Annotated in this window: 52 protein-coding genes and 1 riboswitch (1 of these 53 running past the window's edge); of the genes, 39 read left to right on the forward strand and 13 right to left on the reverse strand. The window is 52.6% G+C overall.

Annotation, left to right across the window (positions count from 1 at the left end; genetic code table 11):
* Positions 1-371 precede the first annotated feature (371 nt).
* A complete protein-coding gene (locus tag BMX45_RS32190) occupies positions 372-458 on the forward strand; it encodes a zinc finger domain-containing protein (RefSeq protein ID WP_368087158.1) in 87 nt (28 codons plus the stop codon).
* 107 nt (positions 459-565) lie between these two features.
* On the forward strand, positions 566-2,521 hold the full coding sequence (locus BMX45_RS32195; RefSeq protein WP_368087159.1) for an S-layer homology domain-containing protein: 1,956 nt from the start codon (positions 566-568) through the stop codon (positions 2,519-2,521).
* Between the two features lie 148 nt (positions 2,522-2,669).
* Here BMX45_RS32195 and BMX45_RS03305 read toward each other — a convergent pair whose 3' ends face one another.
* On the reverse strand, positions 2,670-3,899 hold the full coding sequence (locus BMX45_RS03305) for an aminopeptidase (RefSeq protein ID WP_090908475.1): 1,230 nt from the start codon (positions 3,897-3,899) through the stop codon (positions 2,670-2,672).
* A gap of 39 nt (positions 3,900-3,938) precedes the next feature.
* Complete coding sequence (locus BMX45_RS03310) at positions 3,939-4,322, reverse strand: MerR family transcriptional regulator (protein WP_090908476.1); 384 nt, start codon at positions 4,320-4,322, stop codon at positions 3,939-3,941.
* A 208-nt stretch (positions 4,323-4,530) separates the two neighbouring features.
* Between BMX45_RS03310 and BMX45_RS03315 the strand changes: the two genes are divergently transcribed.
* Positions 4,531-6,123 (forward strand): MDR family MFS transporter, encoded by a 1,593-nt coding sequence (locus BMX45_RS03315; RefSeq protein WP_090908477.1) that lies wholly within the window; start codon positions 4,531-4,533, stop codon positions 6,121-6,123.
* Between the two features lie 74 nt (positions 6,124-6,197).
* Here the strand turns inward: BMX45_RS03315 and BMX45_RS03320 are convergent, their stop codons facing one another.
* The 3 genes from BMX45_RS03320 to BMX45_RS03330 form a co-directional block, all read right to left on the reverse strand.
* On the reverse strand, positions 6,198-7,019 hold the full coding sequence (locus BMX45_RS03320; RefSeq protein ID WP_090908478.1) for a carbohydrate ABC transporter permease: 822 nt from the start codon (positions 7,017-7,019) through the stop codon (positions 6,198-6,200).
* 17 nt (positions 7,020-7,036) lie between these two features.
* A complete protein-coding gene (locus BMX45_RS03325) occupies positions 7,037-7,996 on the reverse strand; it encodes a carbohydrate ABC transporter permease (RefSeq protein WP_090908479.1) in 960 nt (319 codons plus the stop codon).
* A gap of 80 nt (positions 7,997-8,076) precedes the next feature.
* Entirely contained in the window at positions 8,077-9,333 is a 1,257-nt protein-coding gene (locus BMX45_RS03330) for an extracellular solute-binding protein (RefSeq protein WP_090908480.1), read from the reverse strand.
* Between the two features lie 481 nt (positions 9,334-9,814).
* Between BMX45_RS03330 and BMX45_RS03335 the strand changes: the two genes are divergently transcribed.
* From BMX45_RS03335 to BMX45_RS03360, 6 genes are all read left to right on the forward strand, one after another.
* On the forward strand, positions 9,815-10,546 hold the full coding sequence (locus BMX45_RS03335; protein ID WP_090908481.1) for a metallophosphoesterase family protein: 732 nt from the start codon (positions 9,815-9,817) through the stop codon (positions 10,544-10,546).
* Between the two features lie 230 nt (positions 10,547-10,776).
* A complete protein-coding gene (locus tag BMX45_RS03340; protein WP_090908482.1) occupies positions 10,777-12,207 on the forward strand; it encodes an SWIM zinc finger family protein in 1,431 nt (476 codons plus the stop codon).
* A 27-nt stretch (positions 12,208-12,234) separates the two neighbouring features.
* On the forward strand, positions 12,235-14,091 hold the full coding sequence (locus BMX45_RS03345) for a HEAT repeat domain-containing protein (protein ID WP_090908483.1): 1,857 nt from the start codon (positions 12,235-12,237) through the stop codon (positions 14,089-14,091).
* An 18-nt stretch (positions 14,092-14,109) separates the two neighbouring features.
* On the forward strand, positions 14,110-15,213 hold the full coding sequence (locus BMX45_RS03350; RefSeq protein WP_090908484.1) for an ATP-binding protein: 1,104 nt from the start codon (positions 14,110-14,112) through the stop codon (positions 15,211-15,213).
* Entirely contained in the window at positions 15,210-17,564 is a 2,355-nt protein-coding gene (locus tag BMX45_RS03355) for a DUF5682 family protein (RefSeq protein WP_090908485.1), read from the forward strand. The genes BMX45_RS03350 and BMX45_RS03355 overlap by 4 nt, the downstream gene beginning before the upstream one ends.
* A gap of 3 nt (positions 17,565-17,567) precedes the next feature.
* The gene (locus BMX45_RS03360; protein ID WP_090908486.1) at positions 17,568-18,779 is read left to right on the forward strand and encodes a VWA domain-containing protein; all 1,212 of its coding nucleotides are present in this window, start codon (positions 17,568-17,570) and stop codon (positions 18,777-18,779) included.
* A 122-nt stretch (positions 18,780-18,901) separates the two neighbouring features.
* Here the strand turns inward: BMX45_RS03360 and BMX45_RS31205 are convergent, their stop codons facing one another.
* Entirely contained in the window at positions 18,902-19,075 is a 174-nt protein-coding gene (locus BMX45_RS31205; RefSeq protein WP_175495026.1) for a hypothetical protein, read from the reverse strand.
* A gap of 238 nt (positions 19,076-19,313) precedes the next feature.
* Between BMX45_RS31205 and pxpB the strand changes: the two genes are divergently transcribed.
* The 4 genes from pxpB (at position 19,314) to BMX45_RS03380 (ending at position 22,509) form a co-directional block, all read left to right on the forward strand.
* Positions 19,314-20,033, forward strand: a complete 720-nt coding sequence (pxpB, locus tag BMX45_RS03365; protein WP_090908487.1) for a 5-oxoprolinase subunit PxpB — start codon at positions 19,314-19,316, stop codon at positions 20,031-20,033.
* Positions 20,030-21,037: a 5-oxoprolinase subunit C family protein gene (locus BMX45_RS03370; protein ID WP_090908488.1), complete on the forward strand. Its 1,008-nt coding sequence runs from the start codon at positions 20,030-20,032 to the stop codon at positions 21,035-21,037. Before pxpB ends, BMX45_RS03370 begins: the two co-directional genes overlap by 4 nt.
* Positions 21,038-21,044: 7 nt before the next feature.
* On the forward strand, positions 21,045-21,806 hold the full coding sequence (locus tag BMX45_RS03375) for a LamB/YcsF family protein (protein WP_090908489.1): 762 nt from the start codon (positions 21,045-21,047) through the stop codon (positions 21,804-21,806).
* Between the two features lie 64 nt (positions 21,807-21,870).
* Positions 21,871-22,509 carry a pyroglutamyl-peptidase I gene (locus BMX45_RS03380; RefSeq protein ID WP_090908490.1) on the forward strand — a complete coding sequence of 213 codons (639 nt, stop codon included), beginning with the start codon at positions 21,871-21,873 and terminating at the stop codon, positions 22,507-22,509.
* A 168-nt stretch (positions 22,510-22,677) separates the two neighbouring features.
* Here BMX45_RS03380 and BMX45_RS03385 read toward each other — a convergent pair whose 3' ends face one another.
* The 3 genes from BMX45_RS03385 to BMX45_RS03395 form a co-directional block, all read right to left on the reverse strand.
* The gene (locus BMX45_RS03385) at positions 22,678-23,079 is read right to left on the reverse strand and encodes an immunity 7 family protein (protein WP_090908491.1); all 402 of its coding nucleotides are present in this window, start codon (positions 23,077-23,079) and stop codon (positions 22,678-22,680) included.
* 19 nt (positions 23,080-23,098) lie between these two features.
* Positions 23,099-25,234, reverse strand: coding sequence for a restriction endonuclease fold toxin (locus BMX45_RS03390; protein WP_254777932.1), 2,136 nt, complete (start codon positions 25,232-25,234; stop codon positions 23,099-23,101).
* Positions 25,235-25,426: 192 nt separating this feature from the next.
* Positions 25,427-26,560, reverse strand: coding sequence for a phosphodiester glycosidase family protein (locus BMX45_RS03395; protein ID WP_090908493.1), 1,134 nt, complete (start codon positions 26,558-26,560; stop codon positions 25,427-25,429).
* A 228-nt stretch (positions 26,561-26,788) separates the two neighbouring features.
* Between BMX45_RS03395 and BMX45_RS03400 the strand changes: the two genes are divergently transcribed.
* The 3 genes from BMX45_RS03400 to BMX45_RS03410 are packed head-to-tail and all read left to right on the forward strand — an operon-like array spanning position 26,789 to position 28,727.
* On the forward strand, positions 26,789-27,157 hold the full coding sequence (locus BMX45_RS03400; protein WP_009591066.1) for a GntR family transcriptional regulator: 369 nt from the start codon (positions 26,789-26,791) through the stop codon (positions 27,155-27,157).
* Positions 27,157-28,047, forward strand: a complete 891-nt coding sequence (locus BMX45_RS03405) for an ABC transporter ATP-binding protein (protein ID WP_090908494.1) — start codon at positions 27,157-27,159, stop codon at positions 28,045-28,047. The genes BMX45_RS03400 and BMX45_RS03405 overlap by 1 nt, the downstream gene beginning before the upstream one ends.
* Positions 28,044-28,727, forward strand: a complete 684-nt coding sequence (locus BMX45_RS03410) for a hypothetical protein (RefSeq protein WP_090908495.1) — start codon at positions 28,044-28,046, stop codon at positions 28,725-28,727. The genes BMX45_RS03405 and BMX45_RS03410 overlap by 4 nt, the downstream gene beginning before the upstream one ends.
* Positions 28,728-28,743: 16 nt before the next feature.
* Here BMX45_RS03410 and BMX45_RS03415 read toward each other — a convergent pair whose 3' ends face one another.
* On the reverse strand, positions 28,744-30,069 hold the full coding sequence (locus BMX45_RS03415) for a voltage-gated chloride channel family protein (RefSeq protein WP_090908496.1): 1,326 nt from the start codon (positions 30,067-30,069) through the stop codon (positions 28,744-28,746).
* Between the two features lie 72 nt (positions 30,070-30,141).
* Positions 30,142-30,202, reverse strand: a riboswitch (Fluoride riboswitch).
* 231 nt (positions 30,203-30,433) lie between these two features.
* On the opposite strand from BMX45_RS03415, the gene BMX45_RS03420 reads away from it, so the two are divergent.
* The 4 genes from BMX45_RS03420 (at position 30,434) to BMX45_RS03435 (ending at position 35,364) form a co-directional block, all read left to right on the forward strand.
* Entirely contained in the window at positions 30,434-31,489 is a 1,056-nt protein-coding gene (locus BMX45_RS03420; RefSeq protein ID WP_090908497.1) for a FecCD family ABC transporter permease, read from the forward strand.
* Entirely contained in the window at positions 31,490-32,524 is a 1,035-nt protein-coding gene (locus BMX45_RS03425; RefSeq protein ID WP_090908498.1) for a FecCD family ABC transporter permease, read from the forward strand.
* Between the two features lie 90 nt (positions 32,525-32,614).
* Positions 32,615-34,330: an ABC transporter ATP-binding protein gene (locus BMX45_RS03430; protein WP_090908499.1), complete on the forward strand. Its 1,716-nt coding sequence runs from the start codon at positions 32,615-32,617 to the stop codon at positions 34,328-34,330.
* Positions 34,331-34,365: 35 nt separating this feature from the next.
* On the forward strand, positions 34,366-35,364 hold the full coding sequence (locus tag BMX45_RS03435) for an ABC transporter substrate-binding protein (protein ID WP_090908500.1): 999 nt from the start codon (positions 34,366-34,368) through the stop codon (positions 35,362-35,364).
* A 158-nt stretch (positions 35,365-35,522) separates the two neighbouring features.
* On the opposite strand, the gene BMX45_RS31560 is transcribed toward BMX45_RS03435, so the two are convergent.
* The gene (locus tag BMX45_RS31560; RefSeq protein ID WP_217648104.1) at positions 35,523-35,906 is read right to left on the reverse strand and encodes a dihydrofolate reductase family protein; all 384 of its coding nucleotides are present in this window, start codon (positions 35,904-35,906) and stop codon (positions 35,523-35,525) included.
* Here BMX45_RS31560 and BMX45_RS31565 point away from each other — a divergent pair.
* Positions 35,905-36,117: a hypothetical protein gene (locus BMX45_RS31565; protein WP_217648105.1), complete on the forward strand. Its 213-nt coding sequence runs from the start codon at positions 35,905-35,907 to the stop codon at positions 36,115-36,117. The two genes, BMX45_RS31560 and BMX45_RS31565, sit on opposite strands and share 2 nt — an antisense overlap.
* A gap of 312 nt (positions 36,118-36,429) precedes the next feature.
* On the opposite strand, the gene BMX45_RS03445 is transcribed toward BMX45_RS31565, so the two are convergent.
* On the reverse strand, positions 36,430-36,828 hold the full coding sequence (locus tag BMX45_RS03445; protein WP_090908501.1) for a winged helix-turn-helix transcriptional regulator: 399 nt from the start codon (positions 36,826-36,828) through the stop codon (positions 36,430-36,432).
* Between the two features lie 193 nt (positions 36,829-37,021).
* Between BMX45_RS03445 and BMX45_RS03450 the strand changes: the two genes are divergently transcribed.
* The 3 genes from BMX45_RS03450 (at position 37,022) to BMX45_RS03460 (ending at position 40,118) form a co-directional block, all read left to right on the forward strand.
* The gene (locus tag BMX45_RS03450; RefSeq protein ID WP_090908502.1) at positions 37,022-38,245 is read left to right on the forward strand and encodes an MFS transporter; all 1,224 of its coding nucleotides are present in this window, start codon (positions 37,022-37,024) and stop codon (positions 38,243-38,245) included.
* A gap of 112 nt (positions 38,246-38,357) precedes the next feature.
* The gene (locus BMX45_RS03455) at positions 38,358-39,203 is read left to right on the forward strand and encodes an aldo/keto reductase (protein ID WP_090908503.1); all 846 of its coding nucleotides are present in this window, start codon (positions 38,358-38,360) and stop codon (positions 39,201-39,203) included.
* Positions 39,204-39,323: 120 nt separating this feature from the next.
* Positions 39,324-40,118 (forward strand): SDR family NAD(P)-dependent oxidoreductase, encoded by a 795-nt coding sequence (locus BMX45_RS03460; RefSeq protein WP_015736011.1) that lies wholly within the window; start codon positions 39,324-39,326, stop codon positions 40,116-40,118.
* A 31-nt stretch (positions 40,119-40,149) separates the two neighbouring features.
* Here the strand turns inward: BMX45_RS03460 and BMX45_RS03465 are convergent, their stop codons facing one another.
* On the reverse strand, positions 40,150-41,016 hold the full coding sequence (locus BMX45_RS03465) for a helix-turn-helix transcriptional regulator (RefSeq protein WP_090908504.1): 867 nt from the start codon (positions 41,014-41,016) through the stop codon (positions 40,150-40,152).
* A gap of 189 nt (positions 41,017-41,205) precedes the next feature.
* Between BMX45_RS03465 and BMX45_RS03470 the strand changes: the two genes are divergently transcribed.
* The 15 genes from BMX45_RS03470 to BMX45_RS03540 all read left to right on the forward strand — a co-directional run.
* Positions 41,206-43,086 (forward strand): beta-L-arabinofuranosidase domain-containing protein, encoded by a 1,881-nt coding sequence (locus BMX45_RS03470; RefSeq protein WP_090908505.1) that lies wholly within the window; start codon positions 41,206-41,208, stop codon positions 43,084-43,086.
* A gap of 422 nt (positions 43,087-43,508) precedes the next feature.
* Positions 43,509-43,763 (forward strand): transcriptional regulator, encoded by a 255-nt coding sequence (locus tag BMX45_RS03475; protein WP_090908783.1) that lies wholly within the window; start codon positions 43,509-43,511, stop codon positions 43,761-43,763.
* Positions 43,764-43,881: 118 nt separating this feature from the next.
* Positions 43,882-44,445 carry a phosphoglycerate mutase family protein gene (locus BMX45_RS03480; RefSeq protein ID WP_090908506.1) on the forward strand — a complete coding sequence of 188 codons (564 nt, stop codon included), beginning with the start codon at positions 43,882-43,884 and terminating at the stop codon, positions 44,443-44,445.
* A 46-nt stretch (positions 44,446-44,491) separates the two neighbouring features.
* Positions 44,492-45,358, forward strand: a complete 867-nt coding sequence (locus BMX45_RS03485; protein ID WP_090908507.1) for a phosphotransferase family protein — start codon at positions 44,492-44,494, stop codon at positions 45,356-45,358.
* Positions 45,359-45,521: 163 nt separating this feature from the next.
* Positions 45,522-46,244, forward strand: a complete 723-nt coding sequence (locus BMX45_RS03490) for an SDR family NAD(P)-dependent oxidoreductase (protein WP_090908508.1) — start codon at positions 45,522-45,524, stop codon at positions 46,242-46,244.
* Between the two features lie 27 nt (positions 46,245-46,271).
* Positions 46,272-46,904 (forward strand): ThuA domain-containing protein, encoded by a 633-nt coding sequence (locus BMX45_RS03495; RefSeq protein ID WP_090908509.1) that lies wholly within the window; start codon positions 46,272-46,274, stop codon positions 46,902-46,904.
* A 233-nt stretch (positions 46,905-47,137) separates the two neighbouring features.
* Positions 47,138-48,145 (forward strand): LacI family DNA-binding transcriptional regulator, encoded by a 1,008-nt coding sequence (locus BMX45_RS03500; RefSeq protein ID WP_090908510.1) that lies wholly within the window; start codon positions 47,138-47,140, stop codon positions 48,143-48,145.
* Positions 48,146-48,187: 42 nt separating this feature from the next.
* The gene (locus BMX45_RS03505) at positions 48,188-49,984 is read left to right on the forward strand and encodes an L-fucose isomerase (protein ID WP_090908511.1); all 1,797 of its coding nucleotides are present in this window, start codon (positions 48,188-48,190) and stop codon (positions 49,982-49,984) included.
* Between the two features lie 12 nt (positions 49,985-49,996).
* Positions 49,997-51,697, forward strand: coding sequence for a ribulokinase (locus tag BMX45_RS03510; RefSeq protein WP_090908512.1), 1,701 nt, complete (start codon positions 49,997-49,999; stop codon positions 51,695-51,697).
* A gap of 159 nt (positions 51,698-51,856) precedes the next feature.
* Complete coding sequence (locus tag BMX45_RS03515) at positions 51,857-52,966, forward strand: glycoside hydrolase family 172 protein (RefSeq protein ID WP_090908513.1); 1,110 nt, start codon at positions 51,857-51,859, stop codon at positions 52,964-52,966.
* A 47-nt stretch (positions 52,967-53,013) separates the two neighbouring features.
* Positions 53,014-54,135 carry a DUF4185 domain-containing protein gene (locus BMX45_RS03520; RefSeq protein WP_254777934.1) on the forward strand — a complete coding sequence of 374 codons (1,122 nt, stop codon included), beginning with the start codon at positions 53,014-53,016 and terminating at the stop codon, positions 54,133-54,135.
* Positions 54,136-54,213: 78 nt separating this feature from the next.
* Complete coding sequence (locus tag BMX45_RS03525; protein ID WP_090908515.1) at positions 54,214-55,611, forward strand: ABC transporter substrate-binding protein; 1,398 nt, start codon at positions 54,214-54,216, stop codon at positions 55,609-55,611.
* A gap of 84 nt (positions 55,612-55,695) precedes the next feature.
* Positions 55,696-56,583, forward strand: coding sequence for a carbohydrate ABC transporter permease (locus tag BMX45_RS03530; RefSeq protein ID WP_090908516.1), 888 nt, complete (start codon positions 55,696-55,698; stop codon positions 56,581-56,583).
* A 20-nt stretch (positions 56,584-56,603) separates the two neighbouring features.
* The gene (locus BMX45_RS03535) at positions 56,604-57,428 is read left to right on the forward strand and encodes a carbohydrate ABC transporter permease (RefSeq protein ID WP_254777935.1); all 825 of its coding nucleotides are present in this window, start codon (positions 56,604-56,606) and stop codon (positions 57,426-57,428) included.
* A 31-nt stretch (positions 57,429-57,459) separates the two neighbouring features.
* Positions 57,460-57,671: the 5' portion of a DUF6259 domain-containing protein gene (locus tag BMX45_RS03540; protein WP_090908518.1), read on the forward strand. The gene runs 2,014 nt beyond the window's last position; 212 of the gene's 2,226 nt are visible here — the first part of the coding sequence; its start codon is at positions 57,460-57,462; the stop codon falls past the right edge of the window.

The following is a 57,671-nucleotide window of genomic DNA, read 5'->3' on the forward strand; positions in this document are numbered from 1 at the left end:
CGATTGGGATTACACGACCTACGGTCAATATTTCGGGGAAGACCGTTATAAGGATCAGCCCTATTACGGAGGCTCCTACAAGAACAACCGGGGACATTACGATCTGGTCTCCGTCGAAGGCAACGACTTCATCATGATGTATATGGGATGGGGCGTCGAAGACGAGGATATCAAGTGGATGAACGAGGTTCTGGCTGAATATCCGGATCGTATCGCATTCCTGAATTTCCATGATTACATGCTCGCGAACGGAACGCGTTCCGGCGTAGGCAACAAGTTGTACAAGGAAGTCGTCGTCCCTAATCCGAACGTGGTTGCCGTATTGAGCGGCCATTACACGGGAGCCAGCCTGCTTAAGAACGAATTGGACGATGACGGTGACGGCAATACGGACCGAACCGTGTATCAGATGCTGGCGGACTATCAAGGACATGCGGACGGCGGCAGCGGATATTTGAGACTGCTGCATTTTGATAAGGAAAGCAATCAGATTTACGTGAATACGTACTCTCCTTACTTGGATAAGTACAATTATTATACGAATCCGGGCGTTGATGAATTTACGATGAACCTGGATCTTGAGCCGAAACTGAAGCGGGTAGCCACCGATTCGATCCAGGTGAATCATCTGAGAGGAGAGGCCATCGGTACGCCGCAAAAGGCAGCGAGCGGCACGGAGGTTACTCAGCCGTGGGCAGGACTGTTATCCAATGGAACCTATTCCTGGTATGCCGTCGCCCAAGATGAATTCGGGGGAAGAACGGTATCGGACGTATGGACATTCACAACGGATGAAGGGGGTCTCGCGGCCCCAACCAATCTGAAAGCACTTCAGGTCACGTCGTCCTCGGTTCAAATCGGCTGGGATCCTGTGAACCGTCCGGACCAGCAAGTCGTGAGCTATCATGTGTATCAGGACGGACAGCAAGTGGCCACCGTTACGGACAGCGTATACGAAGCGACAGGGCTTACGCCGGATACGCCGTACGAATTCAAAGTAACCGCCTCGGATCAGCATGGAGCGGAATCGCCACCAAGCGAGATCTTAACGGTGATCACGAGTGCTGTAGACGTTCCGGGTGCGCCGGTATGGACGCCCGGGGAGCTGGAATTTTCGGAGATCACATCGATCCGTGTCACCATGAGCTGGCCGGAGGCGGCTGCAAGCGATGGCGTGGATGGGTATCGCGTATATTTGAAAGGCCGGGAGGAACCGGTGGTTACCGTAACCCGCGATGTGTATTCGCATACCGCAGTCGGACTTACGCCGGATACGCGTTATCATTTTACCGTAAAAGCTTATAACGCTGCTGGCGAGAGCGTGGGACTTCATAACTCGGTCACGACTTCGGCTGCAGGAGTGGACAAGAGCGAGTTAATCGGATTAATCGCCTCGGCGCAGCAAAGGCTCGACGAAACACGGGAAGGCTCATCGCCAGGGCAGTATCCGGCAGGCGCAAGGTCAGCGCTCCGTGACGCGATTGCAAACGCCAGCGCCATAGCGCAGCAGGACCATGCAACTGCGAAGGATGTCAAGGACGCAATGACCGCACTGCAAGCGGCGATCCGCGCCTATAACGCGTCGGTGATCCCTTCATCCGAGAATCCTTCGTCATCGGGATCGGGATCGGAATCCTCTGGCGGTGGAGTCCCATTGTCCGGAAACAATCAATTAAAAGCGCTGGAAGTCATCATTGGCGGCGTAGCGGCTGCATTAACCCCTGCGTTCAACGAAAGCACGACGGAGTACCGGCTTGAAACGGATGCGGAATCCGTGCAGCTCCGCGTTGGGGCGGCGCATGGCAAGGCCGCTGTCCTTCTGGAAGGAGAGCCTCTGAAGAATGATCATGTCATCGGGCTGAAGAGAGGGAAAAACGTCCTGAAGCTGGTGGTTCGGGCCGAGAATGGTGCGACCAAAACCTATCAATTAACCATACACCGTAAGGCGAAAGCAGGGACAGAAGAACCGAAGCCGGAGCCCCAGCCGGTGCTGTTAACCGACATCCGCGGACATTGGGCTTCATCAGCGATTGAGCAGGCGGTTTCGCTCGGCATCGTTGGCGGCTATCCGGATCAGACCTTCAAACCGGACCGTCAGGTCACGCGTGCAGAATTTATGGTGATGATGGCTAAAGCACTGAAAGGCCAAGCGGGATCTGAGAAACTGAGCTTCAAAGACAGCTCCTCCATCGGATCCTGGGCGCTGGAAGCGATTCAATGGGCCGTATCCGAAGGCATCGTGAAAGGATATCAAGACGGGACATTCAAACCGAATGAATCCGTTAACCGTGCGGAAATGGCGGTAATGATCGTACGGTACCTAGGCCTTACCCAGCCAGGTGCCGGAACGGACTTCCGCGATCAGCAGAATATTCCGGCTTGGGCAGAGAAGGAAATCGCAGCCGCGGCCACGGCCGGCATCGTGAACGGACGTTCGGGTAACCGGTTCGCTCCTCAGGAATCTGCGACCCGAGCGGAAGCGGTCATGATGATACTTCGGATGCTGGAGCATGCAGAGTAAAGTAACCATACAAATGTAGAACATAGAAAAAGGCGGACATGGAGCAATTGCTCCAGTGTCCGCCTTTTTTACAGTTGAAGGCTTAAAGGGGTTGCCCGCCGGTGAGGCCAAACGCCACGCTGGGAGCCCCAATTTATCTAAACGAACTTTAGAACCACCGTCCACCGCGGAATACGGGTTCAATCGTACCGTCCGCCAGCACGCCGTCAATGTCCAGTTCAGCGGAACCGATCATGAAATCGACATGCGTCAGGCTGACATTGGCTCCGCGAGCCAGCAGTTCTTCCTTGCTCATCTTGGTGCCGCCTTCGATATTCACGGGATAGGCGCTTCCCAGCGCAAAGTGGCAGGAGGCGTTCTCATCGATGCCGGTGTTATAGAAGACGCGGTTTAGCTGCGAGATCGGCGAATCATGAGGCACGAGTGCCATCTCTCCAAGATACGAGGCGCCCTCATCCGTTTCCAGCAGCGTCGTGAGATGCTCCCGTCCGGATTCGGCTTCATATGCGACAACCTTGCCGTCCTTGAACGTGAGCTTCATGCCTTCCACCAGGCGGCCGTTCAGATTCAGCGGAAGGGTGCTGGTTACGGTCCCGTTCACGCCCGTGCGGTGAGGCATCGTATAGATTTCTTCGGTGGGCATATTCGCGACGAAATACACCCCGGCCTCATTCTCGTCACCGCCGCCGAGCCAGAGGTAACCTTCCGGCATGTCGACGCGCAGGTCCGTTCCCGGCGCTCGATAGTGGAAACTCTTGTAGCGTTTGGCATTCATGTGGTTCTGGCGCAGCTTCAGTCCGGCGATATGATCCCGCCACGCGGCTACCGGATCTTCGCTGCCTACCCGATTCATCAGGAAAACGGCATCCCACATCGCTTGGATGCGCTCTTCTTCGGGGAGGTCCGAGAATACTTTATCGGCCCAGGCTCGGGTAGGCGCCTTAATCAGCGACCAGCTGATCTTATTGTTGCGGACGTATACCTGATATTTTTCGTTAGCCACGGCAGCAGCCTTAACGGCTGTAGATACTTTTACCGAATCAATGCCGCGGAACAGCTCGGGATCCGGAACCTTAATGCGCAGAATGGCTCCTCCGCCTTCAGCGAGCTGCTGCATGGCATCGGCCTGCCACTGCGGATAATAATGGAAGGAGTCTTCCGGTGCCTTCTCATAGCGGATTCGGGTGATTTTTTCGTCTTCCCAGTCGACTTGCACATATTTGGCGCCTGCATCATATGCTTTGGCCACGATGCGGCGTGTCAACTCTAGGGTCTCGATTGGAGCATTGACGATCAGCACTTGGCCCGGTTGAACGTTTACGCCAACCTTCACGACCAGCTCCGCGTATTTCTCCAGATTTTTCTCGAAATTGTCCATATGTAGATATCCTCCATTTCAGATGTACACTTCATTCTATCATGTTGCGGAGGGTTGCTGCTGACTCTTCTTTTTGCCAAGGGTCCGGGAGATTTGCCTTTCCAGCAGGCGTTTCAATTCATGGAGCGCTGCAATCTGACTGTCCACGCTGCTTAATTTGTCCTCATAAAAGGAAAGCATTTCTTCGCAAAATTCATAATCGTCCGGCGAAGCGACTTCACCGCGAAACAATACGCGAATTTGATCCGTGGTCAAACCCAGCTTTAAGTACAATTGGATCATTTTGACCCGTTCGATGGCGGACGCGTTAAAATGGCGGTAATCATTATCGAGTCTGTCGGCTTCCAGCAGGCCTTTTTGTTCATAGTGCCGGATCGAGCGTGCGCTGACCTGGCTGCGCTGCGATAATTCACTGATCTTCATATCACATGACCTCCTTGGCATGAGCTAAGATAAACCGATTATACGCTACCCCGCATGCGAACATAAAGCCATTAGGCTGCTTGAATAAGAGCGTTTGATAAAAAAAAAACGGAATCGGGGACAAAAGTGTGACAGTCACCTGTCATACTTTTCGAATTACAATGACTGCAGTACTAAGGAAACCTACTTAGAAGGAGTGTATGAGAACTTGAAGACACAAACAGCCAACAACAACAAACTGCCCATCGTGCTTGCCGGCCTGCTGCTCGGCATCTTGATGGCCTCCATGGACAATACGATCGTAGCAACCGCCATGGGAAACATCGTCGGGGAGCTCGGAGGACTTGATCATTTCGTATGGGTGACCTCCGCGTACATGGTTGCCGAGCTTGCGGGGATGCCGATCTTCGGCAAACTGTCCGATATGTATGGACGCAAAAAATTCTTTGTGTTCGGGATGATTGTATTCATGCTGGGCTCCGTGCTGTGCGGTACGGCAAGCTCCATCACGGAACTGGCGCTGTATCGGGCCGTGCAAGGCGTAGGGGGCGGAGCCCTCATCCCGATTGCTTTCGCGATCATGTTCGACACCGTGCCGCTCGAGAAGCGCGGAAAGCTCACCGGCTTGTTCGGAGCCGTCTTTGGATTATCCAGCATTTTCGGGCCGCTCGCAGGCGCTTATATTACGGATCATATTACCTGGCAATGGATATTCTATATTAATTTGCCGATCGGCATCGTGGCCTTCCTGATGGTGATGGTATTCTATAAGGAATCGCATGAACGTTCCAAACAGCCGATTGATTGGAAGGGAGCAACCACGCTCCTTGCGGGCGTGATCTGTTTCATGTTCGCGCTTGAGCTTGGAGGGAAGCAATGGGCATGGGATTCCTGGGTCATCCTGGCTTTGTTTGGCGCTGCCGCCGTCATGCTTGTGCTCTTCGTGCTTGCCGAGAGAAGGGCGGAGGAGCCGATCATCTCGTTTCATTTATTCAAGAACAAACTCTATACCTCAAGCGTGCTGTGCGGCTTGTTTAGCGGAGGCGCCTTCATCGTGGCTTCCGTTTATATTCCGATCTTCATACAAGGCGTGCTCGGCGGAAGCGCCACGAACTCGGGGCTGGTCCTGCTGCCGATGATGGTGGGCTCGGTCGTCACGGCGACGGTCAGCGGTTTTCTGATGAGTAAAATCTCGTATCGCAGCATCATGATCCCGACGCTGATCCTGTTTACGGGAGGGATGGTGCTCGCTTCGACGTTAACTGCGGAATCCAGCAGGTTCATCGTTACCCTGTACATGGTTCTGATCGGGCTTGGCATCGGCGGATCTTTCTCCGTGCTGGGAACGGCGGTCATGCATGGCTTATCCTATAAACAGCGCGGGATGGCGAGTTCGACCTTCAATTTCACGCGATCGCTTGGAATGACCATTGGCATTACAGTGTTCGGGTTGATCCAGAGCCGATCCTTCACCGGTTCCTTAACATCGGGATCGGGCGTGATGAACACCGCTGGGCTTCCTGAAGGATTCGATCTGAAGGATCTTCACATCTTATTGGCACCGGAGACGAGATCATGGATTCCGTCCGACCTGCTCAAGCCGACCTCGGACACGCTCGCTTCCTCCATCGCGGCTACGTTTGCCTGGGCTATCGTTCCAGCAGCGTTAGCGCTTCTGGCCGCAGCCTTAATGGGACGCAAAAAGCTCGATGAAACGGCAGAACTGAAAAGGGAGGAGACCGCCGATTCGGCAGAAGAGGCAGGGACGAAAGAAAACGAACAGCTGGTCATGGTGCCGTAGCGCGTACGTCATGGACCTGAATATGGAAAGGAGCTGCCTGCCAGGCATAACACCTGGAGGCAGCTCCTTTGCCGTTAACTCTTAATCGCGCCTGCGGCGATATCGGAAATGAATTGCTTGCTGATGAACAAGAACATGACGATCAGCGGGATGACCGCGAGCAGCGTGCCGGCAATGACCATCGAATAGTCGGTGGTATATATTCCGTTTAATGAAGATAACGCAACCTGCAAGGTGAACTTGTTCTCATCATTTAGAATGATGAGCGGCCACAGATAGTCGTTCCATACCCCGATGAACGTGAAGGCGGCCAAGAACGATAAAGCGGGCCGCAGAATCGGCAGCGATATGTTCCAATAGAGGCGGAAGAAACCGCAGCCGTCGATTTTACCGGCATCGAGAAGCTCCGAAGGCACCGATTCCTGTGCATACTGCCTGATCCAGAAGATTCCGAAAGCGTTGACCATTCCCGGAATGATCAGCGCCTTGTAGGTGCCTACCCATCCGAATTCAGCCATAATGACAAACGAAGGCACCAAGGATAATTGTGCGGGCGCCATCATGGTGGCAAGCAGCAGGACAAACAGCCATTTTTTGCCCGGGAACTGGAATTTGGCGAACGTGAATCCGGCCAGGGAATCGAAGAATAAGACCAGCAGCGTACAAGCGGAAGCGACGAACAGGGTATTCCAGAAGGCGCCGAAGAAGTCGATGCTGCTCAGCACCCTCGACACGTTATCCAGCAAGTGCGGACCGAACCATAGTTTCGGAGGAAAGCTGTAGATGTCCGAAGTGGTGCGCGTCGCCATCACAAGCAGCCAGTAGAAGGGAAAAATGGATAAGATCAATCCGGTGATCAACCCGATGTGCAGCAGAATGGATTTCCATTTGAACATACGATTCACCCCCATTTTCAGTCATTGGAAGGACTGCCCTGCACCATTTTCCAGTTCACGATGGAAAAGAGGGCAATGAGCAGGAACATGCCCCAGCCGACGGCAGCGCCATATCCGAAATAGTTGTTCACGAAGGCTTCGCGGTACAGGTAGAGGACGATGGTCATCCCGCCGCCGCTTACGCCGCCGTCATTGCCGACCAGCACTTGCGGCTCGGTGAAGATCTGCATGCCGCCGATGGTCGACGTAATGACCGTAAAGAGAATGATGGGCCTTAGATTGGGAATGGTGATTCTGAAAAAGGATTGAATGCCGGTGGCTCCGTCGATCTTGGCTGCCTCGTACAGAACCGTCGGGATGCTCTGCAGCCCGGCAAGATAGATGATGGCGTTATATCCCGCCCATCTCCATATAACCATGACCGAGATGGCTAACTGAATGCCCCACGTCTTATTCAACCATTCGACGGAGTTGAGGCCGAGCAAGGACAACATATAGTTGAGAAGACCGTAGTTGTTCGAGAAAACCGTGCCGAACACGATGGCAACCGCAACAAGCGAGGTGACGTTTGGCAGGAAATGGCCGATGCGAAAGAAGGTGCGGAAACGGACAAACGATGCATTTAGCAGGAAAGCCACGACCAGCGCGATGAACAGCATCGGTATCGTGGAGTAAATCCAGATCAGCAGTGTATTGCCAACGGCTCTCCAAAATTCCGGATCGGTCAGCATGAATTGATAGTTATTGAGACCGTTATAGGTCATCTCGCCGATGCCGTCCCATTTTTGAAAGGACAGGAACATGGAAAAGGCGATCGGGAACAGCCCGAAGATGGCAAATAGAATGTAAAAAGGGGATATCGCCAAATATTCTTTGCGGTGCTTCCATATCTGTGCAGACAGTCGGTCTTGGGATTTCGGATGCTTGGGAACAGGCTTCTGTTCCACGGGCGTGCGATTCAGCATTGGATTATCCATCGTACTGTACCTCCTGTGCGGTTGGTATTTAAGTACTCCTAACAATCGGAAAGCCATACCTCGCAAAACAAGAACCTTGGTCAGCGCAGCAGTTCTTTTTTGACCCTGGCCAGCGCGTCGGTCCAGGCTTTATCGGGATTTTTGCCCTGAAGGGCAACCGAGGACAGCTCTCGATTGACAATGCCGTTGACATTCGCGAACTTCCCGCCGAAATAAGCCGGTTTAACGTTTCGTGCTGATTCCGAGAACACCTCGCCAGTCGCCTGATTTCCGAAAAATTCTTCAGGTTCCTTCATGACGGGTGCATCCAGCGCGTCCTTGGCGGAAGGGAAGAGGTTGATCTTCTTAAAGGACTGAACCTGATTTTCCGGGTTCTGAATGTATTTCATGACATCAAATGCTTCCTGCGGATATTTACTTGTCTTCATAATGGCCAGGAAGGAACCGCCGTTGTTGCCGTCACCGCCAGGTGCACGGGCTACCCTCCATTTGCCGGTGGTGTCCGGCGCCGCCTGCATGAGTATTTCCTTCATCCAGACCGCACCGACAAAGGAAGCGACCCGCCCGTTGTTCATGGCGGCATTCCACTCTGAGGAAGAAGTGTTGACGTTGGCGCTCAGCTTCATTTGGGAGGCCTTTACCGCCGTATCCCAGGCCGTCTTGATCGAAGATTCCGCAGACTCGCCGATGAAATTTCCATCCTCGGCAAAATAGATGCGATCGGATTGGGCATTAAATTGGGTATAAATGTTCGTGATGTTATCGAGCATTTTCACTTTTTGATCAAAGTGCTCCTGCAGCTTCTGTCCGGCCTCGAAATATTGATCCCAGGTGCCAAGCTGCTCGTGGACATCTTCCGGTTCGGTTGGAAGTCCGGCTTCCTCGAACAAATCCGCTCTGTAGTATAAAGCCGTTGGCCCCGTATCGATCGGCAGGGCGATCATGGCGCCTTCCGGCGTAACGCCGAGCTTCCATTTCCAATCCAGGAAATCCGGTTCGATTTCTTTGGCGCCAAGCTCATACAGATCGTAGAAGCGATCTGAACTCGTAAACAGCTCCGCCACCCAGTCGTTAAAAGCGACGATGTCCGGCCCTCCGGAGCCGGCGGCCAGCGTTGTTTTTAATTTCGATTTGAAGTCGCCTCCGATTTTTTGCGCGTCGATGCGGATACCCGGAAACTCCTTTTCAACAGACTTAATCAGCTCATCGTCCAGGCTTCGGTTCCAATACCAAAGTGTAAGCGTTTTCGTTTTTTCGGTTGAAGCATTTCCCGTACAACCGCTGATGATCAAGACAAGAATCAGTAACCCTAAGCTAACCATCCTGCGTGTATTCACTATCGTCAGCCTCCTAACGTGGTGAAGTCGGTGATGCTTAAATCTTATTCAGTTACCAAGCTTGCGTGAGTAAAAATATATGATTACCTTAATACAATAGACTAAAAATTAAAACATCCAAAATAAGGATTTGGCACGTTCCGGCGTATAATTGCCTCCTTCCAATGCACGTTATGTACTGCCGATGTAGTTAAAACACGCATCGCGTGCCCGAACGCTTCCGGACGGCAATGCATGGAACGGCATAACCTCCTTCCTGTGACTTTCTTATAGAATAGCTTCAAACTATTTTCATTATAAGTTAATATTGTATGGAAAATGAAGTGCTGGATTGGTAAATCCAAAGACCTGATTTTGGGGCACGGCGTGAATCGCTGAACGGGTTCATCCCTGGCTAAAACGAGACATAGGATGAATATACGAAAAGCAACACCGCCAAAACCATAGCAAACCGAAATAAACAAAGTTTGGAGGCCGGCTGATGGCGCAATTTGCATTAATCTCCGACATACACGGAAACATCCCTGCACTGGAGGCGGTTCTTAGGGATATCCAACGCCGCGGAATCGAAACCATCTATTGCCTGGGCGACTTGATCGGCAAGGGCCCGCACGGCGATGTGGCGGTGGATATGGTACGAACCCATTGCCAGCAGGTCATTAAGGGGAATTGGGACGACTTTATTGGCAATGAGACCGATGATCCGTCGCTACTATGGCATCAGCATAGACTCGGAAGCGAGAGGCTCCAATATCTTGCCGGCCTCCCTTATGTCATAGAATTCATGATGAGCGGTAAATGGGTCCGGCTGTTTCATGCTTCGCCGCGAAGCGTGTACGAACGGATCCAGCCCTGGGATGACCAGGAGAAGCGGGCTACCTTGTTTCACAGCTCCCCGCTGTGCGGCAGCCCGAGAATTGCGGACGTCGCCGGTTACGGCGATATTCATAATGCCTATCACCAGCATCTGGACGGGAGAACGCTGTTTAATACCGGCAGCGTCGGCAATCCACTTGAAATGTCCGAGGCGTCTTACGTCATTCTGGAGGGAGTCTATGGAAGCGAAGATCCCGCGCCGTTAAACATCCAATGCATCCGTGTGCCGTACCCGATCGAACAAGCCGTGCAGGACGCGTTGGAGTCCGGCATGCCCCACCCTGAATCGTATATTCTCGAGATTCGAACAGGGCGGTATCAAGCGCGAAAAGACTAACGATAGCTAATTTCGAAGAACCGGCTAAGCCGGCTCTTTTTTATTTTAACGGCAGCATAGTATAACAATATGTTCCATTTAAGGAGGAGGATGATGGATTAAATAGGAATGGGTGTTCTTAAATAGGTCTTTAGAAGGGTAGGGAGCAGGGCGAAGATTCGATATGATTAAACGTAATGGATATGATTGCTGTTTTTGAGCGCAGCGATTTGATTTAGGAGGGTATAAGTTTGGTTGAGATTACAGAGACATGGATCGATTCGCAGGCACCGAATAGCGCGGCCATTAAGAACGGGCAAGGTCTAGTAAAAAAAGGACGTTTCCTCAAGCTGCACCATTCCGAGGATCAAGCCGTGTTGTTCGGCACCTGTGCCGGCAGCGGAAGTTCCGATTACCAGCCGTCCGCCGATTTTGCGGTGCCGGAGAAGCCGGTCATGCGGTGTACCTGCCCGAGCCGGCAGTTTCCGTGCAAACATGTGCTTGGACTGCTATATGCTTATGCAGGCGGAGCGTCGTTTACCCCCGCAAAGGTGCCGGAGGATTTGGCCGCCAAGCGGGAGAAGGCGGAGAAGCGGGAAGAGCGCAAGCTCAAAGAAGCAGCCGAAGGAGCAGCACCCAAACCGAAGAAGGTGAACAAATCGGCGTTAAAAAAGAAACTCCATGCGCAGCTGGAAGGCCTGGATGTTCTGGAAAAGCTTATACACTCGTTGATCCGGAACGGACTCGGGACATTGGACAAAAAAGAACATAAGCGGATCCAGGAGCATGTGAAGCAGATGGGCAATTATTACTTATCGGGTGCTCAGACGGAACTCCGCCGCTTGGCGCTGGTTCTGTCATCCGAAGACCAGGAGAAAGCTTATACATATGCGGTGGGGCAGCTTGCCGTCATGAACGCAATGATCAAGAAGGGCAGACAGTACCTGACCGCAAAACTTGAGGATCCGGATATGAGGCTGGACCACGAGTCGACGATAGAGGAATGGCTGGGGCATGCATGGCAGCTGACCGAGCTGCAGAGCTATGGGTTAGTGAGCGAAGGAGCAGAGCTGGTGCAGCTTTCATTTCTGAGTTATGCCGACGATGCGCGGCTGGAGCATGTGGATACCGGATACTGGATCCAGAAGGACAGCGGCGAAATTCACCGGACGATCCAGTACCGGCCTTACAAAGCCGCCAAGCTGATGCGGGAAGAAGACAGCTTCTTTGATAAAGCCCATGTCCCTGCACTGTATCGCTACCCGGGAGATATGAACCGGCGTGTTCGCTTTGAAGAGATGACGTCAAGTCCGGTAACGGAAGAGGATCTGGAGTGGATTCGCAACCATGCGGCAGGTTCATATGCTGAAGCCGTTAAAAAGGTGAAGAACCAGCTCAAGAATCCGCTTAGCGACAGCAACCCCGTCATGCTGCTGCATGTATCCGGGATCGGCCGGAACGCGGAAGGGCAATATGCCATTACGGATGAATCCGGGCAGTCGATCGGGCTGGCCGATGTGTATATGGAACCAACCGTGCCGATGCTGCGGTATTTGCCGGAGGAGAAGCTGAGCGGCGTATCCATGCTGGTTATGTTTGAGCACAACCTTGCGACGGGCCGTCTCTGGGCACAGCCGCTAAGCATCATTACGACGAACGAAATCATCCGGCTATTGTACTAAGCAGGGTAACGAAGGAGGAAAGCGAACATGAGTACGGCATTACTGCAGGAGCTTAACCAAGAGGTTAGGCGTTTATATATCGCCGGCAGCGAGCTGGCGGCAGGCGATTTCCGCTTGAAGCGGCTGCTGCCGCAGTTTCAACAGCTGGGAGAACGCGCTCCCGTGTTCAAACGATTGGGCGAAGGAATCCTTGCCTTGATCGAGCCGGATTCCAAGAAGGAGAACCAGTCCGCACAGCTGCTTCAGGATTTAAACCAGCTGCTGAGCTCCGTGCTGCATACGCAAGGAACGACAGCACCCGAGGGAGAACTGTTTCAGGCAGACCATCATCCGGTTTCGCTGTCATCCCACTTATCATACCGCAAGCTTTCAGCAGTACAGACGGCCCTGACCACGACGGGCAGCGGCCGTTACGAGATCATAGAAGAAGCGTGGAAGGAAGGGGTGTTCCAAGATTTCCGTCTGGTATACCTTGCAATCGAAGCGTTGAATGACCCCTACGTCGAGATTGGCGAGCTGGCGGCCAATGAGATACTGCCGGCGTACGGCCCGGAAATCGTTCCGTTCCTGATGGAAAACTTTAATCCGGCGGGCGGAAGGCCGGAATCACGCAAGCTGAAGGTGATGGCGGCAACAGGCGGGAAGGAAGCGCTGGAGCTGATCCGCCAAGCTGCCGAGATCGGCAGCGACGAGGTGCGGTGCATGGCGATCAAACTGCTTGCGCCTTACGAAGAGTTTGAAGCGGATCTGATGGAATGGAGCAGGAGCAAGAAGAAGGTCATCCGCGAAGCGGCCTACGGCGCGCTGGCCGAGAACGGTTCCGATCAAGCCGTGGGGCGGTTGTATGAAGCCGCCCAAGGAAAAGACAAAGAGCTGGTGAATCCTGCCTTAGGCAGATGCCGTTCCGCCCTGTTGACGGATTGGCTTGTACGAGACTTGTCGGCGGAGCTTCAATCGGTTTCCGAATCTCTAGGCGACAAGCAAAAGCTGGAGGAGAGCTGGATCAAGGTGAAACGCTGTTTGTGGGCATTGCACGACAAACAAAATCCGGAGCTCGAGGAGCTGTACCGGAACGTGCTTCAGCAGTATGACTTATACATCAAGTCTTTGGGCTGGACCTATCTGATGAATGAAGCGGTCATCTACATGAATCGTGTGGATTCCGAGGAAGCCAGGGAACTGCTGCGCCAAAATGCGGAGAATGATATAGAGCAATATAGACACAGCGGCTCTTATGTCCGCGAGATATTCCAAAAAGCAACGCGCGTGCTCCCGCCTGAACGCGTATATGAACAATACAAGGACGTTCTGTTACAAGGCTTCGCCTCGTCGCCGCTCAGCAATGCGGCCAAGGAGCGGAAAAAGCTTTTGGATACCCTATCAGATCTGGTAATCCGCAGGCAGTATAAGCCTTATGAGGAAGTAATGCCGTTTGCGGGCAAGGAGAGCTACACGTATTACGTGGAGATGCTCCCGCAAGATCAGCTGCTGGCGAGCTGGGATGACAGATGGCTGGAGCTGTTGATCGAGCAGGATGAGTTGGCGCTGGTCAGCGCGTTCGCCCGCCGGGGACATCGGAAAGCCGAATCGTATTTGCTGGCAAAGCTGCAGAATTCGCCGGAATTCCGCAACCGGTTTGCCAATCTGATTATTATGGGTCTTGTTCGTACCGGCATAAAAGATGAAGAGCTGTTTGAAGCTGTTGTGGCCGCTCTTGAGGATAAGCGAAATCAGGACTGCCACATGATCGAGCCTTTTATATTCTCGCAGTTGTGCCGGTTGCCTGCAGAGTATCATGACCGCGTCCATGCGGTGCTGGGCAACTACAAGGACAACGCCAAGGATCAGCTTCGATATATCCTTCGCAAGATGAAAGAACAATAAAAATTAAGGAGTGGAACCATGGGAGCAGGTCAAGAGCAATTGGAAGATATCATGCGTCAGCCCGCAGAAATACTGTTTCGTCATGAGCTGGAAGCGCTGCGCAAGGAGGATACCGGGAAAATTCCTGCCGGATGGCAGATGTCCCCTCAATCCGTACTCAAATTCATCGTTGGCGGAAAGGCCGGCAAGACGGAAATCACGCCTAAATATATCGGAAACCAACGTCTGATCGAGATGGCGGTCGCTACCCTGGTAACCGATCGCGCCCTGTTATTGATCGGGGAACCGGGCACGGCCAAATCCTGGCTGTCCGAAAATCTGGCGGCAGCAATCTATGGAAATTCCGGATTGGTCGTACAGGGCACGGCGGGAACAAGCGAAGAACATGTGCGGTATTCCTGGAACTACGCCATGCTGCTTGCCCAAGGCCCTACCCCTGAAGCGCTGGTGCAGAGCCCGATCATGCGGGCGATGGAAACGGGCGGGATCGCCCGTTTCGAAGAGATTTCCCGCTGCGCCTCGGAGGTACAGGATGCTCTCATCTCCATTTTGTCCGAAAAGACAATATCGGTGCCTGAACTCGGAAAAGAAATGAATGCCCGAAAGGGCTTCTCCATTATCGCTACAGCGAATACAAGAGACCGCGGGGTCAATGAGATGTCGACTGCGCTGAAGCGCCGTTTCAACATCATCGTGCTTCCGGCTCCTGCGGATCTGGAAACCGAAATCGAAATCGTGAAGAAACGGGTATCGGAGATTGCTTCCTCTTATGATCTTCTGGCTGCTGCTCCTGCAGATGAAGCACTGCTTAAGGTAGTTACTATCTTTCGCGAGCTGCGCAGCGGCATGACCCTGGATAAAAAGGAAAAGGTGAAGTCTCCTGCCGGGGTAATCTCGACGGCTGAAGCGATTTCGCTCCTGACCAACAGCATGGCGCTGGCAGCCAGCTTTGGCAGCGGGGAGCTCACCGACGAGGATTTGGCAGCAGGACTCCAAGGCGCGATCGTGAAGGATGATGATAAGGACCGGCTCGTGTGGAAGGAATATCTCGACAACGTGATGAAAAAGCGCGGTGCCGAGTGGCGGGGCTTATATCAAGCATGTAAGGAGATAAACAAGTGAATGCCGCCGGCATCCATGTATTTGGTGTTCGGCACTTGTCACCCGCCGGTGCGAAGCATTTATTAGACTTTCTGGATGAGATCGGACCCACCGCCGTCCTCATTGAAGGACCGTCTGACGCAAGCGGGGAAATCCGGCATCTGGCCCATGCCACGACAAGGCCGCCGGTTGCCATATTGGCATTTACCGAAGAAGTGCCGGTACGAACCGTACTTTGGCCTTTTGCGGTGTATTCTCCGGAATATCAGGCAATGAAATGGGCGCAGAAGCATGGAGCCTATGCCGCATTTATCGATCTGCCGTCGTCCTCTGCCGTATGCCTTCAGGAGCTCCGCCGCAGCCCGGTAGGCGGTTCTGGCGGAGAAGAGTCCGAAGTCGAGAAGCCGGGAAGCGTTTCAGGTGCAGCAGAGCCAATGGATGATAACCTGCCGGCCGGAAAATCCGTATATGAGCGGATAGCCGAGCTTGCTGGCGAATACGATTACGATATGTACTGGGAGCGGAGTTATGAACATAATTTAAACGCGGGGTCTTACCGGCAATCCATAACGGCTTTTTCCGGGCATATGCGAGAGCTTTCGGAGGAGAGAGAAAGGCTTGAGGATACAGTGGAGTACGCCTACAATGCCGTCCGGGAGTCTTACATGCGCCGTCAGATTGTTGAAGCGATTGCGGCGGGGCATCAGCCCGAACGCATTGTCGTCGTCTGCGGGGCATACCATGCCTCTGCCCTTAGCGATTTGTCAAACCCGATGAGCGACGAGGAATTAATTCTGCTGCCTTCCCGGGCAACCAAACTGACCCTGATGCCATACTCTTACTATAAACTGTCATCTATTTCCGGCTACGGCGCCGGTAATGCGGCTCCCCATTATTTTGAAATGATGTGGGAACGGATGCTGAAGGGCGCGCTAACGGAATTGCCGCACCAGTATTTATCCTTGGTGGCAGGCTCGATGAGAAAGAAAGGGACCCACCGGTCAACGGCAGAAGTGATCGAAGCCGTCCGGCTGGCGGAGTCGCTCGCCGCGCTCCATGGGGGCGGCATCCCCACCTTGCGGGATTTGCGGGATGCGGCCCAGACGCTGCTTGGGCGCGGTGAGCTTGCCGTCGTGGCAGAGGAGCTTGCCCGAACGGATATCGGCACGGCGATCGGCGAGCTGGCCGAAGGCGTCAGCCAGACGCCGATCCAGGACGACCTGAACCGCCAGCTCAAAAGGTTGAAGCTGGAGAAATATAAATCGGTTGTGGCCAACGATGTAATTCTGGATTTGCGCGAAAACCGGAGGGTTGCTTCGAAAGAATCCGCCTATCTGGATTTGAACCGTTCCTTCTTGTTTCACCGCTTGAAGCTGCTGGGGATTTACTTCGTCAGCGCGAGGCCGAGCGGGCAGGAGCAGGCAGCGTGGGCGGAGCACTGGGTTGTGAAATGGACGCCCGAGGTTGAAATCCAGGTCGTGGAGACCACGCTGCTGGGAGAGACGGTAGAAGTAGCTGCCGCTTATATGCTCCAACAGAAGCTGGCGGACTGCAGCTCGATTGCCGAAGCCTCTTCGCTTATTCGAATAGCCTATGAGTGCGGGATGATTCACCAGATGGAAGCAGGCAGGCAGACGCTGCAGAAGCTGGCTGTCGACAGCCGTGATGTCGTACAGATCGCGGCCGCTTCCCGGTCGTTATCCGTGATGATCCGTTATGGCGGGGTCCGGCGATTGGATACGGAACCGTTAGTGCCGCTGCTTCAGCAGCTGTTTATGCGCGCTTGCTTGTTCCTGCTTGATGGCAGCCAGTGCAGCGATGAGGTGTCCGGCTCGATGATCACCGCTATGAATGAGCTGAACAGCGTCGCGATGGAGCATGCCGAGCAGGTAGACGAGGAACTTTGGCTGCAAGAGCTTCGGCATTTGTCGGAAAGGGATGACCTCAATGCCCGTCTGTCGGGGTATGCCTGCGCGGTCTTAATGGAGCGGAACGCGATTTCCGCGCAGCGGTGCGCCGAAGAAGTTTCGCGCAGACTCTCCCCCGGCATTCCGGCCGATTTGGGGGCTGGATGGTTCGAGGGCTTATCGATGCGGAACCGTTATGCCCTGCTATCACGGTTAAGCTTGTGGAAGCAGCTGAATGAATACATCCTGTCCCTGGATGATGAGGAGTTCGCGCGCGCCCTTGTTTTTCTGCGCAGGGCGTTCAGCAGCTTCTCGCCAAAGGAAAAGACGATGATAGCCGAGCTGCTTGGCGAACTTTGGGGCGTGAACGCAGAGCAGGCCGCCGAGATTTTGACCGGTGACTTGAAGGAGGAAGAAGCAAAAATGCTGGACGAATTGAATGATTTTGATTTTGAGGATTTTTAGGCTATGAGCAGTATGCAAGAATCCAACCAAGTATCGCGATGGCGGCTCATTCTGGGCCAGTCGGCAGAGCCTCAGCTAGCGGGATTCAGCCCCGGCGGGAGCATTCAGCTGTCGGAGGAAGAACGCATCATGGACCGCGCGCTTGCTGCAATATACGATAATACGGACGGCGGGACGGATGCAGGCGGCGCGCCCTCGGGACAGCGGGGAGCCGGACAGGGGAAATCGGCCCCTCGGCTCGCGCAGTGGCTGGGTGACGTCCGCTCCTTTTTTCCGGAAGACGTGGTGTCCATTATCCAGAATGATGCCATGGAACGAAAAGGCTGGAAGCAGCTGCTTTTTGAGCCCGAGGTGCTGGCTACGGTCAAGCCGGATATACAACTGGTCGGCACGCTGCTGTCCCTGAAGGGGAAAATCCTCGAGAAAACGAAGGACACGGCACGCCAGTTGGTGAAAGCGGTTGTGGATGAGCTGGTTCAGCGCCTTCACGAGGATATCCGCCGGGCGGTGACCGGGGCCTTGAACCGCAGGCAGCATACGCCGCTCCCTTCGCTCAGCGGGATCGACTGGAAGCGGACGATACAGCGCAATCTGAAAAACTATGATGCGGACCGCAAACAGATCGTGCCGGAGCGTTTTTACTATTTTGATAGAGCCAAGCGGAGCAAAGAATGGACCGTCATCGTGGATATCGACCAAAGCGGTTCCATGGCGGAATCCGTGATCTGGGCTTCGGTTATAGGATCCATATTTGCCAGCATCCCTTCGCTGGACACCCGCGTGGTGGTTTTCGATACGGAAGTCGTTGATCTGACCGAACAGTGTGCTCATGACCCGGTGGATATGCTGTTCGGGATCCAGCTCGGCGGCGGGACGGATATTCATAAATCGGTCGCTTATTGCGAGCAGTTTATCGAGGAGCCGAAAAAGACGCTGTTCATCATCATTTCAGACCTGTATGAAGGCGGCAATCAGGCCGGACTGATCCGGCGCATGCGCGAATTGCGGGAAGCGGGGGTCAAGACGATGTGTCTTCTCGCTTTATCCGACGAGGGTAAACCTTTCTATGACGAGCAGGTAGCCAAACAGCTGTACCGGGACGGCACCCCTTGTTTCGCATGCACCCCTGCGCTTCTTCCGCAGCTGGTGGAGGGCGCCCTCAAAGGGCAAGATTTGGCGGAGCTCGCGAAGCGGATTGGCACCAAAGGGATATAAACGTGGATCCAAGGCGGGGTGCTTTAAACCGCAAATCCGGTTCGCTTGTTAGATGACCGACTAAAAAGACCTCACCGTGATCCCGTAAACTACGGATCATACGTGAGGTCTTCTGCATGTTATTATGATTGGTTTTCGGTGTTTTGACCCGCGTTAGGCTGCTGCTCAAACACCTCGGCTGCTTCTTCGGCAGAGAACTCGGTGTCAAATTCACCTGGAACCGGCATTTTGTTCAATTTCGTAGTTTGGACTTCCGCTTTTGTCGGTTCGTTGCTGTTGCGGTTTTGTTCGCTCATTGTGGCACCTCCTTATGCTAGTACGACTTCTGTATTTTGCCAAGGATGCCTAAATTTTATGCAAAAAGGGCAGCAACAGCATCCGGCAGCATGTTCGGAACGGAGCTGCCCGTTTCTTATGTTCATCGATGATCATAGAATTTCGTATTCAACGAATGCCTGTTTCTCTGTTATCATAGGGATAATCCTTTCAGGATAGACGGATATCAGGCAGTACATACAGAACGGAGAATGCACGATGAGCAAGTCCTATACGTTCTACCCCCTTGGGGATTCGGCCGTCCTCATTCAATTTGCGGACTTCGTGAGCGAGAAGGTGCATCGTCAGATCACAGACATGACGAGGCGATTGGAACGGGCGCCATTTATGGGCTGGATCGAATGTATCCCGTCGTTTACGAGCATCGCGGTTTACTACGATTTTCATAAGATCGAAAAGCCTGACGGATTCGATACGGTATTTGCATATGTATGCTCGATGCTGGAACAGCGGATGGAGGCGAACACTGCAGACGAGAACCGGCGGCCTTACGAGGTTGTCGATATTCCGGTTTGTTACGGAGGCGAATTCGGGCCGGATTTGGACGAGGTGGCCCGGAAGAATCATCTGTCGCCCATGGATGTCGTCAAGATTCATTCCGGGCAGGATTACTTAATCTACGCCATCGGTTTCGCCCCCGGGTTTCCGTATGTTGGAGGAATCCCGGAGGAAATCGCAACCCAGAGGAGAAAGACGCCCAGGCTGCGAATACCGGCCGGTTCCGTTGGAATCGCCGGGACGCAAACCGGCATCTATCCCATTGAAACGCCGGGCGGCTGGCAGATTATCGGCCGGACGCCGCTCGCATTGTTTCGTCCCGGTGCCGAGCCGCCAACGCTGTTGAAGGGCGGGCAATATATCCGGTTCCGGCCGATTCAAGCCGAGGAATACGAACGGTTAAGGGAAGTGAGCCTATGAGTTTGACCGTCATCAAGCCGGGTCTGCTGGCGACTCTTCAGGATACAGGGAGACGGGGTTACGGCAGATACGGTATCATCACGGCTGGAGCCATGGACGGCTATGCCTATCGGCTTGGCAACCGGCTTGTCGGCAATGAGGGTGAACACGCCGTTCTGGAGATCACATGGTCAGGATTGGCCGTTGAATTTAACGACGATCGTTGGATTGCCATTACAGGCGGGGATTTATCGCCGCTAATCGACGGCGTAAAGGTGCCCATGTGGCGCCCGGTGCTGGTCAAAGCGGGGCGTGTGCTGAGCTTTCAACAGCCGGCAGCGGGGTGCCGCGCTTATATGTCCGTATCCGGCGGATTTGATGTCCCCCCGGTCATGGGCAGCCTCAGCACGTATTTAAGGGCAGGTATCGGCGGATATGAGGGAAGAGCGCTCAAGCAAGGGGATACGCTGCATGCCCATCCTTCCCGGCTTCCGGTGGATTCGTCTGGACGATACCTTCATGTTGACGATTGCGGCGGCTTTCTCACCGCGAAATGGTCCGTTTCTGCTTCAGGGTATGACTTCACCGGGCAAGATGCGGTGGTACGCGTGCTGAACGGACGTCAATTCGATGATTTTGACGACGACAGCAAGCAAGCGTTGTTCCGGGAACGGTTCACCGTTACACCGCAATCGGATCGTATGGGCTACCGATTGTCCGGTCCTCCGCTGACATTAAGGCAAGCGAAGGAATACATATCCGAGCCGGTTGCTCTGGGAACCGTACAGGTTCCCTCCGATGGCCAGCCGATTATTCTGATGGCGGATCGGCAGACGCTTGGCGGCTATCCCAAAATCGCGCAGGTGGCTTCGGTCGATATTCCGCTGATCGCCCAGCTGCCGCCAGGCGGCAGCATCCGTTTTGCGGAAATTTCCTTGGCGGAAGCGGAACGGCTATACGCGGCCCGCGCTCGGGAGCTTCGAATGATGGAAGCGATGATCAAGCAGAAATTAAAGGAGTGGTGATTTCGCCATGGTTCGAGTGGACCTGAACTGCGATATGGGAGAAAGCTACGGAGCTTACAAGCTGGGCAACGATAAGGAGCTGCTTCGAAGCATCACCTCGGCTAACATCGCTTGCGGGTTCCATGCAGGCGATCCGGCCGTCATGCGGGCAACGGTGCGTCGGGCGGTCGAGAGCGGCGCCGCCATCGGCGCGCATCCGGGCTTGCCCGATTTGGCCGGTTTCGGAAGAAGAAGGATGGACATTACGCCCGTTGAGGCTTATGACATGGTCACCTATCAGGTGGGGGCCTTGATGGCTTTTGCGATACAGGAAGGGGCCGGGCTTCAGCATGTAAAGCCGCATGGAGCCCTTTATAATATGGCTGCAGCCTCCAGGCCCCTGGCAGACGCGATTGCCTCCGCCATCAAACAAATCGATCCGACCCTCATTCTGTTTGGATTGGCAGGCAGCGAGCTGATCGCGGCAGGGGAAGCAGCAGGGCTTCGAACAGCCAGTGAAGTGTTTGCGGATCGTACGTACCAGGACGACGGCTCCCTCACGCCGAGGAATCGGCCGGATGCCGTCATCACTGATCCCGAAGCTTCCGTCGCGCAGGTGGTGAGGATGGTCAAGGAAAACATGGTGGTATCCTTGACCGGCAAGCTGATCCCGATAACAGCGGACACCGTTTGCATACATGGAGACGGTGCGCACGCATCGCTATTCGCCACCACCTTGCGATCCCGGCTTGAAGCCGAGGGCGTCAACGTACAAGCGATCCAATCGTAATGATCAGTAAAATATTTACGAATGACCCAGGCAGTTTACATAACGAGTACAGGAGATATGCCATATGCTAAAAATATTAATTTCAGGCTTTGAGCCCTTTGGCGGGAGTTCCGTCAATCCTACGGAGAGACTGGTTGAGGAGATTCGGCAAGAGGTCTTTCCCGGCGCCGAGATCCGGACGCTGCTTCTTCCCGTGCATTACGACGAATGCGCGGACATTCTGCTGCAGGAGATGAAGACATGCGAACCCGATGCGGTCATCGCTTGCGGTGTGGCGGGGGGCCGGACCGCCATTACGCCGGAACGGATCGCGATTAACATCAAGGACATACCGCCGGACTCGACGATGACGGATAACCGGGGTGCACGGCCCCAAGACGAGCCTATAGACGTTGACGGACCGGACGGATTATTCTCAACCCTTCCGATCCGTTTGATGGTCGACCGGCTGAAGGAAGCAGGGATACCGGCATCGGTATCCAATACAGCCGGAACGTATATTTGCAACAATACGATGTATGCGATTCTGAATGAAATCCGGCGCGAGCAACGGTCTGCTATTGCCGGCTTCGTGCATTTTCCGGCTTCGACGGAGATGGCCGTGGAGAAGCCGTCCCTGCCGACCCTATCGCATGAAACGATGCTGAAGGGCCTGCGGATCATCGTTCAAGCAACGATCGATGAATTGAATGGACGTGCTTAAGCCTTTTTGAAAGCTCGTTCGACAAGTGTTACAACGAACCAGGCCATATTCAGATAAACCAGAAATCCCGCACCCCGTCTTCCATGGAAACATGGCATGAAGGGATACGGGATTTTTTAAGACAACGTAACGCATAGATTCGAAGCAAGGACCCTACGGATATCGTCGTTAGTCGACTTCATCTTCGATCACCGGCACGCAAGGAGAGAGGAACGCGTCGCGCTGCTCCTGTAATTGTCCGCGTGCCAGTACTTGAACCCGGAACTCGTTATCGTAGCCTTCCAAGTTCTCATCGTCCCGAGAGTACAGCAAACCGTATGAACCGGGAGCGATTTCGCCAATCAATTGGTACAACGCTACTATCTCGGCAGCTTCGGCTCCTTTACGGTTGGTAAACCCGCCGACATGAAGATAATAGGAACCGTTGGCCGCATTTAAGGATAACAAGCCGCTGCCCCAGGCGAATTCGGTAATTTTAAGCTGTATTTTCTGAATGATCATATCGAGCTGCCCGGCATCCGCTTCCGCAGGACTCTCTTGAATGGTAGCCCAGCCGTGAAATTCATACATGAATGCTCACTCCTTGTCGTTATAATGGATCGGTATCGATGTGGACTTCTATTCCATATCTTTGGCTGTATTCTTGCAGTTTGTCAATAACCGATTGGGCAGGCTCCCCTTCAAAATGATAATAGACCTTTCTGCCGGTTTGCTCGGCAGCTTCGAAGGTCGCTTTCATTTGATCGCGTACCTTTTTGTTCACCTGCTGAAGGGCAGGTTTGGTCTGGGCGATGTATTCATCGCTAATTGCGTCGAATTCCCGGCCGATGGGATCGGAATCAAACTTCATCCTTGATTCTCCGCCAAGCCGCTCCGCCAGCGCATCGGCGGCCGCGTCCGGCTTGTTGACCTTCTGCAGCTCCCCGGAATATCTCGGTGCCTCTTGGGGGGTGTCGTTTGATTCGTCCGGCTTTTCGTTATCGGGTTTGTCACTCGGCTTATCTTCATCGGGCTTTTCGTTATCCGGTTTATCTTGATTCGGTTTGTCTTGTTCCGGCTTATTATGCTCATGGTCATCGTCAGGCTTCCGTGGATTCTCTCGCGGTTGTTCATGGGGCCCATCCGGCTTTTCGCGCGTCTTCGAGCCGAATTTTTCGGTGAGCGAATCCAACCATCTTCTTGCTCGCGGGCCCAGTTTATTGGACAGCCACGAGAGGCCTTTGCCGACCGGGATCCGGCTGAGCATCACGGCTAACACGGCAGCGGCCGCATTCTGAGGAGAAAGCAGCTTCTTCGGATCGCGGATGTATCCAGCGATTTCGTGTCCCCCTCCGGCAATGCCGGCACCTGTCATGGCAATGCCGAGTGCCGGCCAGAAGCTGACAAACAGCAGGGACAGGGCAAAGGCGCCCAATATGATTCCCGCTTGTTCCCAGCCGCTAAGCCGATCCCACCAATTCTGGAGGGAGTCGAACAGGCACGCAAAGCAAGAGGAGTCCGCTGCCGTCATGAAATCACCCACGTTGGATAGGATCCCGGCAGCTAGCATGAGGATTCCGATGGCTCCCAGAACGGAAGAATACTTTCTTACATTGTCCTGAACCTGATCCCTTTGGCCTGCGGCTTCGAGATTGCCGTACAGCAGCGAGTATCCGAGCTCGCGCCGCTCACGGTAGAAACCGATCAAGTAGCCCAGGCGTTTCCGGTCCGTAAACAAAGCCCGCGTCATCTGCCAAAACTCCGTTAACGGATTGATGAGGGCTTCCCCCTTAAGCACAGGCAGTCGGTCGCGTATTCGATGCAGGTCCCAGTAGTCGATGAACAAGCCGATAACAAGCAGGGTCAGGAAGAATCCTTCGGTTCGGTAGCCCTCCCCGGTCCACTCATGAAGGGTAAGTATCCAATCCGGGAGCCGATTCTGGCCATTCCAGGCTGCGTGATTCAGGACAGCCCAGAGCAGCAGGATCGCCGGAAAAGCATAGGCCCAGCGAGTGAGGCGTTTGGAGAAACGAAAAGCGAGGCCGATGCCGAGCGCGATCATGGCACTATGTACAGGATGCGTAACATTCATCATGGTAGGAATAAAGCTTTCCTCGAAGTAGCCGGGAAACCAATCGAAGAACTCCCAATGCAGCGTTTTGCCGCCAAGAAAAGAAACTCCGTAATTGCTTTGGACCAGCCGTCTAGACAGCTCCTCCATAAATTGAAAGCCAATGCCGGGAGCAGCGCCCAATAATACGTAATCGCCGAGGCTCAATGAAGTGGCTCTTCTTGAAAAAAACAAATATACTGCCAGCGGCAGCAGCTTGTAAATTTCCTCGATGATGGGGGTCATGACGGCAAATGACCATGTGTCGGTCGTCCGTCCTCCGAATATCATATGCAGCCCCTGCATGGTCCCGTTGGTCAAGGGAATGACCAAGAGAACGCCCGAAAGAACAAATAAGCTGACCTGCTTCCAGGCGACCGTTTTGCTCCGGCTTAACAGCCAAAATTGCAGCAGCACGTAGAAGGACCATAAATATTGAATAAGCATGGTACGCGATTCTTCGATCAGAACCAGACTTACAACGAGCACCGCCAAGGAAATCCAGGAAAACAAGTGATATAGCTTGGAAAGGATAGGATAATTTCCGATCCATTCCTTCAAGACCCCGTATATCCGCTCCATGGTGTCCCTGACTCTCGTCCGAATAACCGCTATTGACGATGTAATGGAATTCACCCCCGCTGAATCAACCACAAACTTTCCTATGGCTCCCGATAGACAGTTTGCTATATATTTACACAAATGGTCCTCATAGTGAAACATTTCATTGATCAGCATATGCGGTTCGAGACGGAGGTAGTGCTGCTCAAAAAATAAAACTCCTCTGGCGGCCGGCGGAAGATCCGGTTAACCAGAGGAGAGGAGTCATTATTTATATTTTACGACGATGGCATTGCTGATCTGACGGCCTGGCGTCGTTAAGTAAGAGCCGTTATAATACAATCCGCTGGAGGCCCCGCCATCTAGATTCATCGCTTGGTAGGCACCTGCCTGCTTCATGATTTCCGCCAGTTGGGGAATGGTAGCGCCGCCTGTCGTCAACAAAATCAGCTTGTGGTCCTTCGTGATGCCGAGCGCGCTTCGCGCACCGCCGCCCGTCAGTATCTTCGGATCCTTGAATCCTTCCTTCTTGACGTCCAGCGTCACCTTGCCATTGGTCAACAGACGCGGACCCGCTTGAAGTGCTCCTTCCATACGGCCTGTTTCATATACGGATTTGAAGTCGAGTCCCGGCATCAACGTCGCCAGATTGTTGCTGTCATAGGTGAAGATCGTCCGGTTATCTCCCGAGGCCTTGTGAAAAATATTGCCTTTGCTGACCAAATAACCGTACGGTGCCTTGTACGCTCCCGAAGTATAGGCGTCAAAGAACGTCCCGTTGATGGCTACCACGGCATTGCTGCGCTTCGCTATGCTCCTCAAGTCTTCGACTTTGCCTGCTTTATTGCCTGCCAAAACAACGTCCAGCTCCACCTTCGGATGGAGCAGCGAAACGGTGACGACCTGGGCGCTGAAAGAACGCGCGCCTACTTTAAATGTTTTTCTGGCCGACGTCACGGCCTTGGATGAACGGGTCATCATGTTCCCCGAAAGAACGGGGAGGGTGTTTGACACGCTGCCGTCCGTAATGTTCAGGGTGGATCTGTTATTGCCCCAGGACAGCTTAAGGCCAAGATGCTGGCTGACAAATTGCAGCGGTACATACGTGGAGCCGTTCTCGGAGAATGGGGCCGCTTTTGCCTGCACCTTTTTGCCGTTTACATAAGCATTTCGACTGCCCAGGTATAGCGTGAGGGCTGTATCGTCTCGTGTGATGTTGAGTTTCTTCTCAGCAGCTGTATAAGCTACCGATACACCGTCATAGGTCTTGAGTACCCCGACCGAGATGAAGGACTGGCTGTTCTTGTCCACGTAAGCCAAATTTTTGGGGGCGGATGCGGCATAAAGCGGCGTGATGACCGTCAGCATGGCCAGTACAACGATTGCAATGATTCTTTTCATGTTTCCTCTTAAGCTCCTTTGTCTCTTTCTGTGTTGGGCGTAGTAGTGCCTATATTTTATCGGCTTATAGGGACTATTTGTTTAGGACAAAAGTCCATGTTCATGGCATGACGTTGTAAAAAAAACTCCGATCACCCATTGACAAAGAGGATCATCTCTTATATGGTTAATTACATGAGTAACTAACCAATTATGTAACGAGGTTATAAACGAAAGATGGTGAGGTAAATGGCATTTCAAATTGATGACAGCAGACCGATATTCATGCAAATTGCCGACAAAATCGAAGACGACATCATCGAAGCACGACTGCCTGAGGAAACGCAGGTTCCATCAACGAATCAGTTTGCAGCCTTTTACCAGATCAATCCGGCTACAGCTGCCAAAGGGGTTAATCTGCTGGTCGATCAAGGAATTTTGTACAAGAAACGGGGGATTGGCATGTTTGTAGCTTCTGGAGCTCGTGAACTGCTGATGGAGAAGCGCAAGACGGAGTTTTATGAACAGTATGTGGTCGCCATGGTTAAGGAAGCGGCCAAACTTGGGATTACCAAAGATCAATTGTCGGAAATGATTCGCAGAGGGGAGCAAGACTGATGAGCCAAACCGTGATCGAAGTTAAGAATTTGAGCAAGGCATACAAGGATACGACGGTAGTTGATAATGTAAGCTTTACCATCGAGGCGAATAAGATTTATGGATTGCTGGGCAGGAACGGCGCGGGCAAAACGACCATCATGCAGATGATAACGGCGCAGCTGTTCCCGAGCCAAGGGGAGATTCGCGTATTCGGAGAGCATCCATACGAAAATCATAAGGTGATCCGGCAGGTATGCTTCATTAAGGAAGGCCAGAAATATCCGGATATCTTTACGGTCAAGGACGTTATGGGAATAGCCGCTAGCGTTTATCCGAATTGGGATGCGGCATATGCGAACAAACTGATCGAGGTATTCCGGCTGCCTATGAAACGACTGGTAAAGAGATTGTCCCGCGGAATGCTCTCATCGGTAGGCATCATCGTCGGACTCGCCAGCCGTGCGCCCGTAACAATCTTTGACGAACCTTATCTTGGACTGGACGCCGTGGCCAGAGAGCTGTTCTATGATCATCTGATCAAGGATTACACGAATCATCCGCGCACGATTATTCTGTCCACGCATTTGATCGACGAGGTCAGCAGACTGCTGGAGCATATTATCGTCATTGATTCCGGCCGAATCTTGCTTGACGATGCTACGGATGATTTGCGGGGACGTGCGTTTAAGATCGTCGGTCCTTCCGGAACGGTTGAATCGTTTATTCAAGGGCACGAAGTGATACATCGGGAATCGTTCGCTTCCATGTTGTCCGTCACGGTGATGGGAGGCGCGACAACGAAGTTGCAAAAAGAGGCGGAGGAATTGGGCTTGGAAACAACCCCCGTTTCCCTCCAACAATTGATCGTATATTTAACTAAGCGCGAAAAGGTGGGGGTCCAACCATGAACGGAATTCCTGGCGTAATCCATATTTATTCGAGACAGAAACTATCCTGGTTTTACTTGCCCTGGGCCATCACGGCATTCAGCTTTCTGGTCAATTACATTATTAGCGTAATGGTTAATGGTGAAGCGATCTATGCCGGGGGTTTGGCAACGATCTTTATCTATGTGTTTATCGCGGCTCTGGTATCGGTGCTGCAGCTGTTTCCCTTCTCCCTCGGATTCAGCATTCGAAGAACGGACTTCTATCTGGGCTCTGTTCTTATGGTGGTATCGTACAGCGTCATAACGTCGATTATATTATTGGCATTAGCCGAAATAGAAAGCTTAACGAGCTCTTGGGGAGACCGGTTATCGTTCTTCAAACTGCCGTATTTGAATGACGGCACGTTATTTGAACAATTCATCATCTATTTCATATTGCTTCTTACCTTTGCCTTTATCGGGATAGGAATCGGCGTGTTCTATCTTCGTCATCGCGGCATGAAGACCTTTGTCATGATGGCGCTCTATTTCATCTTATTGTCGGGAGCCAGCGTTCTGGTCACCCAATACGGCTGGTGGGGGCAAGTGATTGAATGGGTTGTCAAACATACAGCCTTTGAACTGTCCCTGTGGCTTATTCCCATCTCGGTTATCCTAGCACTCGTCAGCTACCGCTCGATTCGTAAAAGCTCGGTGTAAGGCAAAAGACGTCCGATTACTCGGACGTCTTTTTGTTGTTTTTCCGTTTGTTCAACGCTTTCGATCCGGCAAGGGTCGTGCCCGGCGGGTACGAGAGCTGCGGATGTTTGGAAGTGCCTATAAGTTGCGATGTGTATATGCCGGAGTGACCGGAAAAGAGGTAGCTGATGACGCAGGCCATAAACATATACACCGCGCCTTCACCGCCGAACAGCTCGATTCCCATAATAAAGCAAGCTATCGGGGTGTTTGTCGCTCCGCAGAATACCGCGATGAAACCTAAAGCAGCCAGGAAAGGGGCATGCAATCCGATCCACTCCGACAATGCGCTGCCCAGCGTTGCCCCGATGGCAAACAAGGGGGTGACTTCGCCTCCCTGGAACCCTGCTCCAAGCGTCAGCGAGGTAAAGATAATTTTGCCCAGAAAAGCAAAAGGCGAAACTTCGCCAGCGAAAGCCGCTTCAATCAGCGGGATGCCCAGCCCCAGATAATCGCGGGTTCCGAGCAGGTAGACCAGCCCAATGATGATGACGCCTCCTGCAGCGCTTCTGATCATCGGATTGTGAAAAACATAACCGTACCACCGCTTGAGCGAATGGGTTAGCTCACTGAACAGCCGGCTTGTCAGACCGAATAGCAATGAGGCCAAGACGACCTTCATAATCACCATAATACCCAGTGCCGGAATATCTCCGATCGGATAATGCAAATGGCTGATGCCCCAAAAAGAGGTAGCGGTCAGATTTCCGACCATACTGGCAGCGAATGCAGGCAGGAGAGCCTGATGCGAAACCAGCCCGATGGCAAGGACTTCAAGCCCGAACAGCGTGCCGGCCAGCGGCGTGCCGAAGATCGATCCGAAACCGCCGCTGATTCCGCAGATCAGCAGTATTTTTCGATCCGCCGGCGTTACGCGGATAAGTTTGCCGAACCACTCCGACAGGCTTCCCCCCATCTGAACGGCAGTGCCTTCCCGGCCTGCTGACCCCCCGAATAGATGGGTAATTAACGTGCCAATCAGCACTAACGGCGCCATTCTCAATGGAATGGTTTCGGTTCCGTCATGAATTTGTTCCAGAATGAGATTATTTCCCTTGGCACTGCTCTTGCCGAACTTGTAATAAAGGAAGCTGACTGCGGCGCCTCCCAAGGGAAGGAGGTATAACAGCCATGGATTTCCCATGCGTAGGGAGGTCACGTAGTCCAGACTGTAGAGAAAGAAGGCAGAGGCACTGCCAGTCATCAACCCCACGAAGCCTCCCAGAACGACCCATTTGACGAAGTAACCGGACAACAAGGCCAATGACCATTTCTCGGCGCCTTCAAACCACTTTTTCATCATGCAAGCTCACCCGTTTCTATAGATTCGCCGCTAAACCCTCCATACACAAACAGACTCCTACCAGGAAAGCGACCTCTGGTAGGAGTCATTAGCTATGGAAGCGGTTATGGCGAACTCCATCGCCTCATTCAATTAGAATTTATTGTAATGGACTGTCTGCTTACATGTCAACAGACATCGAAATTGAGGTCTAATGGAACAGTTAAGCCAGATGACTGCGAAATGAGGCTGGAAAAAAGTGCTTGACTTGGGCATGGACTTTTTTCCAAGGAGAAATTCAAATTGTCCATGGACGAAGAAAGGTGTCTATTTTATAGTTACCAATGATAATGATAATCAATATCATAAAATTGAGGGGAAAATGATGTCATCAAACACGTCCAATCCAAGTTTTACGGATGAAAAGACCCACGCCAATATCAAAGGACGCCCATGGGCTGCGACCCTGATTCTTACCGGGGGCGTGGCAGCATTGGTGCTTGGCATAGCTTTATCCATATCGCTCGGCGCTGCCGACATTGATCTGCGAAATGTATGGGAAGCGGTGTTCTTCTTTAATCCCGATGTGACGGAGCATCAGATTATTCAGGAGCTTCGGCTGCCGAGGGTCCTCGGCGGAGCGATGGTGGGAGCCTGCTTTGCCGTATCGGGTGCGATTATGCAGGGGATGACCCGAAATCCGCTCGCTGATTCGGGTCTGCTCGGATTAAATGCGGGAGCGGGATTTGTCATTGCGATCTGCTTTGCATTTTTTCCGGGATTGCCGTATATGTACCTGATTCTGTTCTCGTTCCTGGGGGCTGGCCTGGGTGCCGTGCTCGTGTACGGAGTCAGTTCCATGGCAAAAGGCGGTCTTACACCGGTTCGCCTCGTTCTGGCGGGTGCGGCGCTGAGCGCTCTGCTAAGTGCGCTCAGCGAAGGCGTCGCATTGTATTTTCAGGTCGGACAGGACATGGCGTTCTGGTATGCCGGCGGTACGGCCGGGATTAAGTGGGTTCATTTGAAAATTATGCTGCCTTGGATAGCTGCTGCTATATTGGGCGCTATTGCATTGTCGCGTTCCATTACCATGCTCAGCCTCGGCGACGATATCGCCAAGGGACTCGGTCAGCGAACGGGACTTGTCAAGCTGGGCGGAACGGTAATCGTGCTGGTGCTGGCGGGGGCTGCCGTCTCGGTTGTCGGTGCGGTAGGCTTCGTCGGCCTGATGATTCCGCACCTTACCCGGAAGCTTGTCGGCGTCGACTACCGGCTCATCATTCCCTGTTCGGCCGTACTGGGAAGCTTGCTGGTCGTCATAGCCGACCTGGCGGCAAGAATGGTGAATCCCCCATACGAGACGCCTGTGGGCTCGATCATCGCACTGATCGGTGTGCCCTTCTTCCTTTACTTGGCACGCAAAGAAAGGAGGGAGCTGTAGATGGATGCCGTTACCCATACCATTCACGAGCGTAAAGGCAGGAAGCGCAAGATCATGACGCTGTCTATCCTGGGCGTACTAATCATACTGGTGTTTCTCATTAGCATGAACACGGGGGTCATTCGCTTATCGCCGCTTGAGGTCATAAAAACCCTGTTTGGCAGCGGGACGGACAAACAGGAGCTGGTGCTGTTCGAATTCCGCTTGCCGCGGATCGTCATTTCGCTTCTGATTGGTGCCGGATTGGCGGTATCCGGCTGCGTTATGCAGGGCATTTCCCGTAATGAGCTGGCGGACCCCGGCATTTTGGGGATCAATGCGGGGGCCGGATTAATGGTTATGCTGTTCATTTCATTTTTTCCGAGCACGGCCGCGGCCCCGGTCTTTCTGTTGCCGGTACTCGCCCTGATTGGAGCGGGCGGCACCGCCGCATTGATATGCGTACTGGCTTACAAGAAGAATCAGGGCTTTAAGCCGACGGGCCTTCTGTTGACGGGAATCGCCGTAGCGGCCGGCATCAGTGCGGCAATGATCGTGCTGACGCTGCGTTTAAGCCCGGAAAAATATCAGTTTGTTGCCACCTGGCTAGCCGGCAGCATCTGGGGCTCGAGCTGGAAGTTCGTCCTGGCATTGCTCCCATGGATGCTTGTGCTGCTGCCCTTCGTGATGTACAAAGCGCAGGTGATGAACGTTCTCAATCTTGGAGAGCCGACGGCGACCGGACTGGGAGCCTCCGTTACAAGGGAGCAATTGAAGCTGCTGGCTGCGGCGGTCGGATTGGCTGCCTCCTGCGTCGCGGTGAGCGGCGGCATCGGATTCGTCGGGCTTATAGCGCCGCATCTGGCCAGGCGCTTGGTCGGTGCGAAGCATCAAATGCTGCTTCCGATAACGGCGCTGGCCGGTGCCTTGCTGGTCATCACTGCCGACACTTTGGGCCGCTGGATCATTCAACCGTCCGAGATTCCGACCGGGATCGTGGTTGCCGTGATTGGCGCTCCATACTTCCTGTACCTGCTATCCAGGACAAAAGCTTAGCTGCCCAGGATCGCAGGGATCTAGCGCAAACTTGCGACGGCAAGGGGCTTGGGCATTTTTCAACGTCATTACGGATTTAAGGAGGTCCTTATGCTGCGCCGATTTTTTTCCTATTACAAGCCTTACAAAGGGCTGTTCATATTGGATTTTTGCTGCGCTATCTTTGCGGCTTTGCTGGAATTGATATTCCCGGTAGCCGTCAACCGCGTGATCGACGACTTGCTGCCAAGCGGGAACTGGAAGTGGATTTTATACGCTTGTCTTGGGCTTCTCGGCATTTATGTTGTCAGTTCTTTCCTGCATTACGTGGTCACGTATTGGGGTCATAAACTCGGCATCAACATTGAAACGGATATGCGCAAAAAGCTGTTCGATCGGGTTCAGAAGCAATCCTTCCGTTTTTTTGACAACAACAAGACGGGACATCTTGTCTCGAGAATGACCAACGACCTGATGGATATCGGCGAAATTGCCCACCATGGTCCGGAAGACCTGTTCATCGCCGTCATGACGCTTGCCGGAGCGCTGGGCATCATGCTCGGGATCAACTGGCAGCTTGCCGTGATGACGTTTGTGATCGTTCCTTTGATGATCTATTTATCGCTGTATTTCAGCGGAAAAATGTCGGCAGCGTTCAAGCGCATGTTCTCCGATATTGCCGATTACAATGCACGCGTGGAGAACAACGTCAGCGGGATCCGCGTGGTCCAAGCCTTCTCGAATGAGGAGCATGAAATCGCGCGTTTCGCCGAGAACAACAACCGCTTTCGCGTGACGAAGCTGATCGCTTACCGCATCATGGCCTGGAACTCGTCGATCAGCTTTATCCTGATGAAATTCATCTCCCTGTTCGTGCTGGTATGCGGCACCTGGTTCGTGATTGAGGGCCGGATGACCAACGGGGAATTTATTGCTTTTGTCATGCTGTCTAACGTGTTCCTCGGTCCGATTAAACAAATCAATGCGGTCATTGAGATGTATCCGAAGGGAATCGCCGGCTTTAAGCGATATTTGGAGCTTTTGGAAAGCGAACCTGACGTCGCGGATATGCCGGGTGCCAAGCCGGTCGGACATGTACGGGGTGACATTGCCTTTCACGGCGTAACCTTCGGGTACGAGAACAAAGACCGCGTCCTGGAGGATGTCCATATGTCCATTCGCGCAGGCGAAACCGTCGCGCTTGTGGGGCCGTCCGGAGCGGGCAAGACCACGTTGTGCTCATTGCTGCCTCGTTTCTATGACACGGAAGCCGGAAAGATTACGATAGACGGGATCGATATTCGCGACATGACGCTGCAATCCCTTCGTTCCCATATTGGCATCGTCCAGCAGGACGTGTTCCTGTTTGATGGCAGCATCCGCGAAAATATCGCCTATGGCAGGCTGGATGCTGACGACAGCGACATCATGAAAGCGTTGGGCCGTGCCCAGCTAGAAGAGCTGGTTGCTTCGCTTCCGGATGGGCTGGACACCTTGATTGGCGAGCGGGGCGTGAAGCTGTCCGGTGGACAGAAGCAGCGACTGTCGATAGCCCGGATGTTCCTCAAGAACCCGCCGATCCTCATTCTCGACGAGGCGACGTCAGCGCTCGATGCGGAAACCGAAGCGGCGATTCAACAGGCGCTTGCCGAGCTCTCGGAAGGACGAACGACGCTGGTGATTGCCCACCGGCTCGCAACCATCAAGAATGCGGATCGCATCGTGGTCGTTGCGGACAAAGGCATCGCCGAACAAGGAGCCCATGAGGATCTGCTCGCGGCGCACGGCATATACAGCCGTTTGCATCGAGCTCAATTCGGGGCTTGATTCAACCAACACCATACTTAGGAGGATGTAAAAATATGTTCAAGTCAAAATTACGCGTTATGCTCACCATGCTTGTCTTATGCTCGATCTTCATCTCGGCATGCGGCGCAAATGGAAATACAGCCAATCATGCCGGTTCCTCAGGCGAAACAGCAACAAGGACGGATACTTCGAAGACTGAAGCCCCAGCCCCAACAACCAAAAAGGTGCCGACAGTTAACGGAGACATCGAAATTCCGACGGCTCCTCAGCGAATTGTAGTGGATGCCTACTTGCCAACGCTGCTGCTGCTCGGAGAAAAGCCGGTAGGCGCTACGGCGAAGGATCTTGAGAACGTCCATATCCAGGACCTGATCGATGGCATAGAGAACACAGGGGAAAGCTCCGCGGAGAAGATAGTGGAACTGAACCCCGATCTGATTATCAGCGCGAACTCGGACCCGGAGCTATACGAGAAATTGTCCAAAATCGCACCGACCGTCATTCTTCCTTATGAAACCTATCGAGGCGTGCACGAAGAAGTAGAGGGGCTCGGCGCAATCCTTGGCAAGGAAGAAGAAGCAAAAGAATGGCTTGCCGGTTTTGATGAGAAAATTGAAGCGCTGCGCACAAAAGTGAACGGTGTATTGGAAGAAGGTGAGACGTTCTCGATCTTCGGCGCATTCGGCAAAACCTTCTACCTATACGGTGACGGCATTTATCGGGGGGGCTTGGCCATCTATAAGGAACTTCAGCTAACGCCTCCGGCAACGATCCAAAAGGAATTGATTGATGCCAACGTGACTTACAAGGAGGTTTCCTTGGAGGTGCTCAAAGATTATGCAGGCGATTATATTTTCTTTGATGAGTCCAACGGGGCCGAGATGGATAAGAAGGATAAGGTGTGGACTTCGATTGAAGCGGTGAAGCAGGATCGCGTGTTTTATCTGGATGCCAAGCGATTCTGGCCGTTTGATCCCATTGCGGTCCTGGCTCAGGCCGAGGAAGTGACGGACATGATCATCAGCCAAAAAGAGAAGGAGAAAACGAAATAAACCGCGGTATCGGTGCTCCCCGGATAGAAATGCGGGCGGCATGGAGATGATGTTGATTCTCTCTTCATGAAGCAGCGAAATGGCAGACCCTGATGAAGGGGGGGGCTGCCATTTGCATTGGCCGTGGAAATGACGAAACGCAAGCCATGCAGGAACCATCATGCCTTGGCGTGGTGAATAAGACGGTACCTTAGATGCGTTACACTGGGAGATTCGATGACGGTTGTACGAGCGAATTCGATATCGGAGGGGAGATGTTCGAATAATTTCTGTCCGTTGCCTAGAAGGATCGGCACCAGCGTGATCAGGAGCTCATCCAGCAGGCCTGCTCGCATATATTGTTGTATGACGTTGGCGCCTCCGGCGATTTTGACGTCTTTGCTCCCCGCCGCAGCTTTTGCTTGCTCCAATGCTCGTTCGATCCCATCCGTGACAAAGGTATACGTCGTACCGCGATCCTTCGATTCTGCTTGTCGTTCTTCATGAGTCAGTATATACCGGCATATGAAAAGGGGGCGTATCTCCCCAAAAAGGTTGTCCATGATCAAACATCGTGCGGCCAAGAACGACAGCTCCGGTTCTGCGATTGGATTCGGCTATCAGCTCCGCGTCCTGGTTAAACTGGCCTCCGGTCAGGCCATGCATTTCGCGCCAGCTGGCGAGTTCATAAATCCATTCATGAAGCCGCTCGCCGCCTTTGCCAAGGGGCAAGCAGGCGCTATGGTTCGGACCTGTGATAAATCCGTCCAATGACATCGACATTTCAGCGATAACTTGTGACATAGATCGGTACACCTTTCATCTGAATTATCTTTATGGAAAGCTTTCCGTTGTACCAGAAAACGGTTTTCCAGGATCAGCATAGCACCCGCGTTATGATTAAATTTATTATCATTTGCTAAATTCAAGGTGACAACAAAAAAACAGAGACGCAGGATGTAACAAGGGCAAGGTCCGCGCAGGCGGTCCTTGCCCTTGTTTATTACTGTTACGGAGAAAAGAAGATTCACCTTGAAGCTGGTTCAATCACATAATCACGTTAAAATCGCGGCATGCGATCTGGATTTAGCGTGCATCCGCCGGCTCGTCCACGGCTTTCAGCTTATCGTTCAGGATGCTGTCCTCAAGCACGCTGAATTTGTCCCCGTATACTTTCGTGATATGTTTTTCGCCCCATGCACAGAGCATATCCAGAATTCCGATTAAACTTCTGCCGTAATCGCTGAGCTCATATTCCACTTTAGGCGGCACTTGATTATGAATAATGCGATTGATTACGCCATCTTCCTCCAGCTCTCGCAGCTGCTGCGTCAGCATTTTTTGGGTGATGTGCGGCATGAGGCGCTTCAGCTCGTTGGTTCGTTTACGGCCATGGGTCAGATGGCAGAGGATCACGCATTTCCACTTGCCCCCGATTACTTCCAATGTTGCTTCGACAGCTATGTTGTATTTCTTCGTTTGCATAGGGAGCCTCCTATTCTTGATAGGCACTAAAAAGTGCCTAGGGTACTGTCAGGTACCTACATTACAAAAAAGTACGTTCTTCACACAAATGATGATATGAATCATATTAGCATTTGCCGGCTGAATTAAACCATACGTCATATTTTTACTATATACAAGCAAGAGAATAGGATAGGGGGAAAATAGGAACATCATGATTATAGATAAAAAAAGAAGTTTGCTTGCGCTTATAGCGCTTGCCGTCAGTGCCTTCGCCATCGGCACCACGGAATTCATCAGCGTAGGGCTGCTGCCGTTGATTGCGGAGGATATGAATATTTCCGTGACGACAGCCGGATTAACCGTGTCGATGTATGCGTTGGGCGTTACCTTCGGTGCGCCGATTCTAACGTCGCTCACATCCAGAATGTCCAGGAAGACTTTGCTGCTCTGGATTATGATCATTTTTATTATCGGTAACAGCTTGGCAGCGAGCTCAGCTTCCATTGGCGTCCTGCTTGGAGCACGGGTCCTGTCGGCCTTTTCACATGGCGTATTCATGTCGATCGGCTCGATTATCGCCGCAAGCGTGGTGCCTGAGAACCGCAGGGCATCGGCGATCTCCATTATGTTCACGGGCCTTACCGTAGCCACGGTCACCGGCGTTCCGCTCGGAACGTTTATCGGTCAGCAAATGGGTTGGAGGCTTGCTTTTGTCGCAATAGTGGCGGTCGGCATCGTTGCGCTGATTGCGAATAGTATCCTGGTCCCTTCGGATCTGCCAAAAGGAGAACGCACTTCATTCCGCGACCAGGCTAAATTGATGACAAACGGAAGACTGCTGCTCATGCTCCTGATTACGGCTCTCGGTTATGGCGGGACCTTTGTTGTCTTCACTTATTTATCCCCATTGCTTCAGGATATAACAGGCTTCAACGAAAATACGGTGGCCGTCATCCTGCTTGTCTATGGGATAGCCATTGCAGTCGGTAACGTGATCGGCGGAAAGGCGGCCAATCGCAACCCGCTGAAAGCCCTGCTCTACATGTTTATAGCCCAAGCCTTGGTGCTGGTTACACTTACGTTTACCGCACCGTTTCAAACGGCGGGACTCATAACGATTATTCTTATGGGATTCCTGGCGTTCATGAACGTGCCGGGTTTGCAGGTTTACGTTGTGATGCTGGCTGAGCGCTTTGCGCCCGGAGCCGTGAATATGGCGTCCGCGCTGAACATTGCCGCATTTAATGCCGGTATCGCCATCGGCGCTTTTCTAGGCGGCTTGATCACGAATTCCATGGGCCTGATTCATACGGCATGGATCGGAGCCCTGATGGTGGCCGGTGCGGTCGTGCTCACCGGTTGGAGCTTGAAGCTGGAACGAAAGGATTCGAAAAATCCGGAGATATCGGATAAGCCGGATATGCCAGCGGCATGAAACAACATTTTAGGATGAAGGGAGGTGATGGCGGAGCGGATCATGGGAGATACTGCACAATAGATACATCAATTTTATTCACAATCCCAAAAAAATTCGGAGGTTTATCAACATGACAGCAAAACACTTACAAGATACAACCACTTTATATAATGGCGTCAACATGCCTTGGTTTGGACTAGGCGTATTTAAAGTTGAAGAAGGACCGGAGCTGGTGAATGCCGTTCGTACGGCCATTCAGCACGGCTATCGGAGCGTGGACACCGCCGCCATATACGGCAATGAAGAAGGTGTCGGGCAGGGCATTCGCGAAGGCTTGGCAGCTGCCGGATTAAAAAGAGAAGATCTGTTCGTCACATCCAAGGTATGGAATGCCGACCTGGGTTATGAATCGACTTTGAAGGCTTATGAGGAAAGCTTGCGAAAGCTGGGATTGGAGTATTTGGACTTGTACCTTATACACTGGCCGGTTGAAGGGAAATATATAGAGGCGTGGAAGGCGCTCGAAACGTTGTACAAGCAAGGACGCGTGAAAGCCATCGGCGTGAGCAATTTCCAAATCCATCATCTGGAGAAGTTAACGAAGGAAACCGACATCAAACCGATGGTGAACCAGGTGGAATATCATCCCCGATTAACGCAAAAAGAATTGCAGGCGTACTGCCAGGCGAATGGTATTCAGCTAGAAGCTTGGTCTCCATTAATGCAGGGCCAGTTGCTGGATCAGGAGGACCTTCAGATCATCGCGAAGAAACATCATAAATCCATCGCGCAGATCATACTTCGTTGGGATTTGCAGAACGGCGTGGTGACGATTCCGAAATCGACCAAAGAGCATCGGATCATCGAGAACTCCGATCTATTTGATTTTGAATTGTCCTTGGAGGATATGCAGCGCATCGACAGCTTGAATCAGGATCACCGAGTGGGACCGGACCCGGACAATTTTGATTTCTAAAAAAATCGGCGTTTACCGCAAGCATATAAGTGTAATGAATAATGCGACTCTCCTGAGCTTTCTCCAGCCTGGTGGGAATCGGGAGGGTCCATTCCTACATAACGAAAAGGAGCGAGGATCATGAACTTGGATTTACAGGGTAAAGTCGCATTGGTCACAGGCTCGACATCGGGCATCGGCAAAGCGATCGCCATGTCGCTGGCAGCCGAAGGAGCGTCCGTCATTATCAATGGAAGACACGAGGATAAGGTGAAGCAGACGATCCATGACATTCGCGCCGTCCATCCGGATGCCGAGCTGCGTTATGCCGTGGCGGATCTCGGAACCGAGGAGGGCTGCCATCAGGTCAGGGAAGCCGCCCCGGTCGTTGATATTCTAATCAACAATTTAGGCATCTTCGAGCCTGCCGAATTTTTCGATATATCGGATGCAGAATGGTTCAGGTTCTTCGAGACGAATATAATGAGCGGCGTCCGTTTAACCAGACACTATTTGCAGAACATGATCAGCCGCAATGAAGGCCGAATTATTTTTATCGCGAGCGAAGCAGCCGTCATGCCTTCCCAGGAGATGGCGCATTACAGCGCAACCAAGACGATGCAACTGTCCCTTTCCCGGAGCTTGGCCGAATTGACGACAGGAACCCGCGTCACGGTGAATACCGTCATGCCCGGCTCCACCCTTACGGAAGGCGTCGAAACGATGCTGGATACGCTGTATCCCGATGAGAATCTTACCATCGAAGAAGCCGAACAGCGGTTTATGAAGGAAAATCGGCCGACTTCCATTATTCAGCGGCTGATTCGTCCGGAGGAAATTGCCGATTTCGTCGCCTACCTGAGCAGTCCCAAATCCTCCGCGATCAACGGTTCGGCACTCCGGATTGACGGCGGCTTGGTACGAAGCGTATTCTGAGCAAGCCATGGCCTAACGCATCGATGACATGCTATCGGGATGAACGGTACTTTAGCCTGAAAGAGTTGGGTTTAAACCCGGTATAGCGAACAAAGCAGCGAATGAAATACGGAAACGAGCCGAACCCGGATTCCTCGGCTATGCGTCCAATCGGCTCGTTGGTGTGGATCAGCAAGCGTTTTGCTTGCTCGATCCGATGCCGCGTCAGAAACTCCAGGGGCGTGCAGCCGAACGTTTTTTTCATGCAAATGGAAATATAATTCTGGTGAAAGTGCATGGCATCGGACAATTGCTGGTAGCTGACCGGCTCTTTGTAATGTGCTCTTAAATAGTTGGCCGTTCGTTCGGCAATGGCATAATGAGGATGCTGCTGCTGAATTCCTTCTTCTTCGGCTTGGAACAGCAGCAGCAGCTCATGCATCAGCTGCTGCTGTTTCCAGCGTGCCGCGGAAGATGGCGATTGCTGAAGCAGCTGCAGCTGTTCAATCAGACGTCCGGCCTGCTCTTTCGAAGACAGTTCTCCGTGTTTGGGAATATAGAATGAGAAATTATCGAACTGCACATAAGGGTGGTCCGATTGCGATAAGGCAAAAGGGATCCGCTCCTCCGCTTCAATCCACGGTCCGACCGTCTGAAAATGCAGCCAATAAAAATGGGTTTCCTTTTGACAGGGCAGGTACGTACGGTGTGCGGCATCGGGTCTTAGAATCAAGTGATATCCGGCCTTTACACTGTAAGATACTCCGTTCTCTTTCAGGAATAACTCCCCTCTGGTTACGAGAATCAGATCAAAGACACCGATGTTATATCGATCCGGATGTCGGTCTCCCTCCTGGTAGGTATCTTCTCCGCAAATCATATAATGCGGCAATGGCGGAGCCGTAAACTGGAAGATCATCACCGGCCGGTCCTCCTTCTCAACTAGCTTTTCTCCATCATAATCGTTTTGTTGCTCCGGATTCAATCTATCATGATGTTGTAATCGGATAAAAAGATGTTGTTTCTGTGTATAGGGAAACGCCGGTTGAGATGTTATATTTCTACCTGAGTAAGCACCTATAAGACAGAACAAGGAGCGTGGAAGTTGATGCTGCATCAGACGGCTTTTCATAGTTTGCCGCTTAGAGCGATTAAGCCGGAAGGCTGGCTTAAGGATCAGCTGGAGATTCAAGCAAGCGGGTTTACGGGACATTTGGAGGAACAGTGGAAGGACGTCGGAGCAGACAACGGATGGCTTGGCGGCCAGGGAGAGAGCTGGGAGCGGGGACCGTATTATGTCGACGGTTTGCTTCCTTTAGCTTATTTGCTGGAGGACGCGTCTTTGATCGCTAAAGCGAATCGATGGGTCGAGTGGTCGCTTGCCAGCCAGCAGGAGAACGGCATGTTCGGTCCGGCGCGCATCACCTCCGTAAATCAGGATATCGATAAGGATCAGGATTGGTGGCATTACATGATCATGCTGAAAGTGATGATGCAGCATGAGGAAGCAACGGGCGACGAACGCATCATTCCGTTTCTGACGAAGTTCTTTACTTACGTCCATTCGGTCATTGAGGAACAGCCGCTGCGGGGCTGGGCCAAAACCAGGGGGGCCGAGATGCTGCTGTGCATCGTGTGGCTGCATAAACGAACAGCGCAGCCTTTCCTGCTGAAGCTTGCGGATACGATCGCCGAGCAAACCACGGACTGGAGCGGTATTTTTCATGATTTTCCGTTCTGGCGCAAGGTTGAAGAATGGGATTGGACAACCCATGTCGTGAACGTGGCGATGGGCATCAAAACGCCGGGCGTGCTGTATGAATTACACGGAAATCCGGTGGAGCGGGAAAGCGTCCACCGGGGCATCGATTCCTTGATGACGTACCACGGGCAAGCGCACGGCATGTTCTCGGGAGACGAATGGTTGTCCGGCACCCATCCTAGCCAAGGGGTTGAATTGTGTGCCGTCGTCGAGTATATGTTTTCGATGGAACAGCTGACGCGCATTTTCGGGGAGGGTCGCTTCGGGGATATTCTGGAGAAGGTCGCGTTTAATGCGCTGCCTGCCGCCATCTCTGCGGATTGGACCTCGCATCAGTATGATCAGCAGGTCAACCAGATGATCTGCAACGTCGCTCCGCGGGCATGGAGCAACAGTCCCGATGCCAACGTATTCGGCCTGGAGCCGAATTTCGGATGCTGCACGGCCAATATGCATCAGGGCTGGCCCAAGCTGGCCTCGCACCTGTGGATGAAGGACCAGGAGGAAGGGCTAGTTGCCGTTTCCTATGCTCCCTGTACGGTTAGAACAACGGTTGGCCGTCAGGGCGTGTCCGCTGAGGTTTCGGTCACCGGCGAATATCCATTCAAGGATCGCGTGCAAATCCATTTGTCGCTTGAACGAGCGGAATCGTTCCCGATATCGCTGCGCATCCCGGCCTGGTGCGACCATCCCGTCATTACCTTGAACGGGCGCGAAATGCCAATTCAGGCAGAATCCGGTTATGCCAAGATCGTGCAGACCTGGCAGAGCGGCGATCTACTGGAGCTGTATCTGCCTATGGAAGTGAAGACCGAGTCACGCAGCATGTACGCAACCAGCATTACAAGAGGACCGCTGGTGTACGCGCTGCCCGTGAAGGAGAACTGGCAGATGATCCGGCAGCGCGAGATGTTCCACGATTGGGAGCTCTATCCTGCTTCCCCATGGAAATACGGACTGATGGCCGATACGTCGTTCGAAGTAGTGGAACGGGAGGTGGTCCGTCAACCGTTCCTGGCTGCCGATGCACCGGTACGAGTGAAGGTGAAGGGCCAGCTGATCCGTGATTGGAAAATGGAAGGCAACAACGCCGGAAACCCACCGCTGCATCCGAACACGGACGGCCAGCCTGTTACGGAACTGGAGCTGGTTCCATACGGAAGCGCGAAGCTTCGGATCGGCGAATTTCCTCTGATCGGGGATCGGGTCAGTATCGCTAAGTACTAAGCAGGTATGATTACACATTCGAAAACCGCGGATATCGCGGTTTTTTTTGTTGTACGGATCTATGTTCGCATCACCAAAAGGAATGAGCCGAAATATGGCGTTACCTCTGAAAGATGTCGCAACCCTTGTTCCGTAGTGCATGAACAATGCGAACAAGCAGTAAGCACCGAAGGTATTCTTGAATGCGGGATATGTATCCATTGCGGGCCGGAGACGCGTACGACATTTTCCGCGAATTGAACGTAAATCCGGATATCCTCCGACATGTCGACGTGTTCACCCCGTACAATCTGGAAAGTAAGATATCGCATATTTCGAAAGAACGGATGCGCATGCTTTCTATTTCATGTATGAAGTATATTCATGCTGGCAACGGACAACGCTTAAGGTTAAGTAAATCTTCTGTGGGAGGTCATAATTTCTTGAAATTTGAACTAGGACGTTGCTTACTGAATGAACGATTGGTGGAATCCGGGAAGTCAGCGGAATGGCTGGCAAAAGACTTGCTTATTAAACCGGAACGAGTTTACGACTTTATGGAGAACAAAAGAGTGATGCCACTCAAAATTGCCATATCGATCGCCGATTCCATCGGTTGTGACGTTCGTGCCTTATATGAATTAATTCCGTACGATAATGAAGCAAAGGGAGATTCGCGAACTCTCCTTAATTCATGAACCGGTTAGAAAAGCACTTAAATATTTCACTGCACTTCGTTCATTAAGCTAACGGGCAGGATTACCCAATAAAATCATAGAATACTTAATATGGGATTTGATCTAAGGAGGGCGGAAAATGGAATTCACATTTATTCGGCATGGTCATGGAGAACATCTCAATGATTATCCGAATCGGTTGAATACGCTGCATCCTAGTCTTACAGAGTACGGCAAATTTCAGGTAACGCAGCTACGAAATGAAATTAACATTGATCCTGATGATTTAGTTCTGGTAAGTCCGACTAAACGTACAATTGAGACGGCAGCGATTATAAATAACGGCATGGACTTCATTATTTCTCCATTGGTTGGTCCGAGAATGTTTCCTCAGAACCCCGAACTTCCTTTTTTAGCTTGTGATCACATCCTTTGTAAAACGGAAATTACCAATCTGTATGGAGATACTGAATTTCTTGATTTCAATTTGGATTGCTGGAAAGAAGGGATCAATAGGATCGAACAAGATATTTTCGAAGGATATGCTGCGCGGTTATTAGCGTGGATCGGGGAACGCCATAAAAAAACATTTTTTATTTCACATGATGGTACGATAACGAATTATCGCATATTGCTTGGAGAAAAAGGATTGACCAGAAAAGATTTTCTCGGGGAGGCTGGAGTATACCAAATGAGCTTGTAACCTGTTGGTCGCTAGGGGCTAAGCTAACATCCTTTGAAAGGCAGTGATGAACATCGGAAACCCATTGCGGGAAATCAACTGGGTGGAGAAAAGCAATACCCTTGAAGTTTTGCTCGAGCATGAAGATTCATTTCATACAGTCTCCTTGGATTCGGGGCTGGAGGCAGAGGTCATCAAAATTGCCGCGCCAACGGCAGCCTACGTACTGAAAGTATGGAACAAAGCGTCCAAGCCGAATGTACATGCTCAATATCAGATTTTGAATGCTTTATTCACGCATGGAAGTTCGGTCTCTGAGCCCGTGGGCTGGGGAACGGACCGAAATGGCGATTCAACATTGTTGACCAGTTATGACGGAACGCCCGTTCAAACGGTCGATCAGCGTAAACTAACGAAGCTGGTGAAGATTTTAGCGGATATACATAAGCTCCCGCTTGAAGATTTTATTGGTGACCGATTACCCCGATATGATTTTATTGATTATTTCTTTCCTCGCATCGAGAACCACCCCGATATTCGAATTCTTCTGGAAGAACTTCTTCAGCGTGCGGATATGAAACAGTCATGTTTGATCCATGGCGATTACCACCTGGGCAATATGCTTGAGGCTAAAGACAAGCTGACGGTAATCGATTGGACGAACGCCCAATGGGGGGATCCCAGATATGATGTTGCTTGGTCGATTATCGTAATGTGGGTATTTGCAGGCGAAAAGCAAGCCTCCATCTATCGTGCCGCATTTTATGACGAGTATCGTTATGATGAACATGACCTTGAATTGTTTGAAGCCATAGCCTGTTTGAGAGGAATCATACTGTTTAAGGAGAATGACGTACCCATCGGTCATCGTACCATCTCAAGGTTTAGGTCCATATTGTCGAAAAACGAATATTTAAATGATCAATTGATCTAAAGCCGACCTGAATGAATATCACGCAGAATTGTGTGGCAGTATCTGGTTATACTTAAACGTTTGCAAAAAAGCATTCGAAGAGGTTGCGCAGGAATGGCAATTGGGGGGAACTCCTGTATATCGGTTGCACCGCATTTACTGGATAAAGGAGAGTTGTTGGCCATTGGAAACAATCGCTTGCGTCACGGGAGCCGATCGGGGTTTAGGATTGAGCTTGACGAAATGGCTTCTTGAAAACGAATACACCGTGTTTGCCGGACGCTATATGGAGGATTGGGACGCGCTGGATCGATTGCTGGAGGATTATCCGGACCAGCTGGAGCTGATTCCGCTTGATATCGGCGACGATGCCAGCGTGCAGCAGGCAGCTAATCTGATCCGGGATAAGGCGCCTCATCTGGATCTGCTCATAAACAATGCCGGCATCACGAAACGGTCCGATCTGGCGAACATTCAGGACGAACTGGATTTTGCCGACATGGCCCAAATCTACAACGTCAATACCCTTGGACCTCTTCGGGTAAGTCATGCTCTTATCGATCTGCTGCTTCAAGGAAACAACAAGCTCGTGGTCAATATCTCTTCCGAAGCCGGCAGCGTTAGCAGAAATAAACGCAAGGAGATGTACGGCTACTGTATGTCGAAATCCGCGCTCAATATGCAATCCTCGATACTGCATCAGCATCTGTCGGCCGATGGAGGACAGGTCATGGTGTTCTATCCCGGGTGGCTGCAATCCTACATGAGCGGCGAACTGAATCAAGAAGCGGCCGTGCCGCCGGACATGTCTGCCGATCGCATCATGAAACTTGTGATGGACCATAAGGCATACGTTGGCGAACAGCCGATTTTTCTGGATTATGAAGGACAAGTGTGGCCCTGGTAAAAGGGCGGGAGAGGAGACTGCAAATCAATGAAAGCCATTGCGCTGGGACAATACGAGGGAGCGAAATATCATCCGTTTACGCAGATTGACCGCGAACTGCAAACCATTTTCGAACCTGCGATGGACGTGGAATGCACGGATGATTACGCCGTACTGCAAAAAGATAAGCTGGAGGGATATGATCTGTTCATATCGTACGCAGAGTTTTCGGATGAGGAGATGCCCGAAGAGCAGGTACAAGCGCTCATATCCTATGTGCGCAACGGCGGGGGGCTATTAGTCATCCACAACGGCATCTCGCTGCAGCGGAGCACGGAGCTGGAAAAGCTAATCGGCGGGCGATTTACGGGACATCCCGCATATACGTCGCTGCCCGTTCGATATCAATCGGGGAGCCATCCGATCGTGGAGAGCTTAACCGATTTTGCGATCGATGAAGAACCCTATCGGTTCGAATTGAGTCCGCATGAAACAACGGTCGTTTTTGCGGAATACGAGCATGACGGCCAGCGCTGGCCTGCGGCGTGGGCACATCCCTACGGCTCCGGCCGGGTGGTATATCTGATGCCAGGTCATCATTTGCCGTCTTTTCGGATAGAATCCGTGCGTCATCTGATTCGGGAGAGCGGACTGTGGGCTGCCCGGAAGTGCGTAGACTAGAAAATCGGCACGAAACATAGGCATTCCATCACCGCTCTCGAAGGCGGTGATTTTTCATTTGCCCGGAATAGTTCCTGCTGCCAAACGCCTTCGTTCCGTCCGGATTTGTATTTGAGGAAAATTTTAAAAAGAGGGTTGACAGCAGCATGTCCATTCTTGTACTCTGTGTATGTAATCGTTTACGTAATCGATTACATACAGGAATCAGGATGATATTTCGAGGTGAACGATGATTGGCAAAAGCAACGATTAAACAAGTAGCAGCGGCAGCAGAAGTATCTACGGCAACCGTTTCAAGAGTGCTTAACAACAGTGATTACGTAAGTGATGAAATTAAAGAGCGGGTAATGACGGCCGTGAACCGGTTGAATTATCGCCCGAGCGCCATCGCCCGAAGCCTGAAACAGGACCGCACGTACATGATCGGCGTGATCGTGCCCGATATTTCAAATCCCTATTTCATGGGAATCTCCCGAGGCATTGAGGATATTGTAGGCAAAGAAGGCTTTCAGTTAATATTTTGCAGCTCAGACGAGAACCCGGAGAAGGAGAGACGATTGCTAAAGCTTCTGCAGGAAAAGCGCGTGGATGCCGTCGTATTGGCAACGTCGGGCGGGAACGATCCGGCGATCAAGCAGATCGCGGATTCCAATATGCCGATCGTGCTCGTGGACAGGAAGCTGGATTCGCCGGAAACAGGATCGATGCTCGATCTGGTAGCCGAGGACAATACCGAGGGAGCCTCGCGCCTAACCCGGAAGCTGCTGGAGGAAGGACATACCGCTATCGGCGTAGTTAACGGACCAACGAAATCAAGCACGGGGAGGGACCGTCTTGAAGGCGTCCGGAACGCAATGAAGGCATTTGGGCTGAACGAGGGTCCCATGGTGTATAACGGTGATTTTTCCACGGAGGACGGGATCCGGGCAGTTCAGCAATTTCTGAACGCGGAACGCAGGCCAACCGCCATCATTTCCCTGAATAACCGCATGAGCCTGGGCGTCCTGCTCGAGATTGTGCGCAGCGGCCTGAAGATTCCTGCCGACATGGCAGTAGCTTCTTTTGGCGAGGTGGAAGCGGGGCCTTTACTCAAGGAATCGGGGCTCTACTACATGGAGCAGCATCCCTACGATATGGGAATCAAGGCAGGAGAAATCCTTCTAAGCCGAATACGGGAAGAAGCCCGGCAGGGTCCACCGGCTTATGAAATATACAGCAATGAAGTCAAACAGCTGAACTGAATCGTACATGCCGCCGTTCTAAAAACAGAGAGGATGATGAAGATGCATAATCAATCAAACATCTGCAATCGATTGCAGAACGAATTGCCTAAAATCGGCATTCGCCCTATCGTGGACGGCCGACGGGGTGGTATCCGGGAATCGTTAGAGGATGTCACCATGGATATGGCAAAACGAACCGCTCGCTTGCTCACCGAACGGCTAAGACACAGCAACGGGCTTCCAGTGGAATGCGTGATTGCCGACACCTGTATCGGAGGGGTAGCTGAGGCCGCACGAACCGAAGAGAAATTTGCCAGGGAGAATGTAGGTCTTACCATTTCGGTGACACCATCCTGGTGCTATCCGACGGAAACGATGGATACCCACCCGACCAGGCCAAAAGCAATTTGGGGTTTTAACGGGACGGAACGTCCCGGGGCCGTATATCTGGCGGCGGCGCTGGGAGCGCATAATCAGAAGGGTCTGCCGGCCTTCTCCATCTATGGACGCGATGTTCAGGATATCGGGGATACCGAAATAACGGCGGATGTTCAGGAGAAGCTTTTGCAATTTGCCAAGGCAGGCCTTGCCGTAGCGACGATGAAGGGGACCTCCTACTTATCGATGGGCACCGTATCCATGGGCATCGCGGGCTGCATCGTCGACGAAAACTTTTTTCAGAGGTATCTGGGGATGCGCAACGAATATGTGGATATGACCGAATTCGTAAGGCGGATCGAGCTGGAAATTTACGATCATGACGAATATGAGCGGGCACTGGCCTGGATTAAACAGAATTGCAAGCCGGGAACGGATGTTAATCCGGAGCATTTAAAGCGGTCCGAAGAACAGAAGGAACAGGATTGGGAAACCGTCGCGAAGATGGCGCTGATTGCACGCGATTTGATGGTGGGCAATCCGAAGCTGGCGGCCATGGGATATGGAGAAGAAGCGCTCGGCCGACATGCACTGGCTGCAGGATTCCAAGGACAGCGTGCCTGGACGGATTACTTTCCGACGGGGGATTTCATGGAGGCGATATTGAATTCCTCTTTTGATTGGAACGGTCTGAGGGAGCCGTATATCGTCGCAACGGAGAATGACAATCTGAATGGAATCACGATGCTGTTCGGTCATCTCCTGACGAATGCGGCCCAGGTGTTTGCAGACGTTCGTACATACTGGAGTCCGGATGCCGTGAAGCGAGTGACGGGATACGAGCTGGAGGGCATTGCGGCCAACGGCGTGATCCACCTGATCAATTCAGGACCGGCTGCCCTAGACGGAACGGGAAGACAATCGAAAGACGGCAAGCCGGCCATGAAGCCGTTCTGGGATATCACGCAGGAGGAAGTCCAGGATTGTCTGGATGCAGTCAAGTGGTGTCCGGCTATTGATTTCTTCCGCGGCGGGGGATTCTCCACGGACTTCACGACCCGGGGAGACATGCCGGCAACGATCGCCAGAATCAATATGGTCGCGGGTGTGGGACCGGTCCTTCACATCGCGGAGGGAATAACCGTGGAGCTCCCGGAGGCCGTGCACGATATATTGGACCAGCGAAGCGACCCCACTTGGCCGACGACCTGGTTCGTCCCGAACCTTACCGGCGAGGGACTGTTCAAGGATGTTTACACCGTTATGAGTAATTGGGGCTCCAACCATGCCGCCATGAGTTATGGCCATATCGGCGGAGATTTGATTACTTTGGCGTCGATGCTCCGCATTCCGGTATGCATGCACAACGTGCCGGAGGAACGGATCTTCCGGCCAAGCGCTTGGACCGCTTTCGGCGGGCTGGAGCCGGTTTCTGCCGATTACCGGGCATGCGCGTCTTATGGTCCTTTGTACAAATAGGAGGCAGATGATATGAAGCAGTTATACACCATCGGGGTTGATTTCGGTACGGAATCGGGCAGGGCCCTGCTTGTCGATATTACGACGGGCCAAGAAGTAGCGACGCATGTGACGCCTTACGCGCATGGAGTCATGGACGAGGTGCTGGTCCACTCGGGTTTGAAGCTGGAGCCGGATTGGGCGCTGCAGCATCCGGAGGATTACTTGGAGGTTCTTAGGCAATCGATCCCCCGCGTGCTGTCGGATGCAGCGATATCGGCTGATCAAGTCATCGGCATTGGCATCGATTTTACGGCATGTACGATGATGCCGCTGGATGCAGGCGGCACCCCGCTCTGTATGACGGAGGAATGGAGGGACCATCCGCACAGCTGGGTGAAGCTGTGGAAGCATCATGCGGCGCAGGAAGAAGCGAACCTGATCAATGCAGCCGCAGCTTCGCGGGGCGAGAAATTTCTCGCGCGTTATGGAGGAAAGCTGTCATCCGAGTGGATGCTTGCAAAGTCTTTGCAGATTCTGAGAGAAGCTCCCGAATTATATGAACAGTCTGTGTTGTTCATGGAAGCTGCCGATTGGGTGGTCATGCAATTGACCGGCCAGCTCGCACGAAGCAGCTGCACCGCCGGCTATAAAGCCAATTGGCATAAACGGGAGGGATATCCGTCCAAGGCGTTCCTGCATTCGCTCGATCCGAGGTTCGGAAATCTCGTCGAGACGAAGCTGAGAGGAGCGATCAAGCCCCTGGGTTCGAAAGCAGGCGGATTAACCGAAAGTATGGCGGCGATGACGGGGCTTCTGCCGGGAACCGCGGTAGCCGTAGCCAACATCGATGCCCATGCCATGGTACCGGCCGTCAGCGTCGTAACCCCGGGGAAGCTGGTACTTGCCATGGGAACCTCAACTTGTCACTTGATTTTAAGCGACAAAGAAGTGACCGGCGAAGGCATCTGCGGCGTCGTCGAGGATGGGATCATTCCCGGTTATTACGGGTATGAGGCAGGACAATCGGCCGTTGGCGATATATTCGCCTGGTATGTGGATGAGGCAGTTCCGGAATACGTTAGGCTTAAGGCTGCAGAAGAGCGGCTTGGCGTTCATGAGTGGCTCGAGAAGGAAGCGGCCCGATACGCGCCTGGACAAAGCGGACTGCTTGCCCTGGACTGGTGGAACGGAAGCCGTTCCGTGCTGATGGATGCCGATCTTAGCGGCGTCATGCTTGGCTTGACCTTGCAGACCAAGCCGGAGGAGATTTATCGGGCGCTGCTCGAAGCCACAGCCTTCGGTACCCGGGCGATCATCGAGGCATTTACCGATAGCGGCATTGAAGTTCAGGAGCTCTATGCTTGTGGCGGATTGCCGCAGCGTAACCGGCTGCTGATGCAGATTTATGCCGACGTTACCGGCAAAGAGATCAAGATCGCGGATACCGTCCAGACGGCCGCTTTTGGCGCAGCCATGTTCGGTGCGGTTGCGGCAGGCAAAGATCAGGGAGGTTATGGCAGCATCGTGGAAGCTTCGGAGGCGATGGCCCGCGTTCGGGAAGAAACATTCAAGCCGATTGAAGCTAACGTACGAATGTATGACCAGTTATACAAGGAGTATAAAGGACTTCATGATTATTTGGGCAGGGGCGAAAATGGGGTGTTGAAACGGCTGAAAGCGTTAAGAAGCAGTTTTAACTCTGAAGGATCAACGGATTCGGCCCGAGGATAGACAACGAGTTAATACACACATAAGGAATGCAGGCTGTCGTGTTGGTAGCATGGCCTGCATTCCTTATCCACCAATTCTGCAATCGATGTCACATTGTTGGCAAATCGTTTTAAGAAGCGCTTTTTACCAACGCCATCAACTTATAAGGAGCGATCATCCATGGACAATCAAACAGCGTTATTTTCACTCAGCCGCAAGCGATCCGGAAAAAGAAAAAGGGAATCCAGCTACGACCGTTTGGGAGGGAATAAGGATTACTTCTCCATCCAGCCTGGCGACCTGACCGAAATTTGCAGCATTCCGGGAGCGGGTGCCATCACCCATATTTGGATGACCATGGCGACCGACGCCCCTGTCGAGGAATTGTATCTGCCGCGCAAAGTCGTACTCCGCATGTACTGGGACCAGGAGACCGAGCCCAGCGTGGAAGCGCCGATTGGCGATTTTTTCGGAATGGGGCACGGCCTCACCAAAAATTATGCATCAGCGGCGTTGATGATGAGTCCCGAGGATGGCAAAGCATTCAACAGCTTTTTCCGCATGCCGTATGGGAATGGCGCTCGTATAACGATCGAGAGCGAAGCGGAGCATCCGATTAAATTTTATTTCTATGTGGATTATGAATCGTACGATAAGCTGCCCGAGGAGGAACTGCGATTCCATGCCCAGTGGCATCGGGAAAATCCTACCGACGGGATCGCGGATCACGGGGTGGATAACGCCTTCTACGAATTCGGCGGCAAGAATACGACGGGCAGCGGCAACTATGTCATTTTGGACGCGGTTGGGAAGGGCCATTACATCGGCTGCAACTTCAATGTCCATAACCTCCGTGATACGCGAGAGTGGAACTGGTACGGCGAAGGAGACGACATGATCTTCATCGATGGGGAGCCATGGCCTCCGACTCTGCACGGCACGGGCATGGAGGATTATTTCAATACGGCCTGGTGTCCGCAACAGGAGGTTTGCACCCCGTACCATGGCATCATTATGGGCGGCGGCCCGAACTGGAGCGGAAAAATCTCCACGTACCGGTATCATATCCTGGATCCGATCATGTTCGATAGCAGCATCAAGGTCACGATCGAGCACGGTCATAACAATCATCGGAGCGACGATGTTTCCTCGACGGCGTACTGGTACCAGGCGGAACCCCATCGTTCTTTCCCGAAGCTGCCAAAGGTGGATAAACGCTTGCCTATGCCGGACACGAAGCCGCTCAATCCTGCAAGTTTGAATCAGATATTCGGTCATAACAATCCCTGATTTTCACGGGTGGAATACAGGAATCCACAATCAGATCGAAAGGGGAGATGAGCTTGAAATGGAAAAATGCCCTCTACGCAGGCATGATTTTGCTGTTATGCGGCTGCGCGGGGGGCAGCAAGGTGAATCCTCTGCTTGATGCGACTGACAAAAGCTTTTTATTAAAAGGCATGACCGGCGTGGAGCAGGTTTCGCAATTAACCGGGGAATCCTCACCCAATCGTACCGATCAATACGCCGTGTACGGCACCGATCTGGGTTCCATGATGAATGACGGGGAACGAACTTACTTCGTGTTCGGGGATACGTTCGGCGAGAGGGCGCCTGATCAGACAGGCGGAGGGGGAAGCTACTGGCGCTCCAATACGATAGCCTATACAACGGACGCTCATCCGGCTGACGGTATCGCATTCGAGGGAATGATCACGGATGAATTCGGCACGGCGAAGGAACTGCTGCCTTCCGCCAAAATCGATTACGAAGAAATGACGAAAATTCCAACCCATGGCATTGCGGCAGGCGGCGCCTTGTATTTGTACTACATGTCGGTCAACCATTGGGGCGATCAGGGGAAGTGGGACGCCAATTACAGCAGCGTGGCCAAATCGACCGATAACGGTGAAACCTGGGAGCTGCAGGACCGGCTCCGTTGGCCGGGAGACAGCAATTTCATCCAGGTTAGCCCCTATAAGGTGGAGAATGAAACAGGCGGTTCGGATATTTATTTTTGGGGGATTCCTTCAGGCCGCTTTGGCGGCGTTCAGCTTATGAAGGTGGGCGAGGAGCACATCGAGAATATGTCCGAGTACCGATATTACAGCGGTTTGAACGATGACGGCAGTCCCAGGTGGAGCGCGGATATGAAGGATGCCAGGTATGTAGTGGATGACACCGTCGGCGAGCTGTCCGTCGTGTGGAATTCTTATCTGGAACGCTGGCTGATGACCTATTTGAAGGAAGGCCGAGGGGTCGTCATACGTGAAGGCATGACGCCTTGGGGGCCATGGGGCGAGCCCCTGGATTTGGTTCGAGCCGAGGATTATCCGGGGCTATACGGGCCCTATATGAACGATAGATTTACGGAGAATGACGGGCAGACGATCTATTTCACGTTGTCTTTATGGGATCCCTACAATGTTTTCTGGTTTAAGGCTTCGCTCGAAAAGTGAGGCGCGGATTCCAAGAATGATCGGTTTAAATGCGGACCAGCGTTTAAATAGTTTGATCCATTATAAGGAGGGTTCATGATGCAAAAGAAAACCATCTGCTTCAAATCCTGGCCTGTTCTGTTCTCCGTTGTTCTTGTTCTGGCGATGCTCGTTACGGGCTGCGGCGGACGATCCGGCGGTCCCGGAGGGGGAGCCTTAAGCAATCCACCAGAAAATGAAAGCGCAAACAACGGGAATGAAGCCAGCGGCAAGGTTGTGATCGATTTCTGGGCGCAAAAATTCGAGGATACCACCGATGCCTGGTTCAAGAAATGGGTCGGCGAGTTCAATAAATCCCAGAGCGAGGTTGAAGTGAAGCTGACCATCGTTCCGGCCGACGCCTGGGACCAGAAGATGAAAGCAGCGCAGGCCGCGGGCAAGGCACCGGACATCCGAACGATCAACTACGGCAATGTGGCCAATGCGGCAAAAACGGGTCAACTGATGGCCCTGAACGATTTAATGGAGCCTTCAGCCTTCGATGATTTGTACGACAACATGAAGGACTTCGTATCCGTTAACGGTCAGTACTATGCTTATCCGAAACTGGTTGAGCCGTCTGCCGTGATGTTCTATCGGAAGGATATGTTCCACGAAGCCGGGCTTGACCCCAATCAGCCGCCGAAAACATGGGCTGAACTTCTGGATGCGGCCCAGAAGCTGACCAAGAAAGGCGTGTTCGGCTTATCGATTGCGCAAACTGCGCCGGATCTGGGCTGGTCGAGCTGGGGGCTGCAGTATAACGGGGCAGGTCATCTGGCGGTTACGGAGGACTGGTCCCAAGCGGACGTGAACAATGACGGTTACAAGGCCGTTTTGGACTTTTACCAAAAAGCTTACCAGTCCGGCGTCATGCCGAAGCAGGCTTTGGCCGGATATGCGGACATCAAGCCTTTCGGCGAAGGCAAGATCGCCATCCAGATTTGCGGTTCCTGGGCGATCGGTCAGCTTCGCAACACCTATAAAGACATGGTGGATAAGGTAGGGATTGCGCCGATGGCATCGATGGACGGCGATTTGACGAAGCCGACGGCAACGCTCGGCGGCTGGTCGCTGGCGGTGGACGGCAAATCGGAGCTTCCGCAGGAATCGGCCGATTTCATCTCCTATTTGCTCGCAGGCGACCCGAACATCATGATCGATTTTTTCAAGACGTCCCAGTTCTCCAAGTTCTCCCCGCGCAAATCCGTGGACGAAGCGATGAAATCCGATCCGGATGCATCCAAGGATGAATGGCGTGCACTCGTCTCCGAGCGGATCATTCCGCATTCGCAGGCTGAGCCGGTCTATCCGTGGGACATCAGCTTCGCGCTCGCCACGTCCATCGAGTCCGCCATGAAGGGTACTTCGGTGGATAAGGCGCTGGCGAAGGCAGAGAAAGACATTAACGATTTCATCGCGAAGAATAAACTTGCCGGAACGAATCCGAAAAAATAGTGTTGGCAGCCGTCCGGAAATCCGGTTTTCGAAATGTTATTTTCGGATGGCTGCTTCATCCTTGGCCAATGGTGGTGACGCTACATGTTCAAGAAAAATTATCGGCAGGACAACGGCGTGGCTTACATGCTGCTCGCTCCCATCGTCATCCTGCTGACCGTCTTTGTCATCATTCCGTTCTTCTATGCACTGCGGGTGAGCTTTTATAATTGGAGTTTCTATCAGGATTCCACCTTTGTGGGCTTGCAGAATTTCTATATGGTGCTGACCGATAACCTCTTTCTCCAATCCATCTGGGTAGGGCTTAAGTTCGCGCTGATGGTCGTTCCGACGATGCTGATTCTCTCGTTTCTGTTCGCGAACATCATTAAGGATCTGGGCTCCGGTTTCGCAAGCGTAGTTAAGACTTCCGTCTACATTCCCACCATTATTTCCGGAATCGTGGCGTCGGTCATCTTTGTCTTCATCTTCGATTATGCCGGAGGCCTGGCCAATTACATCATCGGGCTGTTCGGATCGGAGCCGAAAGCCTGGCTTGCCGACGTGGCAACGGCGCTGCCGAGCATCGCGGCTCCAGCCGTGTGGCTGGGCTTCGGACTCACGACGCTCATCATGCTGGCAGGCCTCCACGATATCCCAAAGAGTTACTATGAGGCTGCCGAACTCGAGGGGGCGGGCACCTTCGTTCGCATGTGGTACATCACGATTCCGCTCATGCGCAATGTGATCCTGTATCTGCTCGTAACCGGATTTACGGCGCAAATCTCCCAGTTCGAGCTATCCCTCGTCATGACGGGCGGCGGCCCGCTCAGCGAGACCACGACGCCGAACCTCTACATCCTGAACCACTTCCGAAACGACGTCATGGTCGGCAACTCTATTGCGGCATCGCTGCTGTTGTTTGTGGTCCTTGGCAGTATTTCGGCCATTATCTTCAGAGTACTGAATTCGGAAAAAGCGATCGACGGATAAGAAGGCAGGAGGATAACATGATGAAATCGTTAAACGGGGTCCAAAAAACATTGATGACGCTCTTGACCGGACTGGTGACGATCATGGCGCTGTTCCCGCTGCTCTGGGTCATCATTGCCGGTTTCAAAGATAAGGCGGAGGTGCTTGCAACGCCGTTCCGTTTCTTCCCGAAGAAATGGATGGTTCAGAATTACACGGATATTCTGAGCGACGCGACCTTCATTCAATCGATGCTGGTCACATTCGGGGGCGCCGTTCTCTTCGCGGCGCTGAGCTTGGCCGTGAACGCCACCGCGGCTTACGTCTTCGCCAGGCTGGAATTCCGGTTCAAGGCGATGTTGTGGGTTTATGTCATCGTCACCATGTTCATTCCAGGCATGGCCATTCTGCTGACCTCCTTCATTGTGGTGAATGAGATGGGAATGCTCGATACGCTGGCGGTGCTCGTATTGCCCGGCATTGCTTCCGCGGGTCATATGTTCTTTATCCGCCAATTCTACTTGAATATTCCGATGGCGCTGGAAGAGGCGGCGCTGATTGACGGAGCGGGAAGGATCAAGATTTTTACGCATATCTTCATTCCAATGTCGTTTCCGGTCTTCGTCATCGTGGGCATAGGCTCCTATTTGGCCTATTGGAACTCCTTTGTATGGCCGACGATGACAATCACCAACCCGGAGCTGTTTCAAATCATGCAATATTTATACACCTTCCGTTCCGAACGGGCAACCGAAATGGGCATGCTGATGGCCGGATCGGCGCTTTCCTGTCTGCCGACCATTATCTTGTTCCTCTTCTTCCAGAAGCACATCATTTCAGGAATCAAAATCTCCGGTTTGAAGTAACATTCTAAGCCAACAAGGTGGAGGTGGGAGCATGATTATACTTGAGAACAGGCTTATCCGGCTGGAAATCAGCGAGATTGACGGCACGGTTCGAGGCATTCGCGATAACGTTAGAGGAATCGAGCATATCGCGGATACGGGCACGGCGGATCCATTTCGCTTGGAGACGGACGCGGGCTTCAGCAGCTCCTTTCAGAACTTCGGATGGAGCAGGGAAAATACGGAAGACGGGACAGATCAGGT

Origin of the sequence: Paenibacillus sp. cl141a (assembly GCF_900109305.1) — a bacterium.
Lineage (GTDB): Bacteria > Bacillota > Bacilli > Paenibacillales > Paenibacillaceae > Paenibacillus_AQ > Paenibacillus_AQ lautus_A.

Excerpts from the sequence above, each read along its gene's own strand:
- BMX45_RS03445 (WP_090908501.1), bottom strand. The coding sequence starts at position 36,828 with ATGCAAACGAAGAAATACAACATAGCTGTCGAAGCAACATTGGAAGTA.
- BMX45_RS03405 (WP_090908494.1), top strand. The coding sequence starts at position 27,157 with ATGAGCCAAACCGTGATCGAAGTTAAGAATTTGAGCAAGGCATACAAG.
- BMX45_RS03325 (WP_090908479.1), bottom strand. The coding sequence starts at position 7,996 with ATGGATAATCCAATGCTGAATCGCACGCCCGTGGAACAGAAGCCTGTT.
- BMX45_RS03505 (WP_090908511.1), top strand. The coding sequence starts at position 48,188 with ATGCATAATCAATCAAACATCTGCAATCGATTGCAGAACGAATTGCCT.
- BMX45_RS03400 (WP_009591066.1), top strand. The coding sequence starts at position 26,789 with ATGGCATTTCAAATTGATGACAGCAGACCGATATTCATGCAAATTGCC.
- BMX45_RS03495 (WP_090908509.1), top strand. The coding sequence starts at position 46,272 with ATGAAAGCCATTGCGCTGGGACAATACGAGGGAGCGAAATATCATCCG.
- BMX45_RS03310 (WP_090908476.1), bottom strand. The coding sequence starts at position 4,322 with ATGAAGATCAGTGAATTATCGCAGCGCAGCCAGGTCAGCGCACGCTCG.
- BMX45_RS03455 (WP_090908503.1), top strand. The coding sequence starts at position 38,358 with ATGACAGCAAAACACTTACAAGATACAACCACTTTATATAATGGCGTC.
- BMX45_RS32190 (WP_368087158.1), top strand. The coding sequence starts at position 372 with ATGACGGTGACGGCAATACGGACCGAACCGTGTATCAGATGCTGGCGG.
- BMX45_RS31560 (WP_217648104.1), bottom strand. The coding sequence starts at position 35,906 with ATGGACAACCTTTTTGGGGAGATACGCCCCCTTTTCATATGCCGGTAT.
- BMX45_RS03345 (WP_090908483.1), top strand. The coding sequence starts at position 12,235 with ATGAGTACGGCATTACTGCAGGAGCTTAACCAAGAGGTTAGGCGTTTA.
- BMX45_RS03485 (WP_090908507.1), top strand. The coding sequence starts at position 44,492 with ATGAACATCGGAAACCCATTGCGGGAAATCAACTGGGTGGAGAAAAGC.
- BMX45_RS03335 (WP_090908481.1), top strand. The coding sequence starts at position 9,815 with ATGGCGCAATTTGCATTAATCTCCGACATACACGGAAACATCCCTGCA.
- BMX45_RS03510 (WP_090908512.1), top strand. The coding sequence starts at position 49,997 with ATGAAGCAGTTATACACCATCGGGGTTGATTTCGGTACGGAATCGGGC.
- BMX45_RS03430 (WP_090908499.1), top strand. The coding sequence starts at position 32,615 with ATGCTGCGCCGATTTTTTTCCTATTACAAGCCTTACAAAGGGCTGTTC.
- BMX45_RS03435 (WP_090908500.1), top strand. The coding sequence starts at position 34,366 with ATGTTCAAGTCAAAATTACGCGTTATGCTCACCATGCTTGTCTTATGC.
- BMX45_RS03480 (WP_090908506.1), top strand. The coding sequence starts at position 43,882 with ATGGAATTCACATTTATTCGGCATGGTCATGGAGAACATCTCAATGAT.
- BMX45_RS03415 (WP_090908496.1), bottom strand. The coding sequence starts at position 30,069 with ATGATGAAAAAGTGGTTTGAAGGCGCCGAGAAATGGTCATTGGCCTTG.
- BMX45_RS03375 (WP_090908489.1), top strand. The coding sequence starts at position 21,045 with ATGGTTCGAGTGGACCTGAACTGCGATATGGGAGAAAGCTACGGAGCT.
- BMX45_RS03520 (WP_254777934.1), top strand. The coding sequence starts at position 53,014 with ATGAGCTTGAAATGGAAAAATGCCCTCTACGCAGGCATGATTTTGCTG.
- BMX45_RS03395 (WP_090908493.1), bottom strand. The coding sequence starts at position 26,560 with ATGAAAAGAATCATTGCAATCGTTGTACTGGCCATGCTGACGGTCATC.
- BMX45_RS32195 (WP_368087159.1), top strand. The coding sequence starts at position 566 with ATGAACCTGGATCTTGAGCCGAAACTGAAGCGGGTAGCCACCGATTCG.
- BMX45_RS03425 (WP_090908498.1), top strand. The coding sequence starts at position 31,490 with ATGGATGCCGTTACCCATACCATTCACGAGCGTAAAGGCAGGAAGCGC.
- BMX45_RS03350 (WP_090908484.1), top strand. The coding sequence starts at position 14,110 with ATGGGAGCAGGTCAAGAGCAATTGGAAGATATCATGCGTCAGCCCGCA.
- BMX45_RS31565 (WP_217648105.1), top strand. The coding sequence starts at position 35,905 with ATGATCAAACATCGTGCGGCCAAGAACGACAGCTCCGGTTCTGCGATT.
- BMX45_RS03460 (WP_015736011.1), top strand. The coding sequence starts at position 39,324 with ATGAACTTGGATTTACAGGGTAAAGTCGCATTGGTCACAGGCTCGACA.
- BMX45_RS03530 (WP_090908516.1), top strand. The coding sequence starts at position 55,696 with ATGTTCAAGAAAAATTATCGGCAGGACAACGGCGTGGCTTACATGCTG.
- BMX45_RS03320 (WP_090908478.1), bottom strand. The coding sequence starts at position 7,019 with ATGTTCAAATGGAAATCCATTCTGCTGCACATCGGGTTGATCACCGGA.
- BMX45_RS03450 (WP_090908502.1), top strand. The coding sequence starts at position 37,022 with ATGATTATAGATAAAAAAAGAAGTTTGCTTGCGCTTATAGCGCTTGCC.
- BMX45_RS03370 (WP_090908488.1), top strand. The coding sequence starts at position 20,030 with ATGAGTTTGACCGTCATCAAGCCGGGTCTGCTGGCGACTCTTCAGGAT.
- pxpB (WP_090908487.1), top strand. The coding sequence starts at position 19,314 with ATGAGCAAGTCCTATACGTTCTACCCCCTTGGGGATTCGGCCGTCCTC.
- BMX45_RS03525 (WP_090908515.1), top strand. The coding sequence starts at position 54,214 with ATGCAAAAGAAAACCATCTGCTTCAAATCCTGGCCTGTTCTGTTCTCC.
- BMX45_RS03360 (WP_090908486.1), top strand. The coding sequence starts at position 17,568 with ATGAGCAGTATGCAAGAATCCAACCAAGTATCGCGATGGCGGCTCATT.
- BMX45_RS03420 (WP_090908497.1), top strand. The coding sequence starts at position 30,434 with ATGTCATCAAACACGTCCAATCCAAGTTTTACGGATGAAAAGACCCAC.
- BMX45_RS03470 (WP_090908505.1), top strand. The coding sequence starts at position 41,206 with ATGCTGCATCAGACGGCTTTTCATAGTTTGCCGCTTAGAGCGATTAAG.
- BMX45_RS03410 (WP_090908495.1), top strand. The coding sequence starts at position 28,044 with ATGAACGGAATTCCTGGCGTAATCCATATTTATTCGAGACAGAAACTA.
- BMX45_RS31205 (WP_175495026.1), bottom strand. The coding sequence starts at position 19,075 with ATGAGCGAACAAAACCGCAACAGCAACGAACCGACAAAAGCGGAAGTC.
- BMX45_RS03515 (WP_090908513.1), top strand. The coding sequence starts at position 51,857 with ATGGACAATCAAACAGCGTTATTTTCACTCAGCCGCAAGCGATCCGGA.
- BMX45_RS03380 (WP_090908490.1), top strand. The coding sequence starts at position 21,871 with ATGCTAAAAATATTAATTTCAGGCTTTGAGCCCTTTGGCGGGAGTTCC.
- BMX45_RS03305 (WP_090908475.1), bottom strand. The coding sequence starts at position 3,899 with ATGGACAATTTCGAGAAAAATCTGGAGAAATACGCGGAGCTGGTCGTG.
- BMX45_RS03535 (WP_254777935.1), top strand. The coding sequence starts at position 56,604 with ATGAAATCGTTAAACGGGGTCCAAAAAACATTGATGACGCTCTTGACC.
- BMX45_RS03385 (WP_090908491.1), bottom strand. The coding sequence starts at position 23,079 with ATGTATGAATTTCACGGCTGGGCTACCATTCAAGAGAGTCCTGCGGAA.
- BMX45_RS03465 (WP_090908504.1), bottom strand. The coding sequence starts at position 41,016 with ATGATCTTCCAGTTTACGGCTCCGCCATTGCCGCATTATATGATTTGC.